This window comes from Nonomuraea sp. NPDC004186, from assembly GCF_053603495.1.
Window position 1 is genome coordinate 1 of sequence record NZ_JBSGFQ010000073.1, and the last position, 52493, is coordinate 52493.

45 protein-coding genes and 2 pseudogenes are annotated in these 52493 nt (G+C 69.8%); 25 read left to right on the plus strand and 22 right to left on the minus strand.

What is annotated here, in order from left to right:
* Positions 1 to 46: 46 nt before the first annotated feature.
* Together ACWEPL_RS42630 and ACWEPL_RS42635 are read right to left on the minus strand one after the other, a co-directional pair.
* On the minus strand, positions 47 to 1162 hold the full coding sequence (locus tag ACWEPL_RS42630; protein WP_363962755.1) for a glycosyltransferase: 1116 nt from the start codon (positions 1160 to 1162) through the stop codon (positions 47 to 49).
* Complete coding sequence (locus ACWEPL_RS42635) at positions 1159 to 2109, minus strand: glucosyl-3-phosphoglycerate synthase (RefSeq protein ID WP_452439530.1); 951 nt, start codon at positions 2107 to 2109, stop codon at positions 1159 to 1161. The genes ACWEPL_RS42630 and ACWEPL_RS42635 overlap by 4 nt, the downstream gene beginning before the upstream one ends.
* A gap of 129 nt (positions 2110 to 2238) precedes the next feature.
* Between ACWEPL_RS42635 and ACWEPL_RS42640 the strand changes: the two genes are divergently transcribed.
* Together ACWEPL_RS42640 and ACWEPL_RS42645 are read left to right on the plus strand one after the other, a co-directional pair.
* Positions 2239 to 3216, plus strand: coding sequence for a Gfo/Idh/MocA family protein (locus ACWEPL_RS42640; RefSeq protein ID WP_350729929.1), 978 nt, complete (start codon positions 2239 to 2241; stop codon positions 3214 to 3216).
* Positions 3217 to 3220: 4 nt separating this feature from the next.
* Entirely contained in the window at positions 3221 to 4324 is a 1104-nt protein-coding gene (locus ACWEPL_RS42645) for a zinc-dependent alcohol dehydrogenase (RefSeq protein ID WP_452439531.1), read from the plus strand.
* A 9-nt stretch (positions 4325 to 4333) separates the two neighbouring features.
* Here ACWEPL_RS42645 and ACWEPL_RS42650 read toward each other — a convergent pair.
* From ACWEPL_RS42650 to ACWEPL_RS42660, 3 genes and pseudogenes are all read right to left on the minus strand, one after another.
* Positions 4334 to 5578 (minus strand): annotated as a pseudogene (locus ACWEPL_RS42650) (MGH1-like glycoside hydrolase domain-containing protein); the annotation flags it as partial.
* Positions 5509 to 6294 carry a sugar phosphate isomerase/epimerase family protein gene (locus ACWEPL_RS42655; RefSeq protein WP_363962752.1) on the minus strand — a complete coding sequence of 262 codons (786 nt, stop codon included), beginning with the start codon at positions 6292 to 6294 and terminating at the stop codon, positions 5509 to 5511. The gene ACWEPL_RS42655 and the pseudogene ACWEPL_RS42650, both read right to left, overlap by 70 nt.
* A gap of 2 nt (positions 6295 to 6296) precedes the next feature.
* On the minus strand, positions 6297 to 7325 hold the full coding sequence (locus ACWEPL_RS42660; protein WP_452439532.1) for a zinc-dependent alcohol dehydrogenase: 1029 nt from the start codon (positions 7323 to 7325) through the stop codon (positions 6297 to 6299).
* 378 nt (positions 7326 to 7703) lie between these two features.
* Here ACWEPL_RS42660 and ACWEPL_RS42665 point away from each other — a divergent pair, with 378 nt between their 5' ends.
* From ACWEPL_RS42665 to ACWEPL_RS42680, 4 genes are read left to right on the plus strand one after another with little or no spacing between them, the layout of a single operon-like run.
* The gene (locus ACWEPL_RS42665; protein WP_452439533.1) at positions 7704 to 9071 is read left to right on the plus strand and encodes an ABC transporter substrate-binding protein; all 1368 of its coding nucleotides are present in this window, start codon (positions 7704 to 7706) and stop codon (positions 9069 to 9071) included.
* Positions 9068 to 9976: a carbohydrate ABC transporter permease gene (locus tag ACWEPL_RS42670; protein ID WP_363962749.1), complete on the plus strand. Its 909-nt coding sequence runs from the start codon at positions 9068 to 9070 to the stop codon at positions 9974 to 9976. The genes ACWEPL_RS42665 and ACWEPL_RS42670 overlap by 4 nt, the downstream gene beginning before the upstream one ends.
* Positions 9963 to 10808, plus strand: coding sequence for a carbohydrate ABC transporter permease (locus ACWEPL_RS42675; protein WP_350729919.1), 846 nt, complete (start codon positions 9963 to 9965; stop codon positions 10806 to 10808). Before ACWEPL_RS42670 ends, ACWEPL_RS42675 begins: the two co-directional genes overlap by 14 nt.
* Before the next feature lie 3 nt (positions 10809 to 10811).
* The gene (locus ACWEPL_RS42680) at positions 10812 to 11972 is read left to right on the plus strand and encodes an ROK family transcriptional regulator (RefSeq protein WP_363962748.1); all 1161 of its coding nucleotides are present in this window, start codon (positions 10812 to 10814) and stop codon (positions 11970 to 11972) included.
* 1 nt (position 11973) lies between these two features.
* Here the strand turns inward: ACWEPL_RS42680 and ACWEPL_RS42685 are convergent, their stop codons facing one another.
* Positions 11974 to 12720, minus strand: a complete 747-nt coding sequence (locus ACWEPL_RS42685) for a helical backbone metal receptor (protein ID WP_452439534.1) — start codon at positions 12718 to 12720, stop codon at positions 11974 to 11976.
* Positions 12721 to 12820: 100 nt separating this feature from the next.
* Between ACWEPL_RS42685 and ACWEPL_RS42690 the strand changes: the two genes are divergently transcribed.
* Complete coding sequence (locus ACWEPL_RS42690) at positions 12821 to 13624, plus strand: SAM-dependent methyltransferase (protein WP_452439535.1); 804 nt, start codon at positions 12821 to 12823, stop codon at positions 13622 to 13624.
* A 34-nt stretch (positions 13625 to 13658) separates the two neighbouring features.
* Here the strand turns inward: ACWEPL_RS42690 and tpx are convergent, their stop codons facing one another.
* Together tpx and icmF are read right to left on the minus strand one after the other, a co-directional pair.
* On the minus strand, positions 13659 to 14159 hold the full coding sequence (gene tpx, locus ACWEPL_RS42695) for a thiol peroxidase (RefSeq protein WP_452439536.1): 501 nt from the start codon (positions 14157 to 14159) through the stop codon (positions 13659 to 13661).
* An 83-nt stretch (positions 14160 to 14242) separates the two neighbouring features.
* Positions 14243 to 17434, minus strand: coding sequence for a fused isobutyryl-CoA mutase/GTPase IcmF (gene icmF, locus ACWEPL_RS42700; RefSeq protein ID WP_452439537.1), 3192 nt, complete (start codon positions 17432 to 17434; stop codon positions 14243 to 14245).
* A gap of 126 nt (positions 17435 to 17560) precedes the next feature.
* Between icmF and ACWEPL_RS42705 the strand changes: the two genes are divergently transcribed.
* Entirely contained in the window at positions 17561 to 18610 is a 1050-nt protein-coding gene (locus ACWEPL_RS42705) for a glucose 1-dehydrogenase (protein WP_452439538.1), read from the plus strand.
* A gap of 22 nt (positions 18611 to 18632) precedes the next feature.
* On the opposite strand, the gene ACWEPL_RS42710 is transcribed toward ACWEPL_RS42705, so the two are convergent.
* Together ACWEPL_RS42710 and ACWEPL_RS42715 are read right to left on the minus strand one after the other, a co-directional pair.
* A complete protein-coding gene (locus ACWEPL_RS42710; protein WP_452439539.1) occupies positions 18633 to 19490 on the minus strand; it encodes a CHAP domain-containing protein in 858 nt (285 codons plus the stop codon).
* Between the two features lie 181 nt (positions 19491 to 19671).
* Positions 19672 to 20442 carry a PP2C family protein-serine/threonine phosphatase gene (locus tag ACWEPL_RS42715; RefSeq protein WP_363962741.1) on the minus strand — a complete coding sequence of 257 codons (771 nt, stop codon included), beginning with the start codon at positions 20440 to 20442 and terminating at the stop codon, positions 19672 to 19674.
* 76 nt (positions 20443 to 20518) lie between these two features.
* Between ACWEPL_RS42715 and ACWEPL_RS42720 the strand changes: the two genes are divergently transcribed.
* The 8 genes from ACWEPL_RS42720 to ACWEPL_RS42755 all read left to right on the plus strand — a co-directional run bounded on the left by ACWEPL_RS42720 (position 20519) and on the right by ACWEPL_RS42755 (position 29735).
* Positions 20519 to 22348, plus strand: coding sequence for an HsdM family class I SAM-dependent methyltransferase (locus ACWEPL_RS42720; RefSeq protein WP_452439540.1), 1830 nt, complete (start codon positions 20519 to 20521; stop codon positions 22346 to 22348).
* 62 nt (positions 22349 to 22410) lie between these two features.
* Positions 22411 to 23301: a serine/threonine-protein kinase gene (locus ACWEPL_RS42725; protein ID WP_350729905.1), complete on the plus strand. Its 891-nt coding sequence runs from the start codon at positions 22411 to 22413 to the stop codon at positions 23299 to 23301.
* A 123-nt stretch (positions 23302 to 23424) separates the two neighbouring features.
* A complete protein-coding gene (locus ACWEPL_RS42730) occupies positions 23425 to 24723 on the plus strand; it encodes an ABC transporter substrate-binding protein (protein ID WP_452439541.1) in 1299 nt (432 codons plus the stop codon).
* Positions 24720 to 25682, plus strand: coding sequence for a carbohydrate ABC transporter permease (locus ACWEPL_RS42735; RefSeq protein ID WP_452439542.1), 963 nt, complete (start codon positions 24720 to 24722; stop codon positions 25680 to 25682). Before ACWEPL_RS42730 ends, ACWEPL_RS42735 begins: the two co-directional genes overlap by 4 nt.
* Positions 25679 to 26482: a carbohydrate ABC transporter permease gene (locus ACWEPL_RS42740; protein WP_350729899.1), complete on the plus strand. Its 804-nt coding sequence runs from the start codon at positions 25679 to 25681 to the stop codon at positions 26480 to 26482. Before ACWEPL_RS42735 ends, ACWEPL_RS42740 begins: the two co-directional genes overlap by 4 nt.
* Positions 26479 to 27849, plus strand: coding sequence for a GH1 family beta-glucosidase (locus tag ACWEPL_RS42745; RefSeq protein WP_452439543.1), 1371 nt, complete (start codon positions 26479 to 26481; stop codon positions 27847 to 27849). Before ACWEPL_RS42740 ends, ACWEPL_RS42745 begins: the two co-directional genes overlap by 4 nt.
* A 32-nt stretch (positions 27850 to 27881) precedes the next feature.
* Positions 27882 to 28877 carry a LacI family DNA-binding transcriptional regulator gene (locus ACWEPL_RS42750; protein WP_350729896.1) on the plus strand — a complete coding sequence of 332 codons (996 nt, stop codon included), beginning with the start codon at positions 27882 to 27884 and terminating at the stop codon, positions 28875 to 28877.
* A complete protein-coding gene (locus ACWEPL_RS42755) occupies positions 28878 to 29735 on the plus strand; it encodes a phosphotransferase (RefSeq protein ID WP_452439544.1) in 858 nt (285 codons plus the stop codon).
* Here the strand turns inward: ACWEPL_RS42755 and ACWEPL_RS42760 are convergent.
* Positions 29732 to 30490, minus strand: a complete 759-nt coding sequence (locus tag ACWEPL_RS42760; RefSeq protein ID WP_350729892.1) for an SDR family oxidoreductase — start codon at positions 30488 to 30490, stop codon at positions 29732 to 29734. The two genes, ACWEPL_RS42755 and ACWEPL_RS42760, sit on opposite strands and share 4 nt — an antisense overlap.
* Positions 30491 to 30552: 62 nt before the next feature.
* Here ACWEPL_RS42760 and ACWEPL_RS42765 point away from each other — a divergent pair, with 62 nt between their 5' ends.
* Complete coding sequence (locus tag ACWEPL_RS42765) at positions 30553 to 31425, plus strand: LysR family transcriptional regulator (RefSeq protein WP_452439545.1); 873 nt, start codon at positions 30553 to 30555, stop codon at positions 31423 to 31425.
* Positions 31426 to 31506: 81 nt separating this feature from the next.
* The gene (locus ACWEPL_RS42770) at positions 31507 to 32946 is read left to right on the plus strand and encodes a nitrilase-related carbon-nitrogen hydrolase (RefSeq protein ID WP_452439546.1); all 1440 of its coding nucleotides are present in this window, start codon (positions 31507 to 31509) and stop codon (positions 32944 to 32946) included.
* Here the strand turns inward: ACWEPL_RS42770 and ACWEPL_RS42775 are convergent.
* From ACWEPL_RS42775 to ACWEPL_RS42795, 5 genes are all read right to left on the minus strand, one after another.
* Positions 32857 to 34371 carry a glycoside hydrolase family 13 protein gene (locus tag ACWEPL_RS42775; protein WP_452439547.1) on the minus strand — a complete coding sequence of 505 codons (1515 nt, stop codon included), beginning with the start codon at positions 34369 to 34371 and terminating at the stop codon, positions 32857 to 32859. The genes ACWEPL_RS42770 and ACWEPL_RS42775 overlap by 90 nt on opposite strands.
* Before the next feature lie 4 nt (positions 34372 to 34375).
* Positions 34376 to 35329 (minus strand): carbohydrate ABC transporter permease, encoded by a 954-nt coding sequence (locus tag ACWEPL_RS42780; protein ID WP_452439548.1) that lies wholly within the window; start codon positions 35327 to 35329, stop codon positions 34376 to 34378.
* Positions 35326 to 36192 carry a carbohydrate ABC transporter permease gene (locus tag ACWEPL_RS42785; RefSeq protein ID WP_355191312.1) on the minus strand — a complete coding sequence of 289 codons (867 nt, stop codon included), beginning with the start codon at positions 36190 to 36192 and terminating at the stop codon, positions 35326 to 35328. Before ACWEPL_RS42785 ends, ACWEPL_RS42780 begins: the two co-directional genes overlap by 4 nt.
* A gap of 5 nt (positions 36193 to 36197) precedes the next feature.
* Positions 36198 to 37556, minus strand: coding sequence for an ABC transporter substrate-binding protein (locus ACWEPL_RS42790; RefSeq protein WP_452439549.1), 1359 nt, complete (start codon positions 37554 to 37556; stop codon positions 36198 to 36200).
* A 209-nt stretch (positions 37557 to 37765) separates the two neighbouring features.
* Positions 37766 to 38761 carry a LacI family DNA-binding transcriptional regulator gene (locus ACWEPL_RS42795; protein WP_397369785.1) on the minus strand — a complete coding sequence of 332 codons (996 nt, stop codon included), beginning with the start codon at positions 38759 to 38761 and terminating at the stop codon, positions 37766 to 37768.
* 238 nt (positions 38762 to 38999) lie between these two features.
* On the opposite strand from ACWEPL_RS42795, the gene ACWEPL_RS42800 reads away from it, so the two are divergent.
* Positions 39000 to 42281 (plus strand): discoidin domain-containing protein, encoded by a 3282-nt coding sequence (locus ACWEPL_RS42800; protein ID WP_452439550.1) that lies wholly within the window; start codon positions 39000 to 39002, stop codon positions 42279 to 42281.
* On the opposite strand, the gene ACWEPL_RS42805 is transcribed toward ACWEPL_RS42800, so the two are convergent.
* A complete protein-coding gene (locus tag ACWEPL_RS42805; RefSeq protein ID WP_363962730.1) occupies positions 42278 to 43150 on the minus strand; it encodes a sugar kinase in 873 nt (290 codons plus the stop codon). The genes ACWEPL_RS42800 and ACWEPL_RS42805 overlap by 4 nt on opposite strands.
* A gap of 176 nt (positions 43151 to 43326) precedes the next feature.
* On the opposite strand from ACWEPL_RS42805, the gene ACWEPL_RS42810 reads away from it, so the two are divergent.
* From ACWEPL_RS42810 to ACWEPL_RS42825, 4 genes are all read left to right on the plus strand, one after another.
* Positions 43327 to 44061, plus strand: coding sequence for a hypothetical protein (locus tag ACWEPL_RS42810; RefSeq protein WP_355191304.1), 735 nt, complete (start codon positions 43327 to 43329; stop codon positions 44059 to 44061).
* A gap of 137 nt (positions 44062 to 44198) precedes the next feature.
* A complete protein-coding gene (locus tag ACWEPL_RS42815; RefSeq protein WP_452439551.1) occupies positions 44199 to 44903 on the plus strand; it encodes a DUF4344 domain-containing metallopeptidase in 705 nt (234 codons plus the stop codon).
* A gap of 17 nt (positions 44904 to 44920) precedes the next feature.
* On the plus strand, positions 44921 to 45625 hold the full coding sequence (locus ACWEPL_RS42820; RefSeq protein ID WP_363962728.1) for a maleylpyruvate isomerase family mycothiol-dependent enzyme: 705 nt from the start codon (positions 44921 to 44923) through the stop codon (positions 45623 to 45625).
* Between the two features lie 22 nt (positions 45626 to 45647).
* Positions 45648 to 45878 carry a DUF6343 family protein gene (locus ACWEPL_RS42825; RefSeq protein WP_449900728.1) on the plus strand — a complete coding sequence of 77 codons (231 nt, stop codon included), beginning with the start codon at positions 45648 to 45650 and terminating at the stop codon, positions 45876 to 45878.
* An 8-nt stretch (positions 45879 to 45886) separates the two neighbouring features.
* On the opposite strand, the gene ACWEPL_RS42830 is transcribed toward ACWEPL_RS42825, so the two are convergent.
* The 3 genes from ACWEPL_RS42830 to ACWEPL_RS42840 all read right to left on the minus strand — a co-directional run bounded on the left by ACWEPL_RS42830 (position 45887) and on the right by ACWEPL_RS42840 (position 47291).
* Positions 45887 to 46123 (minus strand): DUF3040 domain-containing protein, encoded by a 237-nt coding sequence (locus ACWEPL_RS42830; protein ID WP_355191299.1) that lies wholly within the window; start codon positions 46121 to 46123, stop codon positions 45887 to 45889.
* A gap of 114 nt (positions 46124 to 46237) precedes the next feature.
* A complete protein-coding gene (locus tag ACWEPL_RS42835; RefSeq protein WP_452439552.1) occupies positions 46238 to 46489 on the minus strand; it encodes a type B 50S ribosomal protein L31 in 252 nt (83 codons plus the stop codon).
* A gap of 28 nt (positions 46490 to 46517) precedes the next feature.
* Positions 46518 to 47291 carry an SDR family NAD(P)-dependent oxidoreductase gene (locus ACWEPL_RS42840; protein WP_452439553.1) on the minus strand — a complete coding sequence of 258 codons (774 nt, stop codon included), beginning with the start codon at positions 47289 to 47291 and terminating at the stop codon, positions 46518 to 46520.
* A gap of 97 nt (positions 47292 to 47388) precedes the next feature.
* Here ACWEPL_RS42840 and ACWEPL_RS42845 point away from each other — a divergent pair, with 97 nt between their 5' ends.
* The gene (locus ACWEPL_RS42845; protein WP_452439554.1) at positions 47389 to 48585 is read left to right on the plus strand and encodes an MFS transporter; all 1197 of its coding nucleotides are present in this window, start codon (positions 47389 to 47391) and stop codon (positions 48583 to 48585) included.
* A gap of 536 nt (positions 48586 to 49121) precedes the next feature.
* The gene (gene recQ / locus ACWEPL_RS42850) at positions 49122 to 50933 is read left to right on the plus strand and encodes a DNA helicase RecQ (protein WP_452439555.1); all 1812 of its coding nucleotides are present in this window, start codon (positions 49122 to 49124) and stop codon (positions 50931 to 50933) included.
* Between the two features lie 295 nt (positions 50934 to 51228).
* Here recQ and ACWEPL_RS42855 read toward each other — a convergent pair whose 3' ends face one another.
* On the minus strand, positions 51229 to 51537 hold the full coding sequence (locus ACWEPL_RS42855) for a hypothetical protein (protein WP_452439566.1): 309 nt from the start codon (positions 51535 to 51537) through the stop codon (positions 51229 to 51231).
* A 564-nt stretch (positions 51538 to 52101) separates the two neighbouring features.
* Positions 52102 to 52323 (minus strand): annotated as a pseudogene (locus tag ACWEPL_RS42860) (maleylpyruvate isomerase N-terminal domain-containing protein); the annotation flags it as partial.
* Positions 52324 to 52493 lie beyond the last annotated feature (170 nt).

A 52493-nucleotide genomic window follows, 5' to 3' on the forward strand; every position in this document is an offset into this window, starting at 1 on the left:
GCCGGCTCCCCGACCGGCTCGGGCGCCTCTTCAGCGCGGCACGAGGTCAGCGGGCCGTGGCGGCCTCGTACAGCTCCAGGTAGCGCTCCGCCATGACGGACGGCGAGAACCGGCGGCGGGCCTCTCTGCGGCACTCCTCCGGGTCGATCTCGTCCACCCGCAGCACCCACTCCGCCAGCTCCGCCTCGGAGTCGGCCAGGAAGCCGGTGCGGCCGTGGTCGATGATCTCGGGCAGGCAGCCGCGGCGCAGCCCGACCGGCGGCACCCCGAGCGCGAGTGCCTCGACGACGGCCGTGCCGCCGGGCTCGTCCCACTGGATGGGGAAGAGCGCGGCCCTGGCCTTCGCGTAGAGCTGATCCCTGGCCTCGCCGCCCACGGCGCCGACCCACCTGACCAGCTCCCCGTCGAGGTACCGGGCCACCTGGTCGAGGTGGTAGCGGACGTCGGGATGGCTGTGCAGGGGGTGGTACGGGTTCTGGACCACGTCGTCCAGCTCGGCGGGGGTGTTGCGGCCGCTGACCGGCCCCGCCAGGATCAGCGGGAGCCCCAGCTTCTGGCAGATCCTGGCCGCCACGTGCTGGCCCTTGAGCCCGCAGATCCGGCCCATGACCAGCATGTACTCGCCCCGATCGACCCGCAGGTCTCGGTCGGCGAGCGGGCTGGCCAGGTAGACGGCCCCGAGGGAGGCCGCCCGCAGGGCGTCGGGGGCGCGGGCGAGCTGCGACTCCGAGACGCCGTTGACCGCGATCGACGGCGGGAACGCGCCGTAGAACGCGGGATGCTTGCGCAGGTCCCAGTGCAGGGTGTGCAGGACGGGAGGCCCGCCGAACGCCGACAGGACCGCCGGCCCGACCACCTCGACGTGGTCGTGGACGAGGTCGATGTCGCCGCGGGCGCGCAGCTCGGCCGCCACCCTGGCCTGGTGGGCGTGCGCGATGCCCATGACCTGGTTGTACGGCTTCTGCAACTCGGTGAACTGGCCGTCGTCGTACACGCTGATCAGCTCGTCCACCTCGAGCGTGCTGGACCCGACGGAGGCCAGGACGACCTCCACGCCGCGCTCGCGCAGCGCGGGCACCAGCGTGGCCACGACGTTCTCGATCCCGCCGTAGCCGGGGGGCGGGACCGCGAGCCACGGCCCCGCGTTGACCAGGACTTTCATGCCACATCCTCCTCTTGTACGAGGGAGGCGAGCGGAGGTCGCTCCGCCACGGCCACGTCCACCAGGTCCGCCCCGTCGATCCCGAACTGCAGCATCGTGTGCGCGGGGCGCTGAGCCGCCAGTACGCGCCCCTGGCGCTCCAGGCGGGACCAGGCGGTGAGCATGATCTGCCCGGCCATCCGGCCGAGCGCGCTCATCGACTGGTGCGTGTGCGTACGGCTGCCCAGGTCCACCTGGGCCATCGCGTCCAGGCCGACGAGCTGGAGCAGGTCGACGAGGAGGCCGAACTCCACCCCGTACTCGGTGACGAAGGGCACCTGCTCCAGGACCTCGCGCCTGGCCGCGTACTCTCCGCCGAGCGGCTGGGCGAACCCGGCCAGCTCCGGCCAGAACATATTGATCAAGGGTCGGGCGACCAGCTCGGTCACCCGGCCGCCCGCGGCGCGGCGAACCACGCCGTCCTCGCCCGTGAACGGACGTTCGTAGGTCGCCTTGACGAAGCTGATGTCACTGTCCACCAGCAGCGGCCCCACCAGGCCGGACACGAAGTGGGCGCCGAAGTTGAGCAGATCGGCGTCCACGAACACGACGATGTCGCCCCTTGAGGCGGCCAGCCCCTTCCACAGCGCCTCCCCCTTGCCCGTCAAGGGCGGCAGGTGGGAGAGCACCTGGTTCTGCGCCACCACGCGGGCGCCCGCCTCGCGGGCGCGTTCGGCGGTGGCGTCGATCGAGTTGGAGTCGACGACGAGGATCTCGTCGACGAGCGGAACCCGTTCGACGAGGTCGCGGCGGATCACACGGACGATGTCACCCACTGTGCGCTCTTCGTCACGAGCGGGCAGGATGACACTTACCGTGGTGGATCCCTTGGCCAGCATCAGGGCGTCGACCGGCCACTCGGCTGTCGTGCTCGAGTGCGGACCGTACCATTCCTGGATTCTGGCCAAGGCACGCAGGTTTCTCTCCATGCAGTAAGCCCCGATCTCACGAGGTCACGACTTCTGCCCGATCTATGCGCCTTTGAACCTCTTTGTTTGATGGCGATCAGATGTGGCATATGCCGGAATGTGTCCCCAATGACCCGCGTCGGCATCATCGGTGCCGGAAATGTCGCCGCTCGCCACGCAGATGTACTGTCCGGCTTCCCAGATGTCTCGATCGCGGGAATCGCCGACATTGATCTCCACAGGGCCGAGGCTTTGGCCTCCCAGCACGGCGCCCCCGCCTATGGTGACCATGCCGACCTACTCAGCGCCGGCGGTCTCGATGCTGTTTACGTCTGTGTGCCTCCTTTCGCGCACGGCACCCCCGAACATGATGTTCTGGCGTGTAATCTACCGTTTTTTGTGGAAAAACCCCTTTCGCTCGACCTCCAAACCGCAGAAAACATCGCGTCCGAAATCGAACGGAGATCGCTGCCGACCGCGGTCGGCCATCACTGGCGTTATCTCGACATCATCGAACACGCCCGTGACCTGCTCGCGGAGCGCCCCGTACGGCTCGCCCTGGGCCACTGGCTGGACAAGGTGCCGCCGGTCGCCTGGTGGCTGAATCCGAACATGTCCGGCGGCCAGATCGTCGAGCAGGCCGTCCACGTGCTCGACCTCGCCCGGGTCCTGGTGGGCGAGGTGTCGATGGTGCACGCCGTCCCCGCCGCCAACCACAGCGACGGCGAGGTGGACCGGGCCACGGCGGCGGTCCTGCGCTTCGCCGACGGCGCGGCCGGGCTGCTGGCCACCTCCTGCCTGCTCACCCAGAAGCACCGGGTGGGGCTGGAGGTGTGCGCCGACGGCCTCGCGCTGGAGCTCAGCGAGACGCGGCTGCTGGTGGACGGCCGGCGGGTGATCGAGGACGACGGCCAGGCGAAGACGCGCGTGGACCGGGAGTTCATCAACGCGGTGCAGGGTAAGGACGCCGACGTACGCGTACCGTACGGGGAGGCGCTGCGGACGCACCGCCTGGCGCTGGCCCTCGCACAGTCCGCGGCGGAACGGAGGCCGGTGGTGCTGGATGACAGCGACGGACCCCAGCGACCGAGCCGCCGAACGGAGTGAGGCCATGGGCACAGTCCTGAGTATCGAGGCGCCGGGCGAGGTTCGCCTGGTCGAGGAGAAGTTGCCGGGCATTCCCGAGGGTGGGTTCATGCTGGCCACCACCCACAGCGGGGTCTCGGCCGGGACCGAGCTGACCTACGTCAAGGGCACCAACCCGTACCTGTCCTCGACCTGGGACCCGGCGCTCGGGCTGTTCGCCGACGGCACGCCGTCGATCGCCTACCCGGTGCGCGGCATCGGCTACATGCAGGTCGGCCTGGTGGTCGAGACGCGTACACGGGCCGTGAGCGAGGGTGCGCTGGTCGCGATGTGTTACGGACATCGCACGGCGTACGTGGCGGACCCGATGGCCGACCGGTTCGTGGAGCTGCCGGACGACCTCGACCCCATGCTCGGCGTCTACGTCGCCCACATGGGCCCGATCTGCGCCAACGGCCTCCTGCACGCCGCGCACGACCTGCACGGCCCGGCCGTGCAGCGGCTCGGTGACGGCGTGCGCGGGCGGCGGGTCGCGGTCGTGGGAGCGGGCGTGGTGGGGCTGCTGACGGCGTGCTTCGCGATGGCCTGCGACGCGGCCGAGGTCGTGGTCGTGGACGAGACCCCGGCCAGGCTGGCGATCGCCGCGGCGCTCGGCGCGAACGTCCTTGCCACCGACGAGGATCCCGCCGTGGACCTGAAGCGCCGCTGGCGGCACGGCCGCGACGACCGGGGCGCCGACGTGGTGTTCCAGTGCCGCGGCCAGACCAGGGCGCTGGCCCTCGGGCTCAGGATGCTCCGCCCCCAGGGCACGCTGGTGGACCTCGCCTTCTACACCCAGGGCGCGCAGGAGGTGCGGCTGGGCGAGGAGTTCCACCACAACGGGCTGACGCTGCGCTGCGCCCAGATCGGCCGGGTGCCGCGCGGCCTGGCGCACTCCTGGGACAGGGAGCGGCTCTCGCACGAGACGATCGCCCTGCTCAGGCGGTACGGAGGGCGGCTACGCGAGCACGTGATCACCGATGTCGTCGGGTTCGCCGAGGCCCCCCAGTTCCTGTCCGACCTCGCGGCCAGACGCCGGCAGACCGTCCAGGCCGTCCTCAGCGACCACGTCGAGGAGGAGGGCGGCTGACCAGCTGAAGTCGTGGCTGCCGTGGCCGTGCAGGCTGAAGGGGTCGAAGTACTCGCGGAAGCCCGATCGCGCGACCGCGTTGACCATCCCTTCGGCGACCAGGGCGCCGAGGTCGGGGCGGCGGTCCTTGAGCCCCTGCCAGACGAGCCAGGTGAGGTTGACCCAGCTCGGGCCGCGCCAGTAGCGGGCCGGGTCGAAATCGAGCGCCGCGGGAGAGTAGCTGGGCAGCGCCCCGTCCTTGAAAGCGAACCGGTCGAGCGTGGTGCCGATCAGCGCCTCGGCGACCTCGTCCGGCAGGTGCGGGAGCATGAGCGGGGTCAGCCCGGCGGTGCTGGCGGAGTGGAGCGGCCGGCCCGTGCGCACGTCGCGGGCCTGGAAGAGGCCGCCGTCGAAGAGGTGCTCGACCATGGCTTCGGTGATGGCGGCCGCCTCGCGCTCGTGCGGCTCGGGGTCGAGGCCGCACTCCTCCGCGATCAGGGCCAGGGTCGACTCGGCGACGCCGTACGCGGCGTTGAACAGGGGGCACTCGACCTGGAACTCCCCCGGACTGCGGTAGGCGGAGTCGCGGTAGGCGCGGGCGAGCGAGACGTAGCGCTCGTAGTCGCGGTCGGTGGGCCGCTCGTCGGCGCTGACCGTGGCGAGGTCCCGGCGGACGAAGCCCACGGTGTCGGGCCGTACGGCCCGCAGCGGCAGGTCCCAGGCCGGGCTGTTGTCCATGCCCGACTCCCAGGGGTGCACGATCGAGATCAGCCCCTCAGGGGAGCGCCTGGCCGCGCGCAGGAACTCCTGCTGGGCCACGAGCCGGGGGTAGATCCGGCGCAGGAACGCCGGGTCGGGCTCGGCCAGGTGCGTCTTCCACGCGGCCAGCGCGTGGACCGGCGGCTGGACGATGCCGGAGGTCGCGGAGCCCGACGGTGCGTGCGCCTGCCAGAACTCGGGCCCGGGGAAGTAGGCCCCTTCGGGCACCGCGGGGTTGAAGACGATGTGCGGCACCCTGCCGTCGCGCCACTGCGCGCCGAACAGGGAGAGCAGCTCGATCCTGGCCCTTCGCGGCGACCACTGCGCGTTGCCGATCGCGATGAAGGCGGAGTCCCAGCTCCACTGGTGCGGGTACAGGCGCCGGGAGGGGACCGTGTAGCTGCCGTCCCAGTTGGTCACCAGGACGCGCACGGCATCGCGAAGGATCATAGGTATTTCCTGACGAAGGCCGCGGTCTGGGGGAGGACGATCTCGGGTTCGCCCCGCAGGCGGCATTCCAGGGCGAGGTAGCCGTCGTAGCCGACGGCGTCGAGCGTGCCCAGCTGCGCGCCCCAGTCGATGTGACCGGTGCCCGGCTGGTTGCGGTTGGACTCGCTGATCTGCATGTGCGCGAGGTAGGGGGCGGCCTCGACCAGCGAGCGGCAGGGGTCGTCCTCCTCGATGTTCATGTGGTACGTGTCGCCGACGATCCTGATCGAGTCCATCGAGCAGTAGGAGACGGCCTCGGCCAGGGTGTTGACCATGTGGTTCTCGTACCGGTTGAGGGGTTCGAGCATGATCAGCACGCCGTTGCGCTGCGCGTGCTCGCCCAGGACGCCCAGCGCCTCGGTCAGCACCTCGCGGTCCTCCTCCGCGCTGCGCGGCGGCTCGAACGGCGGCAGCCGGAGCGAGAACTGCCCCCAGGAGGCGGGCGTCATGACGCCGATGCCGCCCAGCTCGGCGATCACCGTGAGCTGCGACCTGAGCTGCTGGATGGCGTCCTTGCGCTTGGCCGGGTCGAAGTCGCCGATGAAGTGCGGCATGTCCACGCACACCGTCGGCATGACCACGCCGTCGGCCCGCGCCCGCTTAAGCTCCGTCAGGCGGCCCGCGAAGTGGAAATCGCCCTTGCCGCGCAGCTCGATGGCGTCGAACCCGGCATCGAGCGCGAACGCGAACTTCTCCTGCAGCGTGCGGCCGGGCAGAAGCTGCTCCTGTACGGCGAGCTTCACTGTCACTCCTCGAAGGTGAAGACGAGCTGGAGCACCTCGGACTGGTGCTTGTCGATCAGGTCGAAGGCCTCCTCGGCCCTCTCGACGGGGACCACGTGGCTGATCAGGTCGCCGACCTCGATCTGGCCCTCGTGCACGAGCGCCATGAACGTGCGCTGCAGCCGCTCGACGTCCCACCGGTGCGCCAGCCACGAGGCCACGCCGCCGATCTGGGAGGAGACGAGCTGGACCTGGTTGTGGTGGAACTCCTCGCCCAGCCGCAGCCCGACGCCGTCGCCCTGGTAGAAGCCGGCGGCCACGACCCTGCCGCCCTTGCGCACGGTCCTGATGGCCTCGTGCAGGCCCTGGTGGGTGCCGCTCAGCTCGATGACGGTGTCGGCGCCCTCGACGCGCTTGCGCATGAACTCGGCCACCGACCCGGAGCGCACGTCGAACACCTCGGCCGCGCCGAACCTCCTGGCCAGCTCCAGCCGGTCGGGGATGGCGTCGGCCGCGACCACCCGGGCGCCGCTCAGCACGGCCAGGCGGGTGGCGAGCAGCCCGATGACGCCCTGCCCGAAGATCGCGATCTGGTCGCCGAGGTGCACGTCGGAGGCGTGCACCGCGTTGAGCGCGATGGCCCCGACCCGGGCGAACACGCCGGTCAGCGGGTCGGCGCCGGGCGGCATCACGTGCCCCACCAGCTTCTCCGCCGGCACGACGGCCTCGGCGCGGTGGCCCCAGATGCCCCACACGATGCTGCCCACCGGCGGGTCGGCGACGTCGGGCGCGGCCTCGACGACCTCGCCGACCTCCTGGTAGCCCCAGCCGGTCAGCGGGTACGCGTGCGTCTGGCCATCGACGAAGAGGCGGCGCTCGGTGTCCCAATGACGGTTGAGATATGGATTTGTGCCGCGATAGGCGGTGAGCTCCGTGCCTGCCGAAACGCCGGAGTAGATCGTACGGACTCGTACGGATCCCGGCGCCAGGTCGGCTGGCGATTCCAGGCTGACGCGGACACGGCCTGGCTGCTCGAACGTGATGACGCGCATTCTCCACACTTACGCTTAATGATCAAACAAAAGTCAAAGCTTTAGCACTTGTTTGCATACGATAGTTGCGCTCGAAACACTCTTAAGTCTACGACTTCCGCCGGGGGCGGCTGGTGAAATTGGGGTTTCTGCCAGCGTGTCTTCCGGAAAGTGACCTTACCGACATCGCCTGCCAGGCCGCACACCTGGGCTTTCTAGCTAGTGCGGTGACCTCCGGATGACCGAAATGCCCCAAAAGTAGATCTTTTGCGACAAAGATCCAGTTATGGCCGTGTAGGCACGGAGTGGGTACAGACCGGTCTCGTTATCGACTACCGAACGTTGCCGAGGTCATGGCGAGGGTAAGGGCGGCATATCCCCGAATCGGAGGAGCGTGCCATGCCGAAGAAGGTAACCGCCGTCCTCTCCGTCGCGCTGCTGGCCGCCGCCTCGCTGGCGGCGTGCGGCGACGGTGGCGAGTCGTCCGCCGGCAACCAGATCACCGTCTGGACCGAAGAGAACCTCAACGACCGGATGGCCGTACAGAACCAGATCGCCGCCGACTTCACCAAGAGGACCGGGATCCAGGTCAAGCTGGTCGCCATGGCCGAGGACCAGTTCAGCCAGGCCGTGACGGCCGCCGCCGCGGCCGGCGACCTGCCGGACGTGATCGGCGCGCTGCCGCTGGCGGCGGTGCGCGAGCTGGAGGCCAACGACCTGCTCGACACCGAGACCCCCGGCAAGGTCGTCGACCAGCTCGGCCGGGACTCCTTCTCGCCGCGGGCCCTGGAGCTCGACAGCTCGGGCGGGAAGCTGCTCGCGGTGCCGAGCGACGGGTGGGCGCAGCTGATCCTCTACCGCAAGGACCTGTTCGACAAGGCCGGGCTGCAGCCGCCCGACACGTACGAGCGGCTGGAGGCGGCGGCCGCCAAACTCAACACGGGAGGGGTCGCGGGCATCACGCTGGCGATCGCGCCGAAGGACTCGTTCACCGCGCAGAGCTTCGAGCATGTCGCGCTCGCGAACGGGTGCCAGCTCGTCGACAATTCCGGAAATGTCACCCTTGACTCGCCGCAGTGCGTGAAGGCGTTCGCGTTCTACGGCAAGCTCGCCAAGGACTACTCGGTCAAGGGCAAGCAGGACGTCGACTCCACCCGGGCCACCTACTTCTCCGGCAAGGCGGCCATGACGATCTGGTCGTCGTTCATCCTCGACGAGCTGGCCGGGCTCCGTAAGGACGCGCTGCCGAGCTGCCAGGAGTGCCGCGCCGACCCCGAGTGGCTGGCCAAGAACACCGGCGTGGTCACGGCGCTGAAGGGGCCCGACGGGAGTGCGCCCGCGCAGTACGGCGAGATCGTCTCCTGGGCGGTCACCCGTGACGCCGCCAAGGACCCCGCGGCGAAGTTCGTCGCCTACATGATGAACGAGGGCTACGAGCGCTGGATCGGCATGGCGCCCGAGGGCAAGTTCCCGACCCGCAAGGGCTTCGAGGACAAGTGGAACAAGCTGCCCGCCGGGGTCGACTCCAAGAAGCCGCTGGCCGACATCTACCCCGCCGACGTGCTGGACGCCCTGCGCAAGAGCCCGGACACGTTCGCCCGCTGGGGGATCCCGCAGGGGCAGGGCAAGCTGGTCGGCGCCACCATGGGCGAGTTGCCCGTGCCCAAGGCGCTCAGCGCGGTCGTGGACGGCTCCCAGACCCCGCAGGCCGCCGCCGCCCAGGCCAAGACCGACGTGGAGACGATCAAGCGCGGGATCCGCCAGTGACCCGCACCTTGCGGCAGCAGGAAGGGCGGGCCGGGCTGGCGCTCATCTCGCCGACGCTCGTCATCACGCTGGTCGTGGTGGTGCTGCCACTGCTGTGGGCGATCATGCTGGCGTTCCAGGACGCCCGGCTGATCAACATCCGCCGGGCCGGCGTCTTCGGCCACTACACGCTGGAGAACTTCTCGTACGTGGTCTCCGAGCCCGGCTTCTGGTCGTCCCTGGTCAACACGCTCGTCTACACCGTCGCGGGCACCGCGCTGTCGATCGCGATCGGGCTGGTGGCGGCGCTGGCGCTGCGCGACAGGTTCAGGGGGCGGACCCTGGTCAGGGCCTCCATCCTGATCCCGTACGTGGCGCCGGTCGTGGCCGTGGCGTTCCTGTGGGAGACGATGCTCAACCCCCAGTACGGCATCGTCAACACCTGGCTCCACGAGCCGATCGCGTTCCTCACCCAGGCCAGGGGCGAGCTCCTGGGCGTGCGGGTGCCGGTGGCGCTGTTCACGGTGATCGCGTTCGAGGCGTGGCGGTACTTCCCGTTCGCGTTCCTGTTCATCCTGGCCAGGCTGCAGGCGCTGCCCGCGGAGCTGGACGAGGCCGCGGTCGTGGACGGGGCCACGCCGACCCAGCGGTTCCGCTACGTGATCATGCCGCAGCTCTGGCGGATCATCGCGCTGCTGTCGGTGCTGCGGTTCGTGTTCACGTTCACCAAGTTCGACGACGTCTACCTGCTGACCGGCGGCGGGGCCGGGACCGAGGTGGTCAGCGTGCGGGTCTACAACTTCCTGACCGCCCGCGACGACATCGGCGCCTCGGCCGCGCAGGCGATCGTGCTGGCGGTCTTCCTGGTCGTGTTCCTGGCCGTCTACCTGCGGTTCTTCGGCGGGGGTGAAGGTGAGCAGAGATAGGTTCGAGCGGGTCCTCTTCAGGGTGCTGAAACCGCTGGTCATCGCGGTGCTCTTCCTGATGACCGCGTTCCCGTTCCTCTACATGGTGATGCTGTCCGTACGCGACATCCAGGAGCTGATCCTGGAGCCGGGCTCGCTCTGGCCGCGCGGCTTCACCCTGGACACGTACGTGGACGTGCTGACCCGCCAGGGCTTCCTGAGCTTCCTGAGGAACAGCGCGATCGTCGCGCTCGCCTCGGTGGCGGTCACGCTGCTGATCTCGATCCCGGGCGCGTACGCGGTCGCGCGGCTGCGCTTCTTCGGGCGGCGGCAGGTGCACTTCCTCTTCCTGGCGGTGTACCTGTTTCCGGCGATCGTGCTGGCCATCCCCCTGTTCGTGCTCTTCACGATGCTGGGGCTGCGCGGATCGCTTTTCGGACTGATCCTCGTGTATATCGCGCAAACCGTGCCCGTCACGGTATACATGCTCCGCAACTACTTCGAGACCGTGCCACAAAGCGTGGAGGAAGCGGCCGCGATCGACGGGTGCACGAGGCTTTCGACCATCTGGCGCGTGGTGCTGCCGCTGTCCAAGCCCGCGCTGATGGCGACTGGTCTCTACGCGTTCATGATCGCGTGGAACGAGTTCCTGTTCGCCCTGCTCTTCCTCGTGGAGAAGCGGGAGAGCTGGACGGTGTCCCTGGGCCTCTCGCAGCTGGCGGGGAGCATAGAGATCCCCACGACGGTCCTGATGGCAGGTTCGGTGGTGCTCACGCTGCCCATCGTGATCGTGTTCTTCGCCAGTGAGCGACTGCTGACGGAGGGCCTCACGGCAGGAGCAGAGAAGGGATAGACCATGCTGACGGCAGGGCAGATCCTCCAGCTCATCCGCCATGGCACCTGCCGTACGCGCAAGGAACTGATCGAGTACACCGGCCTGTCCCGGTCGACGATCACCGACCGGGTCGACCGGCTCATCGACGCCGGATACATCCACGAGTCCGGCGTCGCGGCCTCCGGGGGCGGGCGACCGCCCTCGGTGCTCGACGTGGACGCCGGCCGGCGCCTGATGCTGGTGGCCGACCTGGGCGCCTCCCACGCCGGCGTGGCGCTCACCGACCTGGCCGCCAACACCCTGACCGAGGAGCGCACCGAGATGCGCATCGAGCTCGGCCCGGAGGCGGTCCTGTCGTGGGTGCGGGAGGCGTTCCAGCGGCTGCTCGACCGGGCCGGGCGGCCGGCGAGCGACGTGTGCGGCATCGGGCTCGACCTGCCCGGCTCCGTGGACCACACCACCGGCCGGATGATCAGGTCGTTCCTGATGCCCGGGTGGGACGGCTATCCGGTGGGCGAGGCGATCGGCGAGACCTACGACGTGCCCGTCCTGGTCGAGAACGACGCCAACGCGATGGCGCTGGGCGAGTGGTGGTCGTCGTGGCGCGACACGGACTCGCTCATCCTCATCAAGGTGTCGACCGGGATCGGCACCGGGATCGTGATCGACGGGCAGATCTACCGGGGCGTCGAGGAGGCCGCCGGGAACATCGGGCACGTGCGGCTGAACGAGCACGACGACCGGGTCTGCACGTGCGGCTCGCGCGGCTGCGTGGCCTCGCTGGCCAGCGGCCACGCCCTGGCCACCGACCTGGGCCAGGGCTCCAGCCGCGACGTCGTACGCCTCGTGCAGGCGGGCGATCCGGCGGCCATCGCCCGCACCCAGGAGGCGGGGCGCACGCTGGGCCTCGTGCTGGCCACCGCGGTCAGCCTGCTCAATCCGGGCGTGCTGGTGCTGGCCGGGGACATGGCGGAGACCAGGGAGCACTATCTGACGGGGATCAGGGAGGTCGTCTATCGGCACAGCCTGCCGTACACGACCAGGCACCTGGAGATCGTCCCCACCTCGCTGGAGGACCGGGCCGGGATCGTGGGGATGGCGGTGATCGTCATGGAGCACGTGCTCTCCGCCGCCTCCGTGGACGCCGCCCTGGGTGTCACCGGACGCCTACGGGTGCGCTGAGTCAGCCGAGGCTGCTCCGCAGCAAGGCGGGCGCCTCCACGAGCGAGGGGCCGTACCAGGTGAGCAGCCGCCCGCTGACCAGCGCGCAGGCGAGCCCGGGGAAGCACTCGGGGCCGTCCGTCTCCGAGAACGCGTACGGCTCGTCCGGCAGCACCACCAGGCCGGGCCGCCGCTCGACCAGCTCGGGCAGCGGGATCTTGGGATAACGCTCCTCGTGGCCGGCGTAGAGATTGTCCACGCCGAGGCGCCTGAGCACGTCCCCGGTGAACGTGTCGCGCCCCACCACCATCCACGGCCGCCGCCAGATCGGGACGACGGCCGTGCGCCGCGCCCCTTCCGCGGGCGCGCGCCACGCCTGCTCCGCCGCGTCCAGCCACCCGGGACGGCCGGTACGGCACGCCTCCCGGAACATGCGCTCCAGCGACACGAAAGCCTGATCCAGCGTCTCGATCTTCGTCACCCAGACCGCGATGCCCGATGCGCGCAGAGCCTCGATGTCGGGTGCGCGGTTCTCCTCGGCGTTGGCGAGGACCACGTCGGGCCGGAGCCTCCTGATCGCGTCGAGGTCGGGGTTCTTGGTGCCCCTGACCCTGGTCACGTCCAGGTCGGCCGGGTGCGAGCACCAGTCGGTCGCCCCGATCAGCGCCTCCGGCACGGTCGCCGCCACCGACTCGGTCAGCGACGGCACCAGGGACACGATGCGCCGTACGGTGGCGGGAATCTTCACGGGTGCGCCGGTGTCGTCCACAACATCAGCCTAGATCCGACGGGTATTCGGCAGTGAATGTCGGTATAGATCCGTAGAATCCAGGTCGAAGATCGTTAACTCTTGATCGGGGGAATGACGGTTGGAACGAGAGTCGCCAGCCTTCGATCCGCACACTCCCAACGTCGCCCGGCTCTACGACTACCTCCTGGGTGGCAAGGACCACTTCCCTGCCGATCGGGCGGCGGCGGAGAAGCTGCTCGAGGCGGCTCCGGAGTTACGGGCGGCGGTCCGGGCGAATCGCGCGTTCCTGGGGCGCGCCGTTCGGTACCTCGCCGAGTCCGGCATCACGCAGTTCCTGGACATCGGCACAGGACTGCCCGGCCAGGACAACGTGCACGAGGTCGCCAGGAAGATCACCCCGGGGGCCAGGGTGGTCTACGTGGACCGGGATCCGGTGGTGCTGGTGCACGCCAGGGCGCTGCTGGCCGGGCAGGGTGACACGACGGCGGTGGAGGGCGACCTGCGCAAGCCCGAGGGCATCCTGCGCAATCCCGAGGTGATGGCGGCGATCGACTTCAGCCGCCCGGTCGGCGTGCTGCTGACGGCGACCATGCACTACATCGCCGACTCCGACCACCCTCGGGAGATCGTGGCGAGCCTGCGTGACGCCATGGCCCCCGGCAGCTGTCTGGTCATGTCCCACTGCACCGGCGACGCCCGGGCCGCGGCCGTGGAGGCGATCAACGAGGTCTACCGGGGCACCAACGCTCCGCTCACGTTCAGGAGCCGGGCGCGGATCGCGGCGCTGTTCGAGGGGTTCGAGCTGGTCGACCCGGGTCTCGTGTGGCTGCCGGAGTGGCGTCCCGACCAGGCCGACATGATCGACTTCGTCGACGGGCCCGAGTCGTCGCTGATCCTGTGCGGCGTGGCCAGGAGGAACTGAGATCGGGGGTCCACGACGTGGACCCCCGGCTCACTTACTTGAGCGCCGTCAGCGCGGCGTCGTAGTCGGGCTCCTGGGTGATCTCCGGCACCAGCTCGGAGTAGACCACCTGGTTGTCACCGTCGAGCACGACCACCGCGCGCGCGGCCAGCCCCGCCAGCGGCCCCGACTCCTGCGCCACGCCGTAGTCGGTCAGGAACTCACGGCCCCGCATGAGCGAGAGCGTGACCACGTTGTCGAGCCCCTCGGCGCCGCAGAACCGCTTCTGGGCGAAGGGCAGGTCGGCGGAGATGCAGAGCACGGCCACCTCGGGGTGCTCGGCCGCCACCTCGTTGAAGCGCCGTACCGAGGCCGCGCAGACGCCGGTGTCGAGGCTCGGGAAGATGTTGAGCACCTTGGTCTTCTGGCCGTACTCCTCCAGCGAGTGCTCGGCCAGGTCGCCGCCCACCAGCTTGAACGCGGGCGCGCTGACGCCGGGCTTCGGGAAGGTGCCGCCCACGGCGACGGGCGTGCCCTTGAAAGTGACGTCGGACATGAAAGCCTCCTGGATAGCGATGTTCCCCGACCAGTGATCCTATCCGCGCGGCTCCCGAGCCCCCTCATCACCCACGCACGTGGTCAGACGTTGCGGCGGTACTGGCCGCCCGCCTCGAACAGCGCCTCCGTGATCTGGCCGAGCGAGCAGACGCGGGCCGCGTCCATCAGCACCTCGAACGCGTTCGCGTCCGACATCGCCACCTCGCGCAGCCGGGCGAGCTGCGCCGGGGCCTCCGAGCGGTTGCGCTCGTGGAAGGCGCGCAGCCGGTCGAGCTGCGAGCGCTTCTCGTCCTCGGTGCCCCTGGCCAGCTCCAGCTTGTGCGCCGGCGGCTCGTCCGTGCCGTTGCGGAACGTGTTCACCCCGACGATCGGCAGCGAGCCGTCGTGCTTGCGCATCTCGTACAGCATGGACTCGTCCTGGATCTTGCCGCGCTGGTAGCCGGTCTCCATCGCGCCCAGCACGCCGCCCCGGTCGGACAGCCGCTCGAACTCGGCGAGCACGGCCTCCTCCACCAGGTCCGTCAGCTCCTCGACGATGAACGAGCCCTGCAGCGGGTTCTCGTTCCTGGCCAGGCCCCACTCGCGGTTGATGATGAGCTGGATGGCCATGGCCCTGCGCACCGAGTCGGCCGACGGGGTGGTCACGGCCTCATCGAAGGCGTTGGTGTGCAGGCTGTTGCAGTTGTCGTAGACGGCGATCAGGGCCTGGAGGGTGGTGCGGATGTCGTTGAAGTTCATCTCCTGGGCGTGCAGCGACCGGCCCGAGGTCTGGATGTGGTACTTCAGCTTCTGCGACCGGTCCCCGGCGCCGTAGCGCTCCCGCATGGCCACCGCCCAGATGCGGCGGGCCACCCGGCCGAGCACGCTGTACTCGGGGTCCATGCCGTTGGAGAAGAAGAACGACAGGTTCGGGGCGAAGTCGTCGATCTTCATGCCCCTGGCCAGGTACGCCTCCACGTACGTGAAGCCGTTGGCCAGCGTGAAGGCGAGCTGGCTGATCGGGTTGGCCCCGGCCTCGGCGATGTGGTAACCGGAGATCGAGACCGAGTAGAAGTTGCGCACGCCGTTCTTGATGAACCACTCCTGGATGTCGGCCATCATCCGCAGCGAGAACTCGGTGGAGAAGATGCAGGTGTTCTGGCCCTGGTCCTCCTTGAGGATGTCGGCCTGCACCGTGCCCCTGACCGTGGCCAGCGTACGGGCGCGCAGGCCGGCGGCCTCCTCGGCCGACGGCGGGCGCCCCTGCTCGGCCTGGAAGCGGTCGAGGGCCTGGTCGACGGCGGTGTTGAGGTAGTAGGCCAGGATCGTGGGCGCGGGGCCGTTGATCGTCATGGACACGGACGTGTTCGGCGCCGCGAGGTCGAACCCGTCGTAGAGCACCTTCATGTCGTCCAGCGTCGCGATCGAGACGCCCGAGGTGCCGACCTTGCCGTAGATGTCGGGCCGCAGGTCCGGGTCGTGGCCGTAGAGGGTCACCGAGTCGAACGCCGTGGACAGCCGGGTCGCGGGCTGGCCCTCGGACAGCAGCTTGAAGCGCCTGTTGGTGCGGAACGGGTCGCCCTCACCGGCGAACATCCTGGTCGGGTCCTCGTCGTCGCGCTTGAACGGGAACACGCCGGCGGTGAAGGGGAACGAGCCGGGCAGGTTCTCACCGCGCAGGAACCTCAGCAGGTCGCCGTGGTCGCTGTAGCGCGGCAGGGCCACGCGCGGGATCCGGTTGCCGGACAGGGTCTCGCGCCAGAGCGGGGTGTGGATCTCGCGGTCGCGCACCTTCACCACCAGCTCGTCGGCGGTGTAGCGCTCCTTGACAGCGGGCCAGGTGGCCAGCAGGGCCTGGCTCTCCTCGCTCAGCTCCCGCTCCGCCTGCGCCTCCAGCTCCTCCAGACGGGAGTCCTCCAGGAGGGAGCGCACGGCGGCCAGTTGCTGGCGGCGGCGGGCGACCTCGGCCTGCGCGAGCGTCTCGGCGTGGTACGAGCGAACGGTCTCGGCGATGTCGGCCAGGTAGCGGACCCGGGCCGGCGGCACGATGGCGGCCGACGCCTGCGAGGTGCGCCCGGACACCTTCGGCAGCAGCCCCGGCCCCGGCTCGCCCAGCAGGAGGGGCTTGAGGTGCTGGTAGAGGGCCGTGACCCCGGCGTCGTTGTAGCGGGCCGCGATGGTGCCGAAGACCGGCATGTCCTCCGGCCGGACGCCGAACGCCTCGCGGTTGCGTACGAGCTGGCGGCGCACGTCGCGCAGGGCGTCCTCCGCGCCGCGCCGCTCGTACTTGTTGATCACCACGGCCTCGGCGAAGTCCAGCATGTCGATCTTCTCGAGCTGGGAGGCCGCCCCGAACTCGGGCGTCATCACATAAATCGGCACGTCCACGTGGGGGACGATCCCGGCGTCGCCCTGGCCGATGCCGGGCGTCTCCACGATCACCAGGTCGTGGCCCGCGGCCCGGCAGGCGGTGATCACCTCGTCGAGGCAGGCGGGCACCTCGTTGGCGGCGCCCCTGGTGGCCAGGGAGCGGAAGTAGGTCTGGGGGCTCAGGCTGTTCATCCTGATGCGGTCGCCGAGCAGCGCGCCGCCGCCGCGACGGCGGGTGGGGTCGATGGCGATGACCGCGATGCGCAGCTTGTCGTCGTTGTCCACGCGGAACCTGCGGACCAGCTCGTCGGTGAGCGAGGACTTGCCGGAGCCGCCCGTACCGGTGATGCCGAGCACGGGGACGCGCTTGTCCGTCGCGGCGGCCTTCAGGCCCTCGACCAGTCCCTCAGGGGCGCGGCCCGACTCGATGAGCGTGATCGCGCGGGCCAGCGCCGCCTGGTCGCCCGAGACCACGGCCTCGACCGACGGGGCGCCGTCCAGCTCGACGTCGCATTCCTCGATGAGCTGGTTGATCATCCCGGGCAGCCCGTACCGCTGGCCGTCCTCGGGCGAGAAGATGCGGGTGACGCCGCGCGAGTGCAGCAGCTCGATCTCCTCGGGGACGATCACTCCCCCGCCGCCGCCGTACACCTTGACGTGCCCGGCCCCGCGCTCGCGCAGCAGCTCCACGAGGTAGGTGAAGAACTCCACGTGGCCGCCCTGGTACGAGCTGATCGCCACGCCCTGGACGTCCTCCTGGAGGGCGGCCGTGACGATCTCGTCCACCGAGCGGTTGTGCCCGAGATGAATGACCTCGGCCCCCTGTGACTGGAGGATGCGCCGCATGATGTTGATCGCCGCGTCATGGCCGTCGAACAAGGCCGCGGCGGTCACGAAACGGACTGGGTGTACCGGGACGTGCACGCCTGTTCACTCCTTCGTGAGGGCTCTCCCTTCCGAAGATACTAGGACGTCCTACTAATAGACACTAGGACGTCCTACTATTTCCTTCCGCCATCCGGGTAGGGGGCCCGAGGGGGGTGACGTCGCATGCGCGCACTGACGTTCGCACCGGGCAAGAAGGGGACGCTCGCCGTCGAGCAGGTCCCCGATCCCGCACCGGAGAAGGGTGAACTGCTGGTCCAGGGGCTGGCGCTGGGGGTCTGCGGGACGGACAGGGAGTTGATCACCGCCGATTACGGCTGGCCGCCGCCCGGCAAGGAGCGCATGGTGCTCGGGCACGAGTCGCTGGGCCGGGTGCTGGAGGTGCCCGACGGGTCCGCGTACTCGCCCGGTGACCTGGTGGTCGGGGTGGTACGGCGGCCCGACCCCGTGCCGTGCGGGGCCTGCAAGCGGGGCGAGTTCGACATGTGCCGCAACGGCGAGTACACCGAGCGGGGCATCAAGCAGATCGACGGCTACGCCTCCGAACGCTGGACGGTCGAGGCCGGCTACGCCGTGCGCCTGGATCCGTCGCTGGAGAGCGTCGGCATGCTGGTCGAGCCCGCGTCGGTGGTCGCCAAGGCGTGGGAGCAGATCGAGCGGATCGGGTCGCGGGCCTGGTTCGAGCCCCAGACGCTGCTGGTCACGGGGGCCGGGCCCGTCGGGCTGCTGGCGGCGCTGATGGGGCGACAGCGGGGGCTGGAGGTGCACGTGCTCGACCGCTCGGCCCCCGGGCTCAAGTCGCGGCTCGTGGAGGATCTGGACGGGACCTACCATTCCGGCTCGTCGCTGAAGGAGCTCACCACGTTCAGGCCCGACATCATCATCGAGTGCACGGGGGCCGGGACGCTCGTCATCGACGCCATGGTCGGCACGGCCGCCGCGGGGATCGTCTGCCTGGCCGGGCTCTCGCCGGGAGGGCGTGAGCACCGGGTGGACGCGGGGCTCATCAACCGGGACATCGTCCTGGAGAACGACGTGGTCTTCGGCTCCGTGAACGCGAACCTGCGGCACTACAGGGACGCCGCCGACGCGCTGGCCAAGGCCGACACCGGGTGGCTCGAACGGCTGATCACGCGGCGGGTCCCGCTGTCGCGCGCCCTGGACGCCTTCGAGCGCGACCACGACGTCAAAGTGGTCATCGACCTCACGTCCTAGCCCTTTCGCGCTGGAACGCGGGCTAGTCGGGCTCGTAGGGCTTGCGTCTCGTCGAGGTCGAGTGCCTGGTGGCGGCGGCCGTGACGCGCGTCCTGGCCGGGCGGGCGGCCGGCGCCGGGGCGGGACGGGGCTTGGCCTGCACGTGCTCCGCGGGCTTGGCAGGGGCGGGCTTGGCAGGGACCGTCACCCGTTCGCGAGCGGGAGCGCCGTCCCGAGCCGGAGCCGCTTCACGCTCGGTGGTTGGTGCGTTCCAGGGCAGGGCGAGGCGGCGGTGGGTGCCGCGGCGGCGGCCGGTGATGCGGAGGGACAGGACGACGGTCATGAGCACCATCGCGGTCAGCAGCGCGGGCGGCGTGCCCAGGACGTCCAAGGGCGATCCCCGCCCGGTCTCCACGCGCGGCGCCGGCACGAAGGGCCGCTCGGTCGAGCGGATCTCCCCGAGTTTGTCGGCACTGGCCTTGACCAGGCGCGGAATCCCGTAGCCGACGACCTTGTCCGTCTCCCGCGTCTTGCGCTTGAGCCAGATCCGGTCCACGTTCGCCTCGATCGTGTGGATCTTCTTGCCGCTGACTTTCTCCACGATCCCCACGTGGTCGATGCCCTTGTAGCTTTTGCCGCCCTTCCAGTCGAAGAAGACGAGCGCACCCGGCTCGGGCTTCTGCGTCCATGCCCCCTGTTTCATGAACCAGGCGGCATGAGAGGGCGTCCAGGCGAACTCGCCCACATATTGGCTGAGGTCGGCCTTGTCCGCGGCCCAGGCGATGAACATGTCGCACCAGGGCCCGTTGCGGTACTGGGTGTCTTGGACGCGATCCGCATACCACTGGCCGAACTTGGTGAACTGGCCGTTCTTCTCCTTGTAACCGAGTTCCTGCCGCACCGTCTTCAGCAGCTCGTCCGCGATCGGGTCCAGGGTGACTCCTCCCAGAAAACCGATAAATCACGATGGACTGTAGTAGCGCCATCGGGAAATTGCGCGAATCACTCGGAAAGTGTCGTGCTATTAACCAATATTTCGGTTTTGTGACTGGTGAGGCAGGTGAGACTGGTGAGCACTCCCGTTAGGCGCCGGCCCCCACGCGATAGACGGCCGCCTCGCCCGAGCCTGGCGCGACCACGTCGGCCACGATCACGGTCACGTTGTCCGGCGAGCCGCCCTCGTTGGCCAGATCGATCAACCGCTGGACGGCCGCGCCCGGGTCTGCCACCGTGGTCAGGACCTCGTGCAGAACCTCGGGACCGAGTACGGTCGTGAGGCCGTCGGAGCAGAGGAGGTAGCGGTCATCAGGCTCGGCTTCGCGCAGCGCCATGTCAGGCTCCGCCCTGCCCTCGCTGCCCAGCACCCGCAGCACCATCGAACGCCGGGGATGCACGGCGGCCTGGTCCTCGGTTATCCGTCCTTCGTCCACCATCGACTGCACAAGTGTGTGATCCTTGGTCATCTGGTAGAGCGCACCATCGCGAAGCAGATATCCGCGGGAGTCACCGAGATGAGCCAGGGCGAACCGGTAGCCGTCCCACAGCATGGCGGTCACCGTGGTCCCCATCCCCCTGCGCGCGGGGTCGATGTCGGCCAGCTCGACCAGCCTGCGTGCCGCCTCGTGCACGGCGCCCTCCAGGGCCGCCTCGAGGTCCGAGCCCGTCTCGGGAAGCGTGGCATCCAGCTCGCGCATGACGGCGATCGCCGCCGAGCTCGCCAGCTCGCCGGCCGCGTGTCCACCCATCCCGTCGGCCACCACGAGCAGCCGGCCACTCGCATAGCCGGAATCCTCGTTCTGCTCCCTGCGGCGGCCCACGTCTGATCCGGCGGCATAGCGGATGTTGTGCTTCATACCCAGCAGTAAATCATTGGTTGAAAGACTTCACAAGCAGATGCGCTGAAGACTCTTGTGAACTACTCTGGGCACCATGAGCCACGACCCGACCGTCAACGCCGGGGACATCGCCCGGCTCGCCGGTGTCGGGCGTGCCGCGGTGAGCAACTGGCGCCGTCGCCACGACGACTTCCCCGATCCCATCGGCGGCACGGCCAACCAGCCGCTCTTCTCGCTCCGGCAGGTCGAGTCCTGGCTACGTCGCTATGGGAAGTCCTACCAGGTCTCGCTGGGAGATCGGGTGTGGCAACGCCTGAAAGCCGCGGGCGATTTGCGCCTGGGCGAGCTGGTGGCCCAGGCCGGCGCCCTGCTGACCCGCCCGGCCACCCCGGGTGAGCCGAGTCCCGAATCGCCCGTGAAGGGCGGGTTGGAGCCGGAGCTGGCGGAGCTCCTGCTGGAGCTGGCCGAGCAGCTCGGCGCGCTGACCGCGTACGAGTTCCTCTGTGAGCGCTATCTCGAAGCGCACTCGCGGCAGCTCTCCGTGACCCGCGAGGACGTGGCGGGGCTCATGGTCAGCCTGGTACGGCCAAGCGGCTCGACGATCCTCGACCCGGCCTGCGGCGTCGGCACGCTGCTCCTCGCCCCCACCCACGACCAGCACGCCCAGGCGGAGCCGGGGGCGGCCAGGATGCTCGGGCAGGAGCTCAGCGAGACCTCGGCGGCCATCACCGCCTCCCGGCTCCGGCTGCGCGGCATCGAGGCCGAGGTCGTGGCCGGCGACTCGATGCGCGACGACGGGTTCGCCGGCGAGCGGGCCGACGCCGTGGTGTGCGACCCGCCGTTCAACGAGCGGGCCTGGGGCTACGAGGAGCTGACCGGCGACCCGCGCTGGGAGTACGGCCTGCCGCCGCGCGGCGAGCCGGAGCTGGCCTGGGTGCAGCACTGCCTCACCCACGTCAAGCCGCGCGGCCTGGTCGCCATCCTCATGCCCCCGGCCGCCGCCAGCCGCAAGGCGGGCCGCCGCATCCGGGCCAACCTGCTGCGCGCGGGCGCCCTGCGGGCCGTCATCGCGCTGCCGGGGTCGGACCTCTGGCTGCTGCGCCGGCCGGCGGCGGGCGAGCGGCCGCCGTCCGAGGTGCTGATCCTCGACGCCACGGCCGACCTGGCGAGCGTCGAGCCGGCCTGGGAGGCGTACCTGGAGGACCGTTCCGACCAGACCGTACGCATCATCGACCTGCTGGCCGACGAGGTCGACATGACCCCGGCCCGCCACCAGCGGCGCGACGACGTCGGCAAGGCGTACGCCGAGGCCCGCGACCGCTTCATGGCCGCCGCCTCGGCCCCGCCCGACCTGAAGGTCCTGGAGCAGCCGCTCGACCAGCCCGCGACCACGCTGGGCGACCTGATCAAGGAAGGTCTGGTGGCCACGTCGCAGGCTCCGCCCAAGATGGCCGCGGACGGCGGCGAGGTGCCCGTGCTGACCTCCGACGACGTGCTCAACGGCACGCCGCCGTCCGGCTCCACCACCATGCAGCAGGGCCTGATCGCGATCCGCCCGGGTGACGTGGTGGCCTCCTACTCCAGCGTTCGCGTGATGGCCGACGGCGGCGCGGTGCTGGGGCCCCATCTGACGCTCTACCGGGTGGACGCGCGCCGGCTCGACCCCGACTTCCTGGCGGGCTTCCTACGGGCCGCCGGCGGCCGGGCGACCACCGGCTCCAGCAGGTTCGACGTGCGCCGCACCCGGCTGCCGCGCCTGTCGCTGAAGGAGCAGAAGGCGTACGGCGACGCCTTCCGGCAGCTCGCCGTGCTCGAAGACGCCATCCGCGAGACCTCGACGCTGGGGCAGGCGCTGATCAGGCTGGGCCTCGACGGCCTCGCCGACGGCCACCTGCATCCCCCGGTCCATGGCCTCAACCCGTGAGCCGACGGCACTCCGTCGCGTGACGGTGTAGTTTTTTCCCGGAAGGCTGCGGGGAGGGGCGAATGGTCATCGGCGACCGCTATGTGCTCGACGACCTCCCTCTCGGGCAAGGCGGCATGGGTGCCGTCTACGCGGGCCACGACCGCCACCTGGACCGCCGGGTGGCGGTGAAGCTGCTCAGGCTGCCCAGCGGGCACGATCACGAGCTGGAGCGCAGGTTCATCCGCGAGGCCCGCATCCTGGCCCGGCTCGAGCATCCGGGCGCGCCGGTGCTCTACGACTTCGGCACCCACGAGCAGCGGCTCTACCAGGTGATGCAGTTCATCGAGGGCGTCACGGTGGCCGACGTTGTCAGCGAGCACGGCCCGCTGCCCGTCTGCTGGGCCGCCGCGATCGCGGCCCAGGCGTGTGCCGTGCTGTCGGCGGCCCACGCCCTGGCGATCTGCCACCGCGACCTCAAGCCCACGAACCTCATGCTCTGCCCCGACGGCAGCGTGAAGGTGCTCGACTTCGGGCTGGCCATGCTCCGGGACGCCGAGGTCACCACGTTCACGAGGATCGGGCAGATCCTGGGCACGCCGGCGTACATGGCTCCCGAGCAGATCAAGCACGGCGTCGCCGAGCCGCGCAGCGACCTCTACTCGCTCGGCTGCGTGCTGCACGAGATGCTGACCGGGCAGCAGCTGTTCACCGGGCCCACCGACTACATGGTCTTCGAGAAGCAGGTCAAGGAGCGCCCGCCGGCCATCCCCGGGCTGCCCCCCGAGCTGGACGCGCTGCTGTCGCAGCTGCTGGAGAAGCTGCCGGACGACCGGCCCGCCGACGCGAACGAGCTGTACGAGCGGCTCGACCCGTTCGCCGTCGAGCTGCCCGTGCTGCCCGGCTTCCTCACCGAGGCCCCGAGCCCCGGCCGCATGTACGCCCGCATGGCCGGCCGCGCGCTCAACGCGTGAACGCGCTCTCTCGCTAAGCCGGATCGTTATTTAGCCCCCGTTGACAGGCCGGTGTTATCGCCGCGAATCTCTTGAGAGAGCGCTCTCTCACATACCTCGCAAGCACCGACCAAGGAGGGTTCCATGACCCCTCGCGTCCGGCGATTCGCCATGCCCTTGATCACCGCGTCCCTGCTCGCCCTGGCGACGGCCTGCGGCGGCGGAGGCGGCGGCGGGAGCACCGCCACGGAGAGCGCCAAGCCGGGAGAGAAGATCAAGCTCACCGTCGGCCTCTTCGGCGACTTCGGCTTCAAACCACTCTACGAGGAGTACAAGAAGACCCACCCCGACATCGAGATCGTCGAGAACGTCACGCAGTTCAACGACCACCACAGCAACCTCGTCAAGCGGCTGGCCACGAACGCCGGCACGGGCGACATCGAGGCGGTCGAGGTCGGCTACATCAGCACGTTCACCGCCCAGCCGGGCAAGTTCGTCGATCTCAAGCAGTACGGGCTGGACAAGCGGCAGCCCGACTACCTCGACTGGAAGTGGCAGCAGGGCCTGAGCAAGGACGGCACGCAGGTGCTCGGCCTCGGCACCGACGTGGGCGGCCTGGCCATGTGCTACCGCAAGGACCTGTTCAAGAAGGCCGGGCTGCCGACCGACCGGACCGAGGTGGCCGCCCTCTGGCCGACGTGGGAGCAGTACATCGCGACCGGCAAGAAGTTCGGCGCGGCGAACGTGGCGGGCGCCAAGTTCGTGGACTCTCCCGGCGAGATCTTCCGCGCGATGGTCAACCAGGCGCCCACCGGCCTGTACGACGCTCAGGACAACATCATCGTGGCCTCGAACCCCGACGTGAAGAAGGCCTGGGACCTGTCCAACCAGCTCACCCAGGAGGGCCTGACCGCCAAGCTGGCGGCCTTCACGCCGCCGTGGAACACCGGCTTCGCCAAGGGCTCGTTCGCCACGATCATCTGCCCGGCCTGGATGACCGGCTTCATCCAGGAGCAGGCCAAGGACTCGGCCGGCAAGTGGGACATCGCGACCGTGCCCGGCGGCTCCGGCAACAGCGGCGGCTCCCACCTCATGGCGCCCAAGCAGAGCAAGCACCCGAAGGAGGCGGCCGAGCTGATCGACTTCCTGACCTCCAAGGACAACCAGGCCAAGGTGTTCAAGGAGGAGGGGACGTTCCCGTCGATCCCGGCCCTCTACGACGACCCGTCGATCCAGAACTTCACCAAGCCGTTCTTCGGCGACGCCCCCATCGGCAAGATCTACTCCGACGCCGCCAAGGCGCTCAAGCCGCAGCACCTCGGCCCCAAGGAGGCCGACGTGCGCACGGCCGTCGGCAACGGCCTCGGCCGCGTGGAGCAGGGCAAGCAGTCGCCCGACGAGGCGTGGGCCCAGGTGCTCGAGGACGTCAAGAAGATCAAATGAGCTCCCTTCCCCTCGCGGTCTCGCGACGGCGTAGGCGCAGCGTGCGGCACACCCTCGACCTGAGGGTGTCGCCGTACGCCTACGTGGCGCCGTTCTTCCTGCTCTTCTGCGCCTTCGGGCTGTTCCCGCTGGTCTACACGGCCTGGGTGAGCCTGCACGAGTGGTCGCTGCTGTCGGAGACCCAGACGTTCATCGGGCTGGACAACTACTCGACGCTGCTCAGTGACGGGTACTTCTGGAACGCCACGTTCAACACCCTGTCCATCGGCGTGCTCTCGACCGTGCCGCAGCTCATGCTGGCCATCTGGCTGGCACACCTGCTCAACCGGCGGCTGCGGTTCCAGACGCTGTTCCGGGTCGCGCTGCTGCTGCCGAACGTCACGAGCGTGGTGGCCGTCGTGGTCATCTTCAGCCAGCTCTTCGGCCGGGACTTCGGGCTGATCAACTGGGTGCTCTCGTGGTTCGGCGTCGGCAGCATCGACTGGGCGGCCGGCACCGCGACCTCGCACCTCGCGCTCTCCGTGATGATCATGTGGCGTTGGACCGGCTACAACGCGCTGATCTTCCTGGCCGCCATGCAGGCCGTGCCGCGCGAGCTGTACGAGGCCGCCACCATCGACGGCGCCAGCGGCTTCACCCAGCTCCGCAGGATCACGATCCCGATGATCAGGCCGACGATCGTCTTCGTGATCATCGTCTCGACGATCGGCGCCATGCAGATCATCGCCGAGCCCCTGCTCTTCGGGCAGAGCAGCGGCGGCGGGGGCGGCATCGCCACCGGCGGGCCCGACCGGCAGTTCCAGACCCTGGCGCTGTTCGTCTACGAGCAGGGCTTCGCGAACTCGACGTTCGACTTCGGCTACGCCTCGGCCGCGTCCTGGCTGATGTTCCTGGCCGTGGTGATCGTCGCGCTGGTCAACTTCCTGATCACCCGCCGGGTGAGAGGGGGCCTGATATGAGGCTGCGTTATCTCACCCTGACCGCGGTGGCCTTCTTCTCGGCCTTCCCGCTCTACTACAGCGTCGTGGTGGCCTCCCGGCACAACTCGGCGCTGGGCCAGGTGCCGCCGCCGCTGATCCCCGGCGGCAACTTCTTCGCCAACGTCTCCCGGGTCTTCGACACCGTCCCCTTCGGGCTCGCGCTGCTCAACTCCGTCATCGTGGCGGGGTCGATCTCGATCGCGGTGATGTTCTTCTCGACGCTGGCCGGGTTCGCCTTCGCCAAGCTGAAGTTCAGGGGCAGGAACGTCATGCTCGTGATCACCGTGGCCACCATGATGGTCCCGGCGCAGCTCGGCATCATCCCGCTCTACATGCTCATGGTGAAGCTGGAGTGGACCGGCACCACCTACGCGCTGATCGTCCCGGCGCTGGTCAACGCGTTCGGCGTGTTCTTCATGACCCAGTACCTGTCGCGAGCCCTGCCCACCGAGCTGCTGGAGGCGGGCCGGGTGGACGGGTGCTCGACGTGGGGACTGTTCTGGCACGTCGTGCTGCCCGCCGCCCGTCCGGCGGCGGCGGTGCTCGGCATGCTGACGTTCATGTCGGCCTGGAACGACTACTTCTGGCCGCTGGTCGTGCTCAACCCGGACAACCCGACGGTCCAGGTCGCGCTGTCCACGCTGGCCAGCGGGTACGTCAACGACTACGTGCTCGGGCTGGCCGGGACGGCGATCGGCACGCTCCCGCTCGTGGCCGTCTTCGCCCTGTTCGGCAGGCAAATCATCGGTGGAATCATGCAAGGAGCTGTTAAGGGATGATCTTTCCCGAGGAGTTCGTCTGGGGTGCCGCGACGGCCTCGTACCAGATCGAGGGGGCGGTCAAGGAGGACGGTCGGGGCCAGTCGATCTGGGACACCTTCTCCCACACCCCCGGGAACGTGGCGGACGGCGACACCGGCGACGTGGCCTGCGACCACTACCACCGCTACCGCGAGGACGTCGGGCTGATGCGCGAGCTGCGGCTGGGGGCCTACCGGTTCTCGGTCGCGTGGCCGCGTGTCCAGCCGGACGGCGCGGGTCCGGTCAACCCGCGCGGGCTGGCGTTCTACGACCGGCTCGTGGACGAGCTACTCGCCGCCGAAATTTCGCCTTATGTCACGCTTTATCACTGGGATCTTCCCCAAGCCCTCGAAGACCGTGGTGGGTGGACAAATCGCGATACGGCCTACCGGTTCGCCGACTACGCCCAGGCCGTCCACGACCGGCTCGGCGACCGGGTGGGCGACTGGACCACGATCAACGAGCCATGGGTGTCGGCCTTCCTCGGCTACGGCAACGGCGTGCACGCGCCGGGCCGCCGCGACCCGGCCGACGCCCTGCGCTCGGCGCACCACCTGCTGCTCGGCCACGGGCTGGCCGCGCGGCGGCTGCGCGCGGCCGGCGCCCGCAGCCTCATGCTGGTGGTCAACTCCTCCCCGGTGCTCACCCCCGCCCAGGTCAACGACCCTTCGGCGGTGGCCGGCGAGACGGACGCGGCCGTCGCGGACCGCGTCCACGCGCTGCTGACCAGGCAGTTCCTCGACCCGGCGGTGCACGGCACGTACCCGCAGGAGGTCCTGGAGGCGGCGGCGCGCAACGGCGGGACGGAGCACATCCTGGACGGCGACCTCGCGCTCATCAACGCGCCGATCGACCTGGTCGGCGTCAACTACTACAACCCGTGCGTGGTCGAGTCGGGCCCGGGGCTGCCGGCCGACGCGGCGTGGCCGGGCTCGGAGGACGTCAGGTTCGCGGCGGCGGACGCGCCGACGACCGCGATGGGCTGGCCGATCGTGCCGGACGGCCTGTCCCGGCTCCTCGTACGGCTCTCGCAGGACTATCCGCAGGTCGGCCTCATGGTCACGGAGAACGGCGCGGCCTTCGACGACGTCGTGGCGGACGGCCGGGTGCACGACGACGAGCGGGTGGCGTACCTGGAAGGTCACCTGCGCGAGGTGCACCGGGCCATCGGGGCGGGCGCGGACCTGCGCGGATATCTGGTCTGGTCGCTGCTCGACAACTTCGAGTGGGCCGAGGGCTACCGGCGCCGGTTCGGCATCGTGCACGTCGACTACGCGACCCAGGCCCGGATCCTCAAGGACAGCGCTCTCTGGTACAGAGACGTCATCACCAGGAACGGCCTGTAGATTTTTTCCGTGCTCTCCCACTTGGTGCAGTCATGAGACGCCCGACCCTCGAGGCGGTCGCCGCCCGGGCGGGGGTCTCCCGCGCCACCGCCTCCCGGGTCGTCAACGGCCAGACGACGGTGGCGCCCCATATCCGCGACGCCGTGCAGCGCGCGATCGACGAGCTGGGCTACGTGCCCAACTCGGCCGCGCGCAGCCTGGTCACCCAGCGCACCGACTCGATCGCCCTGGTCGTCAGCGAGCCGGGCACCCGGGTCTTCTCCGAGGACCCGATGTTCTCCACGGCGATCAGGTCGGCGTCCGTGGCGCTCGAAGCGGTGAACAAGCAGGTCGTGCTCATGCTGGCCTCCTCCGCCAAGAGCCACGCCCGGGTGGAGCGTTACATCGCGGGCGGGCACGTCGACGGGGTCATGCTGATCTCCATGCACGGCGCCGACCCGCTGCCGGCCGCGCTGTCGCGCCTGCGCGTCCCCGTGGTCTCCTACGGGCGGCCCGCCGTTCCCGTGGACATCCCGTACGTCGACAACGACAACGTCGGCGGAGCGGAGATCGGGGTCCGGCACCTGGTGGAGACGGGACGGCGCAGGATCGCCACGATCGCCGGCCCGCAGGACATGATCGGCGGCCAGGACCGCCTGGCCGGCTACCGCAACGTGCTGCGCGACTCCGACCTCAGGTCGATCGTGGCGATCGGCGACTTCACCCGGGAGTCGGGCGCGGTCGCGATGCGGCAGCTCCTGCGCGACGACCCCGACCTGGACGCCGTCTTCGTGGCCAACGACCTGATGGCCGTCGGCGCCCTGCAGTCACTCCGCCAGTCCGGGCGCCGGGTGCCCGACGACGTGGCCGTGGTGGGCTTCGACGACATCGAGGCGGCGAAATACACCGAACCGCCGCTGACGACGCTCAGGCACCCGGTGGCCGAGCAGGCGGCGGCCATGGTCGGGCTCCTGCTCGGGCTGTTCGAGGGCGGACCGGCCGAGCCGGTGATCATGCCCACGGAGCTGGTGATCAGGGAGTCCGCCTAGATGATCCCCGCCGTGGCCGCCGCCGTCTCCCTGGCCGAGGAGCACGGCATCCGGGTGGCGGATCCGGTGGTCCTCAACGACTCGTTCAACCTCCGGGTCCACCTGCGCCCGGCGCCGATCGTCGCGCGGGTGCCGACGGTGACCGCGCTGGGGCGGGCGCGGCCCGCCGACGCGTTGCGGCGGGAGCTGGACGTCGTGTCCTACCTGCACGGGCAGGGCGTGCCGGTCGTGCCGCCGAGCGACCTGCTGCCTGCCGGGCCGCATCTGCGTGACGGGGTCGCGGTCTCCTTCTGGAAGCACGTCGAGCACGACCCCGGCCATCGGATGGGCCCGGAGACGGCCGGGCGGGCGCTTGCCGAGCTGCACGAGGCGCTGCGGGGCTTTCCCGGCGAGCTGCCCTATCTCGGGCCGGTGCTCGACGAGCCGCTGCGGCTGCTGGAGCTGCTCGACGGGGAGGTCCCGCCCGGCGTGCTGGCCCGGCTGCGGGACGCGCACGCGGGCCTGGCCGAACGGCTGGCGGGCCGCACGGCGCAGGCCGTCCACGGCGACGCGCATCCCGGCAACCTTCTCGCCACCCCCGCCGGGCTGCTCTGGAACGACTTCGAGGAGAGCATGGCCGCGCCCGTCGAGTGGGACCTGGCCTGCCTGCTGCGCACGCAGCGGCTCGACGGCCGGGCGGCCGTCCGGGCCTATGGGCACGATCCCGACGATCCCGAGCTGCGGGAGTTCCTGGCGGCGCGGGCGCTGCAGGGGACGCTGTGGATGCTCCTCAGGGGGCTGCGGCTGCCCGCCGGGGCCGCCGACGCCCGCGCGACGCTGGAGGCGTGGCTCCGGGACCCCAGCGGCGCCACCCGCTAGACCGGGATCACGCCGCCGCGCGGGCCGAGGAAGTAGCCGCCGGTGACGTCCAGGACGTGACCGGTGATCCACCGGGACTCCTCGCTCGCGAGCAGCGCCACGGCGTCCGCGATGTCCTGCGGGCGGCCGATGCGGCCCAGCGCGGTCACCTCGGTGACCGCGCGCTCGGCGGTGCCGTCGTCCGCGCGGAGCCAGGCGTTCATGTCCGTCTCCGTGACGCCCGGGGAGACGGTGTTCACGGTGATGTTCCGGTCGCCGAGGAGGGGCGCCAGGCTGAAGCCCAGCGTGTCCAGTGCTCCCTTGGTCATCGAGTAGACGAGGTCCGGGAGGGCGATGCGGACGACGGCCGAGGAGATGTTGATGATCCGGCCGCCGTCGTTGAGGAGCGGGAGGGCCCGTTCGATGATGAAGTACGGCGCCCGCACGTTCACCGCGAAGACCCGGTCGAACTGCTCCTCGCTCACCGTGCCCAGCACCCCGGCGAGGATGGCGGCGTTGTTGACCAGGATGTCCAGCCGCTCCCCCCGGATGCCCTCGAACAACGCGTCCACGCCGTCCTCGAACGCCGCCTTCACCGCGTACGCCTGCCCGCCCGCGCCCTCGATCGCGGCCACCGTCTCCTTGGCCAGGTCGTCGTTGCTGGCGTAGTGGACGATCACCCGGGCCCCGTCGGCGGCCAGGCGCTCGGCGATGGCCCGCCCGATCCCGCGTGAAGCTCCGGTTACCAATGCCGTCTTTCCCGACAAATCTCTCATGCGCTCCATCGTGGGTCTCGGCTCCCTCGCCCGTCCAAGACCGGCTGTTATAGCTTTTTGCTATGGATGCCCATATTCGGGATCTCAGGTATTTCGTGGCGGTCGCCGAAGAGCTGAGCTTCACCCGGGCGGCGGCCGAGCGGCTCTTCATCTCGCAGCCCTCGCTGAGCAGGCAGATCAGGCAGCTGGAGCTGTCGATGCGGGCCAAGCTATTCGAGCGCGACCGCCGTACCGTGGCGTTGACGGCGGCGGGGGCGGCGCTGCTGCCCGAGGCCAGGCGGATCATCGAGCAGTGGGAGGGCGCGCAGCGGGCGGTGGTGGCGGCGCGCGAGGAGCGGACGCTGGTCGTCGGGTTCCAGACGCGGATCGGGCGCGGGCTCGTGCCGTCCATCTCCTCCGCGCTGCCCGGCTGGGACCTGCGCTTCCGGCAGGTGCCGTGGAGCGACCCCACCGTGGGGCTGGGCGACGGCCAGGTCGACGTGGCCGTCGCGTGGCTGCCCATGCCGGGCCACGACTACGACTGGACGGTGGTCAGCACGGAGGAGCGCTGGGTGGCGCTGCCCGCCGCCCATCCGCTGGCCGCCCGCCCCGAGGTCACGCTCGCCGACCTGGCCGGGGAGGCGTTCGTGGCGATGCCGGTCTCCGCCGGGCCCATGCGGGCCTTCTGGCTGGCCGACGACCAACGATCGGCGCCCGCCGTGGTGGGGGCGGAGGCGGAGACGGCCGAGGAGGCGCTCGAGCTGGTCGCGGCGGGGCGGGCCGTGGTGCTGGTCTCGGCCGGGAACGCCGAGCTCTACCGGCGCGACGACGTGGTCAGCAGGCCCGTGGCGGGGCTGCCGCCGAGCAGGCTGGCCGTCGTCTGGCGGCGTGACGACCGGCGGCAGGCCGTGCGGACGCTGGTGGACGTGTTCGTCACGTGCATGTGCGTCACCTGATCGTCTTTTGTTGACACCGTATACCTCGCTGTTTACGGTGTATACATGATGCTCAGAGTGGCCGCTCCGCTTTTATCCGCGGTGCTTTTCTATTTCGGTACGGGTTTCGCGCCGATCCCCGCGCTGACCTGGCTCGCGCCGCTGCCGATGCTGCTGCTGGCGTCACGGGCGAGCGGCAGGGCGACGTTCACCCTCGCGTTCCTGGCCTTCCTGGCCGGAATGACGAACCAGCTCGACTTCTTCCTGCGCACCCCGTCGGTGCCGCGGCCCATCGGGATCGGCATCATCGTCGGCTGCTCGCTGCTGTTCGGGCTGGTGGTCTGGCTCTTCAGGGCGCTCGCCCGGCGCGGTCTGACCATGCTCGCCGCCACCGCGCCGCCCGCCGTGTGGGTGGCGTTCATGTACCTGACCGTGCTGGCCAACCCGACGGGCATCATCTGGCCGCTCGCCACGTCCGTGGCCGACGTGCCGGTGGTGACCCAGATCGCCTCGGTGACCGGCGCCTGGGGCGTGGAGTACGTGGTGCTGCTGGCGCCGACCACGTTGGCGGCGATGCTGTGGCCGGGGGTGGCCGCGGCGGCGTGGCTGCGTACCGGCGTGCTCGGGGCGGCGGCGTGCCTGCTCGTGCTCGTCTTCGGGGCCGTGCGGCTGGCCGGCGCGGACTCTACCGCCTGGCGGCAGGTGGCGGTGCTGTCGGCCACCCGCTACCAGTGGGCGCCCGACGCGGCGAGCCCGGCGGGCAAGGCCCTGGTCGGCGAGTACGTCAAGGAGATCGCCGAGCTACCCTCGGGGACCAGCACGGTGGTGCTCCCCGAGGGCACGCTGGGCACGGACGAGGCGAGCCTGGGCCCGGCGCTCGCGCCGCTGCGCGAGATCGCCCGCGATCGGAACATCGACGTGGTGATCGGGGTCGTCCACACGACCCCGGAGATCAAGTACAACTACTCGGTGGACCTCCCGGCAGGCGGACTCGCGCCGGTCTACTACGCGAAGTGGCACTTCGCGCCCGGGGAGCCGTTCCGGCGCGGGGACCAGCTCGTCTTCGCGCGTGACCACGTCGGGCTGGCCAACTGCATGGACCTCAACTTCCCCGCGCCGATCCGCGACTACGCCCGCGCCGGGGCGCGGCTGATGGCGGTGCCGGCCGCCGACGAGTTCGGCAACGGCTGGCAGCACAGCCGGATGGGACTGCTGCGCGGCGTGGAGACCGGACTCTCGGTGGCCTGGGCGGCGCAGTGGGGCACGCCGATGATCTCGGATCCCTGGGGCCGGGTGCTGGCCGAGCGGGACACCGAGGGCACGCGGCAGCCGTTCGTCACGGCCTTCGCCGACGTGCCCTCGGGCCCGGGCCCCACCGTGTACGCCCGGTTCGGCGACTGGTTCGCGTGGCTGTGCCTCGCGCTGGCCGCCGCCGGGCTGGTGGCGCTGCGGTCAGTCCCGCGTGAGCCAGGCCGTGGTGTCGGCGGGCAGGGCGCCGTCCTCCAGGGCGCCGCTGGCCAGGAGGAGCCGGCCCGCGGGTAGCGGCACCGGGTCGGGGCCCAGGTTGGTGACGCTCGTCAGGCCCGAGTCCCTGGTGAAGGCCAGGACCTCGCCGCCTGTCGGGAGCCAGGTCAACGTGCCGTCCCCCAGCAGGTCGCGGCGCAGGCCCAGGGCCGTCCGGTAGAGGTTGTGCATCGAGCCCAGGTCCGTGCGCTGGGCCTCGGCGGTCAGCTTGCGCCAGCCCTCCGGCTGCGGCAGCCACGGCGTTCCCGCGCCGAACCCGAACGGGGGCTCCTCGCCCGACCACGGCAGGGGGATGCGGCAGCCGTCCCGGCCCGGGTTCGTGCCGCCCGACCTGGCGTACATCGGGTCCTGGCGGAGCTCGTCCGCGAGATCCTCGACCTCGGGGAGGCCCAGCTCCTCGCCCTGGTAGACGTACACGGAGCCGGGGAGCGCCATGGCCAGCAGGGCCGCCGCCCTGGCCCGCCGGTAGCCCAGCTCCAGGTCGGAGGGGGTGCCGTGGAGGCGGCCCCCGTGCGCGAACGTGGTGTCGGCGCGGCCGTACCGGGTGACCGGGCGCGTCACGTCGTGGTTCGACAGCACCCACGTCGGCGGGGCGCCGATGGGGGTGTGGGTGGCGAGGGTCAGGTCGATGACCCTGCGCAGCTCGGCCGGGTCCCACGGGCAGGACAGGAAGTCGAAGTTGAAGGCCGTGTGGAGCTCGTCGGGCCGCAGGTAGCGTGCGAAACGCTCCTGGTCGGGGAGCCAGACCTCCCCGATCAGGATGCGCTCGCCGTACTCGTCGGCCACCTCGCGCCACCGACGGTAGACGTCGTGGACCTCGTCGAGGTCTTCGTACTTCGTGTCCGACTTGATCAGCAGGGCGGCGGAGTCGATGCGCACGCCGTCCACGCCGCGGTCGAACCAGAACCGCAGCACGTCCTCGAACTCCTGGTGGACCTCGGGATTGGTCCAGTTGAAGTCCGGCTGCTCCGGGGCGAACAGGTGCAGGTACCACTGGCCGTCGGGGACCTGGGTCCATGCCGCGCCGCCGAAGATGGACTGCCAGTCGTTCAGCGGCTCGTCGGCGAACCAGAAGCGGTCCCGCGCCGCGGGGTTCTCCAGCGCCTCCTTGAACCAGGCGCTCTCCGTGGAGCTGTGGTTCGGCACCACGTCGATGATGACCTTGATGTCGAGCTCGTGCGCCTCCTCGATGAACCGCTCGGCCTCGGACAGCGTGCCGAAGACCGGCTCGATGTCGCGATAGTCGGCCACGTCGTAGCCCCCGTCGGCCATCGGCGACGGGTACCACGGGTTCAGCCAGATGGCGTCGATCCCGAGATCCTTCAGGTACGGCAGGCGGGAGCGCAGGCCGGCCAGATCGCCGATCCCGTCACCGTTCCCGTCGGCGAAACTACGCAGGTAGACCTGGTAGATCGCGGCCCCCCGCCACCACGTTTGCGACATGCGCTTATCCCTTGATGCTTCCGGCGGTGAGCCCCGCCATGATGTGTCGTTGGAAGACGAAGAAGACGATGATCATGGGGATACTGGCGATGACCAGGCCGCCCATGATCTGGTTCTGGGTCACCGCGCCCGCCGTCTGCGACAGGCCCACGCTGATCGTCATCTTCTCGCTGTCGGTCATGACCAGCAGCGGCAGGACGAAGTCCTTGAACGCGGTGACGATCGTGAAGATGGAGACCACGCCCAGGATCGGCCTGGAGACCGGCAGCACGACCGACCACAGCACCCGCAGCGGGCCCGCGCCGTCGATCTGCGCCGCCTCGATCAGCTCCCGCGGGATCGAGTCGAAGAACCGCTTGAGCAGGAAGATGTTGAAGCCGTTCGCCGCCGCCGGGAACCACAGCCCCCAGGCGTTGTTGAGCAACCCCAGGTCCACGATCGTGACGTAGAGCGGGATGAGGATGACCATGGGCGGGATCATCAGCGTGGCCAGCATCGCGCCGAGGATCACGGTGCCGAACATCGGGCGCAGCTTCGACAGCGCGTACGCCGCCGTGACGTCCACCGCCATGGAGAACAGCCACGCGCCCAGCGAGTAGTACGCGGTGTTCGCCAGCAGCGTGCCGATGTCGAACAGATCCCAGGCCTCGAAGAACGCCTCCAGCGACGGGTCGGCCGGGACGAGCGACGGCGGCATCTGGGCGATCTCCTCCGGCGTCTTCATGGCGCCGGTGATCATCCAGTAGAGCGGGAAGACGAAGGCCAGCGTGAAGACCACGATGACGGCGATCAGCACCAGCCAGTAGATCCGCCGGCCCCACCTGCTGTTGAGCTGGTGCGGCGAGACGATCGTGCGGAACTGCACCTGGATCGGTTTCGGCGGCCTTCGCCGGCGCTTCGGCCTCGCGCCGCCGGGCGGCTCGGACACCGGGGCCCGCCTGTGTTCGGTCGCCGTCATGCCCTGTCCTCACGGGTCGTCCTGAGCTGGAAGGCCGCGAAGACGAGGAGCGCGAGCATGAGCAGCATGCCGAGCGCGCCCGCCTGGCCGTAGTTCATCTGCGAGAACGCGAACTGGTACATCAGGTACGCGACGCTCACGGTCGCGTTCTCCGGGCCGCCGCCGGTCAGCATGTACGGCTCGATGAACACCTGCATGGTCGCCACGATCTGCAGCATCAACATGAGCAGCAGGATCAGCCGGGTCTGCGGGATCGTGACGTGCCTGATCCGCTTGAAGATCCCGGCCCCGTCGAGCTCGGCGGCCTCGTACAGCTCGGGCGGGATGTTCTGCAGCGCCGCCAGGTAGATCAGCGTCGCGCTGCCCATGTTCATCCAGGTCGAGACGAGGACCAGGGAGATCAGGGCGGTCGACGACGAGTCCAGCCAGGCCAGCGGCGGCAGGTGGAAGAAGTCCAGGACCTGGTTGAACAGCCCGGGCCCCGGATCGTAGAACCACCTGAACAGCAGCACCGCCACGATCGGCGGCAGCATGACCGGCAGGTAGACCACGAACCGCAGGTAGGCCCGGGCGTGGCGCAGCTCGTTGAGGACGAGCGCGACGACGAACGGCACGGCATAGCCGCACAGCAGCGCGAGCAGCGTGAACTCCACGGTGTTCAGCCAGGCCTCGCCGAAGGCCGGGTCCTGGACCGCCGCCTTGAAGTTGTCCAGCCCCACCCAGGTGGGCGGGTTGATCAGGTCGGTCTTCTGGAAGCTCAGAATGAACTCCCTGACCATCGGATACCAGGCGAACACCGTGAAACAGATCAGGGCCGCGCAGAGGAACCCGTAGGCCGTCAGGTTGCGCCGCAAGATTCCCATCAAGGTCAGCCCTTGGCCGCCAGCATGGAGTTCGCCTTGGTCTCGGCGTCCGTCAGGAGCTGGTCGACGCCGGCGTCCTTACGGCTCAGCACGCCCGACATGACCACGTCGAGGATGGCGTACAGCTCCTGCGCGTGCACCGGCTCGGCCTTCGGCGGGATCGTCGCGGCGGCCTGCACGTACGGCGCGTAGTTCGTGACCGGCAGCGAGGCGTTCTTCTCGCGGTCGGCCTGGATGGCCTTGCCCGTCGCCGAGTCGCCGTAGACGGCGTTGTCGGGCACGCCGACCGGGTTGCCGATGGCCTTACCGCGGGCGAAGTCGAAGCGGCCCTTGCCGACGGTGTTGTAGCGGAAGTCGACCCACTCCAGGCCCGCCTTGGCCTCCTCGGGGGTGGCCTTCGGGTTGATCATGAACGCTTCGCCGCCGCTCAGCGACGCCTTGGCCTCGGGGAAACCGGTGATGCCGTAGTCGGCGACGTTGCCCTTGAACTTGGTGACCACGTCGGTGACCACGTCGGGCGCGCCCAGCATCATGCCGACCTTGCCGCTGCCCATGGCCATCATGAGCGACTCCCAGCCGACCAGGAGCTTGTTGCCCATGCTGTTGTCGACCCAGCGCATGTCGTGCAGGTTCTGCAGCACGGCCTTGCCCTCGGGCGAGTTGAACGCGGCCTTCTTGTTGTCGGGGGTCAGGATGCTGCCGCCGCGGCCGTAGATGGCCTGGGTGAAGTGCCAGCCGCCGGTGTTGCCGCCGGAGTACTCGCCGTAGCCGACGTAGCCCGCGCCGAGCGCGCCGATCTTCTTGGCCGCCTCGCGGACCTCGGCCCACGTCTTGGGCGGGGTGTCGGGGTCGAGGCCGGCCTTGGTGAACAGGGAGCGGTTGTAGACCAGGCCGACGCCGTAGTGGACGTTCGGCACGCCGTACACCTTGCCGTCCTTGGTCACCATCTCCCGCACGTCGGGGCGCAGGTCGTTCCAGTTCTTGATGGTGCTGGTGTACTGCGTGATGTCGAGCGCCTGGCCCTGGCCGATGACGTCGTTGTAGTTCGTCACCGGGACCACGAAGACGGTCTCCATCTGGCCGCCGGCCAGCTTGGGGCCGAACGTCTTGGGGTCGAAGCAGGGCTGCTGGTCCGTGCTCTTGACCGTCACGCCCGGGTGCGCCTTCATGAACGTGGCCACGTCGTCGTCCCAGGCCTGGCGCTCCTTCGGCGCGGACTTGGCGGGCTGGCAGGCCACCGTGATCGTCACGGCCTTGGCGCCGCCGCCGGCGCCGGCTGACGGGGTGGCGGGGTTGCTGGAGCCGCAGGCTGTGGCTGAGAGGCCGAGCACGGACACGAGCAAGAGCCCAGTGGATCTCCGCATGGTCTGACCCTTCTGATGCGAGGTGCCCACACCATAGGATCGGGGACGGATGTTCGCAATATTTCGACTGCATATTGCAAGATAACGACTGGATTACGCCTGCGTGGCGACGCCTCTCACCCACCGCACAGGCTGAGGTCCCTTGGGGAGGAGAGGGGGCACCGGCCGAGACCCCCAGAGAGGAGGGGGAACGGGCCGGGCTCAGGTCCCTAGACCGCCGCGCGGGCGCGGGCGGTGGAGGCGCGGACCACGAGCTCGGGCTCGAACAGCAGCTCGTCCGCCGGCACCACCGCCTTGTCGATCTGCGCGACCAGCAGGTCCACGGCGGCCCGGCCCATGGCGTCGATCGGCTGGCGGACCGTGGTCAGCGGCGGGTCGGTGCAGTTCATCAGGGCCGAGTCGTCGAAGCCGATGACCGAGATGTCCCCCGGCACGGTGAGCCCGGCCCGGCGGGCCGCCCTGATCGTGCCCAGCGCGAGCAGGTCGCTGGCGCAGATCACGCCGGTCACCCCGCGCTTGACCAGCCGGGCGGCGGCCGCGTGCCCGCCCTCCAGCGAGAACATCGTGTGCTCGACCAGCCCGGGATCCCCGCCCTCCGCCTGGAACGTCTCCAGCTTGCGCCGCGACGGCATGTGGTCCTTCGGCCCGAGCACCATGCCGACCCGCTCGTGGCCGAGCGCGCGCAGGTGGGCCAGGGCCATCTCGGCGGCCACCGTGTCGTCGCACGACACCTGCGGGAAGTCGAGGTGCTGGACGGCCGCGTTCACCAGCACGGTCGGCAGCTTGCGCTCGTGCAGCAACTCGTAGTGCCCGTGCGCGGCGTCGGCCTGGGCGTAGAAGCCGCCGGCGAAGACGACGCCGCTGACCTGCTGCTGGAGCAGCAGGTCCACGTAGTCGGCCTCGGAGACACCGCCGACCGTGCGGGTGCACAGCACGGAGGTGAACCCCTGCTGGGCCAGCGCGCCGCCGACCACCTCCGCGAAGGCGGGGAAGATCGGGTTCTGCAGCTCGGGGAGCACGAGGCCGACCAGCCGGGCCCGGTCGCCGCGCAGCTGGGTGGGGCGCTCGTAGCCGAGCACGTCGAGGGCGGTCAGCACGGCCTCGCGGGTCGCGTCGGAGACCCCGGGCTTGCCGTTGAGCACCCGGCTCACCGTCGCCTCGCTGACTCCGACTTTCTTGGCCACCTCTGCGAGTCGTCGCGTCATGCGCAAACTATACGGCCTTCAGCGCAAGCGCTTGCAACGGCTTACGTCGATCCGACGTAGGGCTTTGCACCGCCCCACAGCCGTCTCCGCAGCCCGGGCGACTTCCTGACCAGCGAGGAAAGACTGCCTGCGGTGATTCTTGTCAGTCAACTGTTTGCGAAATCTCGTCGAAATATTGCGGCTATCTGCTCGACATCCTATGGTTCGGCCATCCGCCTTACCCGGAAGGGCCACCCCCATGAGAGCACTCTTAGCCGCCCTTACGTTAGCCCTCGGATTCCTGGTAGCCATCGAATTCCGTGCCGCACCCGCCTACGCGGCGGCCGACACCAACCTCGCGGCGGGCAGAACCGCCACCGCGAGCAGCTTCACGGAGGTGTACGCCGCTCCCAACGTGACCGACGGCAACCAGGCCACCTACTGGGAATCGGCCAACAACGCGTTCCCGCAATGGGTCCAGGTCGACCTCGGCGTCAGCGCGAGCGTCAACAAGCTCGTGCTGAAGCTGCCGTCCGGCTGGCCCAGCCGTACCCAGACGCTGACCGTCCAGGGCAGCACGAACGGCTCCGCCTTCAGCACGATCGTCGCCTCGGCGACGTACACGTTCAACCCGACCGCGACGATCACCTTCGCCGCCACGACCTCCCGCTACGTCCGGCTGCAGATCACCGCGAACACCGGCTGGCCCGCGGGCCAGCTCTCCGAGTTCGAGGTGTGGGGCAGCGCGCCGGACAACCCGCCGCCGAGCGGCGCCAACCTGGCGCTCGGCAAGGCGATCACCGAGTCCTCGCACACCCACACGTACGTGGCCGCCAACGCCAACGACGACAACCTCCAGACGTACTGGGAGGGCGCGGCCTACCCCAACACGCTGACCGTGCAGCTCGGCGCCAACGCCGACCTGACCTCGATCACCCTCAAGCTCAACCCCGACCCGGCCTGGGCCAGGCGGACCCAGAGCATCCAGGTCCTCGGCCGTGAGCAGAGCGCCGCCGGCTTCACCAGCCTCGTCTCCTCGGCCACGTACACCTTCGACCCGGCCACGGGGAACTCGGTGACCATCCCGGTGACCGGCAGGGCCGCCGACGTCCGGCTGCAGATCACCGCCAACTCGGGCGCTCCGGGCGGGCAGGTGGCCGAGTTCCAGATCTTCGGCACGCCGTCGGCCAATCCCGACCTGACCGTGAGCGGCCTCTCGTCCTCCCCGGCCACGCCGGTGGAGACCGACGCGGTCACGCTGTCGGCCACGGTCAGGAACGCGGGCACCGCGGCCGCCGCCGCGACCTCCGTGAACTTCTACGCGGGCGCGACCAAGGTCGGCAGCGCGAGCGTGGGCGCGCTGGCCGCGGGGGCGTCGACCACCGTGTCCGCGAACATCGGCGCCAGGGACGCCGGCACCTACCAGCTCTCCGCCAAGGTGGACGAGGACGGCAAGGTCGTCGAGCTGAACGAGGCCAACAACACCGCCACCGGCACCCTGACCGTGAAGCCGGTCGACACGGCCGACCTGGTCGCCTCCCCCGTCGCCTGGACGCCGGGGAACCCGGCCGCGGGCAACACGGTGACGTTCTCGGTGGCGATCAAGAACCAGGGCACGGTGGCCTCCAGCGGCGCCTCCCACGGCATCACGCTCACCGTCACGAACGACTCCGGCACCGTCGTCAAGACCCTGACCGGCTCGACCGGCGGCGCCATCGCCGCGGGCGCGACCACGAGCCCGGTGAGCCTGGGCACGTGGACCGCGGCCAACGGCAAGTACACGGTCAGGACGGTGCTCGCCGACGACGCCAACGAGCTGCCCGTCAAGCGCGCCAACAACACCAGCGAGCTGCCGCTGTTCGTGGGCCGCGGCGCGAACATGCCGTACGACACGTACGAGGCCGAGGACGCCGTGATCGGCGGCGGGGCCACGCGCGTGGGCCCGAGCAGGGACATCGGCACGATCGCCGGCGAGGCGTCCGGGCGGCGCGCGGTGACGCTCAACCAGACCGGCGCGTACGTCGAGTTCACCACCAGGGCGGACACGAACACCCTGGTCACCCGCTTCTCCATGCCCGACGCGGCGGGCGGCGGCGGGCTCAGCTCGACCCTGAACGTCTACGTCAACGGCTCGTTCCTCAAGGCCGTCAACCTGACCTCCCGCTACGCCTGGCTCTACGGCGCCGAGGCCAGTCCGAGCAACTCCCCCGGCTCGGGGCCGCCCAGGCACATCTACGACGAGGCGAACGTGCTCCTCGGCGCCACCGTGCCCAAGGGCAGCACGATCAGGCTGCAGAAGGACTCGGCCAACACCCAGACGTACGCGATCGACTTCGTGGACTTCGAGCAGGCGACCCCGGTCGCGAACCCGGACCCGGCGAAGTACGCCGTACCGACCGGTTTCACCCACCAGGACGTGCAGAACGCGCTCGACAAGGCCCGCATGGACGCCAACCTGACCGGCGTGTACCTGCCGCAGGGCGACTACCAGACGTCGAGCAAGTTCCAGGTGTACGGCAAGTCCGTCAAGATCGTCGGCGCGGGCCCCTGGTTCACCAGGTTCTCCTCCCCCGCCGGGCAGGACAACACCGACGTGGGCTTCCGCACCGAGGCCTCGGCCAACGGCTCGACGTTCGCGAACTTCGCCTACTTCGGCAACTACACCTCGCGCATCGACGGCCCCGGCAAGGTGTTCGACTTCTCGAACGTGGCGAACATGACGATCGACAACGTCTGGGCCGAGCACCAGATCTGCCTCTACTGGGGCACGAACACGGACAACATCACGATCAAGAATTCACGGATCCGCAACCTGTTCGCCGACGGCCTGAACATGACCAACGGCAGCACCGGCAACCACGTCACCAACGTCGAGGCCAGGGCCACGGGCGACGACAGCTTCGCGCTGTTCTCGGCCACCGACAACAACCCCGGCGAGCAGACCGGCAACGTCTTCGAGAACCTGACCTCGCTGCTCACCTGGCGGGCCGCGGGCGTGGCCGTGTACGGCGGCTACGACAACACGTTCAGGAACATCTACGTCGCGGACACGCTGACCTACCCGGGCGTCACGATCAGCTCGCTGGACTTCGGGATCCCGATGAACGGGTTCGGCGCCAGCCCGCCCACGACGTTCGACAACATCTCGCTGGTCCGGGCCGGCGGGCACTTCTGGGGGCAGCAGACGTTCCCGGCGCTGTGGCTGTTCTCCTCGTCCAAGGTGTTCCAGGGCATCCGCGTCAACAACCTGGACATCGTGGACCCGACGTACAGCGGGATCATGTTCCAGACCGGCTACTCCGGCAGCGCGCCGCTGAACCCGGTCAAGGACACGATCCTCACGAACGTGTCGATCAGCGGAGCGCAGAAGAGCGGCGACGCCTTCGACGCCAAGTCCGGCTTCGGCATCTGGGTGAACGAGCTGCCCGAGCCCGGTCAGGGCCCGGCCGTCGGGTCGGCCACGATCAACAACCTGAGGTTCGCGAACAACTTCCAGAACATCAAGAACACGACCTCGACCTTCACCCTCACCACCAACTAGAGGTCTGACCTGGTGGGCAACCCCTGCCAGTCGCTGACACTGGTCACCGCGGCGGCGCTCAACAGCGCCCCGCGGTGCAGGCGTTCCTGGGGGATGAGGCCGTCGAGCGCGGCGCTGATGTAACCGGCCGCGAACGCCTCCCCCGCGCCGGCCGTGTCCACGATGGGGACCTGCCAGCCCTGCACGTCGTAGCGCATCCGGTCGGCGCGCACGCTCGCGCCCTTGGCACCGCGGTCCACCACGACCTCGCGCTCCGCCGTGAGCGCGGGCTTGACCAGGTCGAGCTCGTCCTGACGGAGGAAGAGCAGGTGCGAGTCGCAGGCCAGCTCGCCGAGCACCTCCTCGGCCTCGCGTACCGACGGCCACAGCTCGGGCACGTAGTCGACGGAGAAGGAGACCATCACCCCGGCGTTCTTCGCGGCGCTCACGGCGGTGCGCACCGCGTCGAGCGCGTCCCGGCCGAGGCCCGCCGTGAGACCGGTCACGTGGAGCATCTTCGACGCCGCGATCCGGTCGATCGGCACGTTGCCCGGAGTGAGCCGCGAGCCCGCCGAGCCCGCGCGATACTGCGTCACTCTCTGTGAGCGGCCGACACGGGTCTCTCTGAGGATCAGGCCCGTGCGCAACCCCTCGGACACGCGCATGTCCGCGACGTCCACACCCTCGCCCCTGAGCGCGGTGAGCACCCTCGCGCCCAGCTCGTCATCGCCCACCTTGCCCAGGTAAGCGGTGCGGTGCCCGAGCCTGGCCAGCGCGATCGCCAGGGTGAACTCGGGCCCGCACACGTCCAGCCGGGCTTCGCTCTCGTGGCGAACCCGGCCGCTGGAGACGATCCCCAAGGGCTCGCCGAGCGTGTAGACGTCGGTCATGCGCCAGACTGTAGCCGGTCAAGTACTTTTCCCGCATAACCCCTGGTTGCCAGGTTGATCAAATATTTTCTGTAACATTAGCCAACCTTTTCCCCTTCTCGTGGCTCAAAGTAGTAAAGGGGTCGGCCACCCCGAGCCGGCTCCAAGTCAATACGGGGAGAGGAATCAGCACCCTCATGAGAAAGATCGCACTTGGTATCGTTTCCGCCCTTGTGGGCGGGGCCATGCTGATGTCGGGCGCGAGCACTGCTTCGGCGGCCACCAAGGTGGACACCCAGCTCAAGATCCGCGACATCGACCCTAATCCGGTCGTGGTGGAGCCCGGCTCCGAGACGACCGCGTACTTCGACATCGGGGCCAGCTCCGACGTCAAGAAGGTCGAGCTCAGCGTGGCGCCCGAGGGCGCTCGCACGCTCCGCGCCAAGGACGTCAAGGACCTCGAGGGCTGGCGCTTCGCCGTCGGCTTCACCGAGGGGGACCCCCAGGGCAAGTGGCAGGCCACCGCTGTAGCCTTCGACTCCGCAGGCAAGGAGATCGCGAAGGACACGGCGTTCTTCTCGGTCGAGCTCGAGAAGAGCAAGTCCGAGACGCGTATCTCGCGCTTCTCCGCCGACCCGTACAAGATCCGCAAGGGTCGTACGATCGAGTTCTCCGGCCGTCTCCAGGTGGATGACGACGGCTGGGAGGGCGTCCGCGGCGAGAAGGTGGACGTCTACTTCCGCGCCAACGGCTCCAGCGGCTGGAAGTGGGTCGCCTCCGCCAAGACCAAGTGGGGCGGCAAGTTCTACGCCGAGACCCGCGCCTACAAGAGCGGTACCTTCCGCGCCGTGTTCAACGGCAACGACGAGCTCGACGGCTCCAAGAGCCGCACGGACTACGTGCGGGTCTACGGCAGCTGGTGGCGTCGTTAATCCATAAGACGGAGGCCCGGTCCCTTCCCAGGGGCCGGGCCTTCCGGCTTTTCGGGGGCCCTCAGGTTTAGGGATCACGCTTTGCGTGCATGGACAGTCGCATTGCGTGGATCTACCGACCCCCGAAGGAGCCTCGTATGCCGCATCCCCTCATCGCCCTCGTCCTGAGCATGACGAGCACGCTGGGGGCGGCGCCTTCGTCCGATCTGTCCGTACGCTACGAGCAGCCGGGCTCGCCGGGCGCCGAACAGGCCAGAAAGCTCCTCAAGGACGGTGACACGCTCAGGACCCGGATCCGGCTGCCCGCGTCGGTCAAGGTCGTCGCCCGTGACTGCGACGCGCCGGAGGCCACCTGGGACCTCGAGGAGCGCCGGATCACCATCTGCTACCAGCTGGTGGACAAGGTGCGCCACGTGATGGACGGCATCTCCGAGACCGAGGAGACCGACGCCCGTACCAGGTCCGCCCGCATGGACGGCGCGCTGGCCGTGCTCTTCCACCACCAGCTCGGCCACGCCCTGACCACGCTGAACGGCCTGGCCGACAGCGAGGAGCAGGCCGACCAGTTCGCGGCGCTGACGCTCGCGTCCGACGCGCCCAGGCGCGTGGTGGCCGCCGCCGAGGCCCGCCACCTGCTCGCCGGCCACTCCGGCATCGACCACCTGTCGGGGCCGCCCGAGTCGGCCACGTTCTCCTGCCTCCTGTACGGCGCCGACCCCGGCAAATACGACCGGATCGCCCAGGGCGGCTGGGTCCCGCCCGAGCGGGCGCCCACCTGCGCCGGCGAGTACGACCGGGTCAGGTCCGCCGTCGGATCGATGGCCGTGAAAGCGGGCACGTAGCGGGTAGCGTCCGGAGTATGGCCGACGAGCTGCTCAAACACTTCAATCCGTTCGACATCTTCGACGCGGAGGCCGCCCGGCTCGACCGGTTCTTCAGCGGGCTCGACGAGGCCGGCTGGCAGCGGCCGTCCCGGTGCGAGGGATGGTCGGTGCGCGACGTGCTGGGCCACCTGGCGGGCGAGGAGCTGTACAACCACGCCTGCCTCGACGGGACCGTGCAGGATCTGCTGACCCGGCTCTCCAAGGCCGGCGTGTCCGGCTACAACGACTTCAACGAGTGGTCGGTGCGGCAGCGGCGCCACCTGCCCGTGGCGGAAGTGCTGGAGGAGTGGCGGGTCCAGAACGGCGAGACGCGCCGCCGCATGCGCGAGCTCGGCCCCGGCGGGCTGATCGACACCATGGCCGGGCCCTACCCGTGCGGCCGGCAGGCCTTCCACTACGACTCCGAGTACGCCACCCACGCCGACGACGTCGGCGCGCCCGTCCCCGACGCCGAGGTCGACGACCGGACGCTGTGGCGGGTGGCGGTGGGGCGGTTCGTGCTGGCCGAGCAGGAGGCCAAGGTGCAGGTGGAGCAGACGGCCGACGAGATCTGGGCCGCCGTGAACGGGGTCACGGCCTCGCTGTCGTACCCCGAGTTCGTGGAGGCCACGGTGGGGCGGCTGCCCGCGTCGCACGGGATCGACCCGCGCGTCGTCGCGGCCCTGAGGTGCCTCGCCTGACCGTTCGGAAGGGGGATCGACCATGTGGCTGCGTAACCGGGCGGGCACGGAGCCACTGAGCGCGCGCAGCCCGCTGCGCACCCGGCGGATCCTGTCCCTGGTCGCGCTGGTGCTGGGGATGGCGGCGGCGGTGCTCTTCGCGGTGCTCGCCGCGAGCACGGGGGCGGAGGTCTGGCGCTGGGAGGCCGCGATCGCGGCCGCGGTGGCCGTCGTGGCCGCCGCCGACCTGGCACTGCTGCGCCGGCGGCGCTGACTGTGCTGTCAGGTGGTCAGTACGGCGAGCAGGAGCAGGACGATCACGAGCGCGCCGGCCGTGAAGATCATCCAGACGTGCGCCAGCACCCACCTGCGCAGGCGATCACCATACGCGTGGGGGAAGTCCCCATCTGATTCGATCTTGTTGATCGCCGCGACGCGCCTGGCCAGCTCGGGGTCCTCTCGCTCAAGGGCCTGCTCGATCTCAGCGAGAATGCGGCGTTCCTTTCCAGAGAGACTCATGGCCATCACCACTGCTCCGATGCCGGTGACCACCTTTTACCCAGCAGTAGCGCAGGCATGCCCCCTCCGGCCGATCCCCCGCAGGCGCGTACATGCCTGCGGGGGGGCCGCCCGTCACTTGCGGCGGTTCGCGTAGCGCTGATTGAAGCGCTCGACCCGGCCCGCGGTGTCGAGGATGCGGCCGCGGCCGGTGTAGAAGAGGTGGCTGGCGGACGACACGTCCACGTCGACGACCGGGTACGTCTTACCGTCCTCCCACTCGACCGTCCTGTCGCTGGTGAGGGTCGAGCGGGTGAGGAACGCGAACCCGACGCTCGGGTCACGGAAGACGACGGGGCCGTACGCGGGGTGCAGGTTCTTCTTCATGGCCTGCACAACCAGATGACAACGGTTTTCATTCCCGGGCTTCCGGATCGAGTCCCAGCACCGTGCGGCCGCCGTCCACGGGGATGGTGGCGCCGTTCACGAACGCCGCCTCGTCCGAGAGGAGGTGCGCCACGACGGAGGCCACCTCGGCGGGGGTCGCGACCCGGCCGAGCGGGTGCAGCATGGCCAGCTGCTCCTCGACGGCCTGCCGCGCCTGCGGGGTCTGCGACTCCAGGAACGCCTCATACCGTTCGGTGGCCACCGAGCCCGGGGCCACGGCGTTGACCCTGATGCCGTGCCTGCCGTACTCCACGGCCAGCGCCCTGGTCAGGCCCTCCGTGGCGGCCTTGGCGGTCGAGTAGGGGAGGCTGCCGGGCACCGCCCTGGTGGCCTGGTGGGAGGTGACGTTGACGATGGCGCCGGGCGTACCGGCCGCGAGGAAGTGACGTACGGCGGTGGCGCAGCCCACCACGGCGAGGTCGAGATTGGCCGCGATCAGGGCTCTGACCTCGGCGATCGGGGACGTGTGGACGGAGGCGTCGCGGAACACGGCGGCGTTGTTGACCCAGCCGCGCAGGATGCCGACCTCCTGGGCCAGGTCGGCGGCCCAGGCGGCGACCTCCTCGTCGGCCGCGTCGCCGATCAGCGGGATGACTCGGGGGCCGGCCCAGGCGAGGGCGTCGGGGTCGCGTTCGACGGCCACCACGGTGTCCTTCTCGCCGCCCTTCTCGCCGAGGAGCCGTTCGACCACGGCCTTTCCGATGCCACGCCCGCCGCCGGTCACCACATAGGAAAAGGTCATGACTCGACGCTATTACGCTTTTACCGTGCGCTATTCTGACGCGGCGAAGTGACATTTATCACCGTATTTCTGACCGGTGAACGGGAACGATCCTGGAGTGATCGACGCCACCGTGCCGAAGTCCCCCATGTGGATGATCGGCGCTCTCTCGATCACGCAAACCGCCGGATATGGCGTGCTCTATTACGCGTTCTCGGTGTTCATCCCACCGATGTCCCGCGACCTCCACGCCGGGGTCGCACAGCTGACCGGAGCGATCACCCTGGCCGTACTGGTGTCGGGGGTGGCGGCGCCGCTCATCGGCCGCTGGCTGGACCGGCACGGCGGGCGCGGGCTCATGACCCTCGGGTCGGTGCTGGGCGGGCTGGCGGTGCTGGCGTGGTCCCAGGTGCGTTCCGTGGCGCAGTTGTACCTGGTCTGCGGGGTGCTGGGCGTGGCGTCGGCGATGGTGCTGTACGAGGCGGCCTTCGCCGTGATCGTGGCCTGGTTCGACGCGACCAGGCGGGCGCGGGCGTTACTCGCGGTGACCATCGTGGCGGGTTTCGCGTCCAGCATCTTCCTGCCGCTGACGGGCTTTCTCGTGGACCTGTACGGGTGGCGCCAGGCCCTGGTCATCCTGGCCGCCGGATACGCCCTGACCTCGGTGCCGCTGCACGCCCTGGCCGTACGGAGCCGGGCCGCGCCGCCGCACGTGAACCGGCGCGAGATCGTCGGGGCGGCCCTGCGCGAACGTCCCTTCTGGCTGCTGGCGGCGGCCTTCCTGACCCAGACCGGCGCGGTGTCGGTCATGGGGGTCCTGCTGGTCACGTACCTGATCGCCCTCGGCCACTCCCCCCTCTTCGCCGCCGGCGTCGCGGGCCTGCTCGGGGTGCTGTCGGTCACGGGCCGGCTCGTCACCACCGGCCTTCAGGGCCGCTGGTCGGTGGCGTTGATCACGGCGGTGATGTTCGGGGTGCAGGGGCTGGCGGCGGTGCTGCTGCCGCTGGTCGGCAGGAGCGCGGCGGGGGCGGTGGCGGGGGTGGTGCTGTTCGGGCTGGGGTTCGGCGTGGGCACGATCGCCCGGCCTGCTCTTCTGGCCGACCGGTACGGCACGGGAGCGTACGCGTCACTGAGCGGGGCGCTCGCGCTGCCCATCACGGTCGCCAAGGCCGTCGCGCCGCTGCTGGCGGCGGGAATCGCGCAGTTCGCCGGGTATCCGGCGGTGATGGGAGCGGTGGCAGCGGCCTGCGCCCTGGGCGCCCTCTCCCTGATCGCCTACCACCGCAACGCTCACCCCAACCCCGCCACCGCCTAACCCACCTCCGCTCCTTCACTCACACCCCAGCCACGCCCCGCCCTCACCCCACCCACGCCCCGCCGTCACCCCAGCCACGCCCCGCCGTCACCCCAGCCACGCCCAATCCCGCTCTGCTCCTCCCACCCCCAGCCATGCCCAACCGGCAAACCCCCGGCCCACCCCCAACCCCGCCACGCTCAACCGACGCTCCGCCCTCCCAACAGCACCCACGTCCACCCCGCGACCTTCCCGCTGCCCAAGCCGCACTCCGCCCTCAATCCACGACCCCGCCTAACCGCGCCCCGCCCCACTCGCGCGAAGGACCCCATCCGCTCCTCCCCCTCGGGAGACGCCCGCCCTCACCCACAATGGGACTCCTTTTAGACACTGGGCCGGAGCGCGGCCGACTGGGCTCGAAGGGCGCCTTATGGGCTGGCTCACGGACCGATCACCGTCGGGCAGACTGGGGGATGCCAAGGCGAGCGCGTTGGAGCCCCCGATCGCCGTCGGCGGAACTCACGAAACGCTCACCCGCGAACACGTAAGGTAGCCACATGGATACCCCCACCGACGTTCTGCACCGCGTATTCGGCTACGACTCGTTCAGGGCGGGGCAGCAGGAGATCATCGACCACGTCGTGGCCGGCGGCGACGCGCTCGTGCTCATGCCCACCGGCGGCGGCAAATCGCTCTGCTACCAGATCCCCGCCCTGGTGCGCCGCGGCGTGGGGGTCGTCATCTCACCCCTGATCGCGTTGATGCAGGATCAGGTCGACGCACTGCGGGCGCTCGGCGTACGCGCGGGGTTCCTCAACTCGACGCAGGACTTCGACGAGCGGCAGCTGGTCGAGTCGGAGTTCCTGGCCGGCGAGCTCGACCTCCTCTACCTCGCCCCCGAGCGGCTGCGCGTGGACGCCACGCTGCGGCTGCTGGCCAAGGGCGAGATCTCGGTGTTCGCCATCGACGAGGCCCACTGCGTGGCGCAGTGGGGGCACGACTTCCGGCCCGACTACCTGGAGCTGTCCACGCTGCACGAGCGCTGGCCCGATGTGCCGCGCATCGCGCTGACCGCCACGGCCACCCCGGCCACGCACGCCGAGATCTCCTCCAGGCTCGGCCTGAGCGAGGCCCGCCACTTCGTCGCCAGCTTCGACCGGCCCAACATCCACTACCGCATCACACCCAAGAGCGAGCCCAAGCGGCAGCTGCTGGAGTTCCTGCGCACCGAGCATCCGGGCGATTCCGGCATCATCTACTGCCTGTCGCGCTCCTCGGTCGAGAAGATCGCCGAGTTCCTGGTCGACAACGGCATCGCCGCCGTGCCGTACCACGCGGGTCTCGACGCCCGCACCCGCGCCACCCACCAGTCCCGCTTCCTGCGCGAAGACGGGCTGATCGTGGTGGCCACGATCGCGTTCGGCATGGGCATCGACAAGCCCGACGTACGCTTCGTCGCCCATCTCGACCTGCCCAAGTCGGTCGAGGGCTACTACCAGGAGACCGGGCGCGCGGGCCGCGACGGCCTCCCGGCCACAGTGTGGATGGCGTACGGCCTCCAGGACGTCGTCCAGCACCGGCGGATGGCCATGGAGGGCGACGAGGCCCACCGCCGCCGCCAGGTGGTCCACCTCGACTCCATGCTGGCGCTGTGCGAGACCGTCGGGTGCCGCCGGGTGATGCTGCTCGACTACTTCGGCCAGAAGGGCGCCGAACCCTGCGGAAACTGCGACACCTGCCAGAATCCGCCCGAATCCTGGGACGGCACCGTCCCTGCTCAGAAGGTCCTGTCGGCGGTGTTGCGGCTGGCGCGGGAGCGGCGGCAGAAGTTCGGGGTGGGGCAGGTGGTCGACATCCTGCTCGGCAAGAAGACCGCCAAGGTGCTGCAGCACGGCCACGAGACGCTCACGGTGTTCGGAGTGGGCACTGACCTGGGCAACGCGGAGTGGCACGGGGTGGTGCGGCAACTGCTGGCGCAGGGACTGCTGGCGGTCGAGTCCGACTACGGAGCGCTGGTGCTCACGGACGACAGCGCTTCGGTGCTCCGGGGACAGCGCGAGGTCCTGCTGCGCCGCGACACCCTGCGCCCCGCCCGGGCCAAGGTAGCCTCCTCATCGAAAGCCCAGGCGGTGGCCGAGCTATCCGCCGAAGCGGCCCCGCTCTTCGAGCGGCTCCGATCGTGGCGGGGCGCCACCGCGAAGGAGCAGGGGGTGCCCGCGTACGTCATCTTCCACGACGCGACCCTGAGAGAGATCGCCATCGCCCGACCGTCCTCACTGTCGGAGCTGAGCAACATCAACGGCGTCGGCGAAAACAAACTGGCGAAGTACGGCGAACCCCTCCTGGAGGTCCTCCAGGAGGACGCCTAACCCCCCACCACCCCCGCTCCTGCCGCCCGCCTCAGGCGTGCGTTCATCTTGTGCAGGAAGGCGAGGCGTGGTGGTGGCGACGGCCGCACGAAGAACGGTCGTCGCCACCACGTTGGTCGGCCGGGTCACGGCGATCGGGTGTCGCCGCCCCGCTGACGACCGGCCGGACGTGTGCTGGGCTCTGTGGTCGGTGTCCCCGACGTGGTTGCGGTACAGGATGATCGTACGGCGTGTGAGCGGGAAATGCTGGATGGGCTGGATTGTTCTATCTTTGAGGTTGGGGTCGTTGAGCTGGTCAGAGGGCTGTTGGCCAGTTCGGGTCACGGCCGAGATAGGCCAGAAGGTAGTCCTGGGCCGAGGCGCGCGGGGGCAGGGTCCTCGGCGGGGCGAACCTGTGCGGCCGGTCAACGTCCGTGACGAACAGATGGGCCAGGTCCAGCAGTTCCTCGGCCATGAGGTCCGGGATCGGGTGCTGTTCACCGCAGGCCTTGGCCACGTCCCAGCCGTGCACGGCAATCTCGATCGCACCCGCGGCGGCCACCATGGGCGCGGTCAAATGGCGATCGCCTATGGAGACCATCCCGGAATGGGTGACCGCGCCCACCCACACACCCAGCACCTCTGTGGCGCGGTCCCTGAGAAGGAGCGCCGGGTTGGCCCCGCATCCCTGCCTTCGCGGCGCAGAGCCACTGAAGCACAAAGCGGTGCTGTCTCCCTCTCCGGTCGCGGACGCAGCCACCCCGCGGACACCAGAGCGCGAAGAGGCGCTGTCTCCTCCCCCGGACGCGGATGCGTTCGACCCGCGAAAGCCCGTGCCCGATGAGGCGCCGCCGCCTCCATCGGATGCGGACGCGTCCGACCCGCAAAGGCCCGTACCCGGTGAGGCGCCGCACCCTCCACCCGACGTGGACGCAGCCGAACCACGAAGGTCCGTGCCCGATGAGGCGCCGCACCCTCCGCCTGACGCAGATGCAGCCGAGCCGCGGATGCCGGAGCGCAATGAGGCGGTGTCTGCACGGCCGGACGTGGGTGCTGTCGGCCTTCGAAGGCTGCGCTGTGGAGGAGTGCCGATGCCGTCGCCTGGTGCGGGGGTGGTCGGCCTTTGGGGGGCCGAGGTGGGCGGCATGCGTGGGTTGGGGGGTCTTGGCGTTGGGACAGGGGTGACGGACATACGTGGTGGTGCTGGGGGGATGTGGCCGGAGGCGGCGTCGTTCAGGGTTCGGAGTGAGTCGGCCATGTGGTCGAGCAGGTGCTGGAGGTTCCAGTCCGCGCAGGGAGTGGGACGGCAGAGGGCGGCCGGGGTGACTACGCGGAGGCTGCCCAGCGCGTAGTCGATCGCCCGTTCCAGCAGCGCAACCCCCGCGGCCAGTGCCTTTTCTTGATCGCACATATCGCCTCCTCTCTCACATGCAGACCCGCGTGCCCGGGAAAAATCATCGGCCCCGCATACGCTTGGGAGCCGGAGCCGGAGCCGGAGCCGGAGCCGGAGCCGGAGCCGGAGCCGGAGCCGGAGCCGGAGCCGGAGCCGGAGCCGGAGCCGGAGCCGGAGCCGGAGCCGCA

What these genes read in the sequence shown, in the direction of transcription:
- ACWEPL_RS42630 (WP_363962755.1), bottom strand. Translation starts at nt 1,162, where the DNA reads ATGAAAGTCCTGGTCAACGCGGGGCCGTGGCTCGCGGTCCCGCCCCCC.
- ACWEPL_RS42640 (WP_350729929.1), top strand. Translation starts at nt 2,239, where the DNA reads ATGACCCGCGTCGGCATCATCGGTGCCGGAAATGTCGCCGCTCGCCAC.
- ACWEPL_RS42645 (WP_452439531.1), top strand. Translation starts at nt 3,221, where the DNA reads ATGGGCACAGTCCTGAGTATCGAGGCGCCGGGCGAGGTTCGCCTGGTC.
- ACWEPL_RS42660 (WP_452439532.1), bottom strand. Translation starts at nt 7,325, where the DNA reads ATGCGCGTCATCACGTTCGAGCAGCCAGGCCGTGTCCGCGTCAGCCTG.
- ACWEPL_RS42665 (WP_452439533.1), top strand. Translation starts at nt 7,704, where the DNA reads ATGCCGAAGAAGGTAACCGCCGTCCTCTCCGTCGCGCTGCTGGCCGCC.
- ACWEPL_RS42680 (WP_363962748.1), top strand. Translation starts at nt 10,812, where the DNA reads ATGCTGACGGCAGGGCAGATCCTCCAGCTCATCCGCCATGGCACCTGC.
- tpx (WP_452439536.1), bottom strand. Translation starts at nt 14,159, where the DNA reads ATGTCCGACGTCACTTTCAAGGGCACGCCCGTCGCCGTGGGCGGCACC.
- ACWEPL_RS42705 (WP_452439538.1), top strand. Translation starts at nt 17,561, where the DNA reads ATGCGCGCACTGACGTTCGCACCGGGCAAGAAGGGGACGCTCGCCGTC.
- ACWEPL_RS42715 (WP_363962741.1), bottom strand. Translation starts at nt 20,442, where the DNA reads ATGAAGCACAACATCCGCTATGCCGCCGGATCAGACGTGGGCCGCCGC.
- ACWEPL_RS42720 (WP_452439540.1), top strand. Translation starts at nt 20,519, where the DNA reads ATGAGCCACGACCCGACCGTCAACGCCGGGGACATCGCCCGGCTCGCC.
- ACWEPL_RS42725 (WP_350729905.1), top strand. Translation starts at nt 22,411, where the DNA reads ATGGTCATCGGCGACCGCTATGTGCTCGACGACCTCCCTCTCGGGCAA.
- ACWEPL_RS42730 (WP_452439541.1), top strand. Translation starts at nt 23,425, where the DNA reads ATGACCCCTCGCGTCCGGCGATTCGCCATGCCCTTGATCACCGCGTCC.
- ACWEPL_RS42735 (WP_452439542.1), top strand. Translation starts at nt 24,720, where the DNA reads ATGAGCTCCCTTCCCCTCGCGGTCTCGCGACGGCGTAGGCGCAGCGTG.
- ACWEPL_RS42740 (WP_350729899.1), top strand. Translation starts at nt 25,679, where the DNA reads ATGAGGCTGCGTTATCTCACCCTGACCGCGGTGGCCTTCTTCTCGGCC.
- ACWEPL_RS42745 (WP_452439543.1), top strand. Translation starts at nt 26,479, where the DNA reads ATGATCTTTCCCGAGGAGTTCGTCTGGGGTGCCGCGACGGCCTCGTAC.
- ACWEPL_RS42750 (WP_350729896.1), top strand. Translation starts at nt 27,882, where the DNA reads ATGAGACGCCCGACCCTCGAGGCGGTCGCCGCCCGGGCGGGGGTCTCC.
- ACWEPL_RS42755 (WP_452439544.1), top strand. Translation starts at nt 28,878, where the DNA reads ATGATCCCCGCCGTGGCCGCCGCCGTCTCCCTGGCCGAGGAGCACGGC.
- ACWEPL_RS42760 (WP_350729892.1), bottom strand. Translation starts at nt 30,490, where the DNA reads ATGAGAGATTTGTCGGGAAAGACGGCATTGGTAACCGGAGCTTCACGC.
- ACWEPL_RS42765 (WP_452439545.1), top strand. Translation starts at nt 30,553, where the DNA reads ATGGATGCCCATATTCGGGATCTCAGGTATTTCGTGGCGGTCGCCGAA.
- ACWEPL_RS42775 (WP_452439547.1), bottom strand. Translation starts at nt 34,371, where the DNA reads ATGTCGCAAACGTGGTGGCGGGGGGCCGCGATCTACCAGGTCTACCTG.
- ACWEPL_RS42780 (WP_452439548.1), bottom strand. Translation starts at nt 35,329, where the DNA reads ATGACGGCGACCGAACACAGGCGGGCCCCGGTGTCCGAGCCGCCCGGC.
- ACWEPL_RS42785 (WP_355191312.1), bottom strand. Translation starts at nt 36,192, where the DNA reads ATGGGAATCTTGCGGCGCAACCTGACGGCCTACGGGTTCCTCTGCGCG.
- ACWEPL_RS42790 (WP_452439549.1), bottom strand. Translation starts at nt 37,556, where the DNA reads ATGCGGAGATCCACTGGGCTCTTGCTCGTGTCCGTGCTCGGCCTCTCA.
- ACWEPL_RS42795 (WP_397369785.1), bottom strand. Translation starts at nt 38,761, where the DNA reads ATGACGCGACGACTCGCAGAGGTGGCCAAGAAAGTCGGAGTCAGCGAG.
- ACWEPL_RS42800 (WP_452439550.1), top strand. Translation starts at nt 39,000, where the DNA reads ATGAGAGCACTCTTAGCCGCCCTTACGTTAGCCCTCGGATTCCTGGTA.
- ACWEPL_RS42805 (WP_363962730.1), bottom strand. Translation starts at nt 43,150, where the DNA reads ATGACCGACGTCTACACGCTCGGCGAGCCCTTGGGGATCGTCTCCAGC.
- ACWEPL_RS42810 (WP_355191304.1), top strand. Translation starts at nt 43,327, where the DNA reads ATGAGAAAGATCGCACTTGGTATCGTTTCCGCCCTTGTGGGCGGGGCC.
- ACWEPL_RS42815 (WP_452439551.1), top strand. Translation starts at nt 44,199, where the DNA reads ATGCCGCATCCCCTCATCGCCCTCGTCCTGAGCATGACGAGCACGCTG.
- ACWEPL_RS42820 (WP_363962728.1), top strand. Translation starts at nt 44,921, where the DNA reads ATGGCCGACGAGCTGCTCAAACACTTCAATCCGTTCGACATCTTCGAC.
- ACWEPL_RS42825 (WP_449900728.1), top strand. Translation starts at nt 45,648, where the DNA reads ATGTGGCTGCGTAACCGGGCGGGCACGGAGCCACTGAGCGCGCGCAGC.
- ACWEPL_RS42830 (WP_355191299.1), bottom strand. Translation starts at nt 46,123, where the DNA reads ATGAGTCTCTCTGGAAAGGAACGCCGCATTCTCGCTGAGATCGAGCAG.
- ACWEPL_RS42835 (WP_452439552.1), bottom strand. Translation starts at nt 46,489, where the DNA reads ATGAAGAAGAACCTGCACCCCGCGTACGGCCCCGTCGTCTTCCGTGAC.
- ACWEPL_RS42840 (WP_452439553.1), bottom strand. Translation starts at nt 47,291, where the DNA reads ATGACCTTTTCCTATGTGGTGACCGGCGGCGGGCGTGGCATCGGAAAG.
- recQ (WP_452439555.1), top strand. Translation starts at nt 49,122, where the DNA reads ATGGATACCCCCACCGACGTTCTGCACCGCGTATTCGGCTACGACTCG.